The following is a 57,671-nucleotide window of genomic DNA, read 5'->3' on the forward strand; positions in this document are numbered from 1 at the left end:
CTCGGTGCCTTTCAGGTTTTCGATCCAGCCTTTCGGCTTTCCCGTTTCCCTTTCCGGCGGATCCGACTTTATCAGAGATTCTGAGTCGGAATTCCCGCCCCGTCCGGGGTGCTCCAGGCACGTGAAGGTGCCGGGTTCCCGTTCAGGCGGAGACGTAAACGTACTGGAGCGGGGCGCCCCGATGCAAATCGAGGCGCCCCGCTCCGGTTCCGCGTCTCCGCGTGGGTCGACCGGCAGGTCGAACCCGCAGGTCAGACCTCCACGACGACCGGGAGGATCATCGGGCGGCGGCGGTAGTTGTCCGAGACCCACTTGCCCAGCGTGCGGCGGATGAGCTGCTGCAGCTGGTGGGGTTCGACGACCGCGTCCTGGGCCGACTTCTCCAGGACGTCCTGGATCTTCGGGATGACCGCGCTGAACGCCGAGTCGTCGATGCCCGAACCCCGGGCCTGGACGTGCGGGCCACCGGTGATCTTGCCCGTGGAGGAGTCCACGACCACGAAGACCGAGATGATGCCCTCGTCCCCGAGGATCTTCCGGTCCTTGAGCGCGGGCTCGCCGACGTCGCCGACGGAGAGCCCGTCCACGTACACGTAACCGGCCTGCACCTTGCCGACGATCTTGGCCTTGCCCTCGACGAGGTCGACGACGACGCCGTCCTCGGCGATCACGATGTGGTCGTGCGGGACGCCGGTGAGGGCGCCGAGCTCGGCGTTGGCGCGCAGGTGGCGCCATTCGCCGTGGACCGGCATCAGGTTCTTGGGCTTGCAGATGTTGTAGAAGTACAGGAGCTCGCCCGCGGACGCGTGGCCCGAGACGTGCACCTTGGCGTTGCCCTTGTGGACGACGTTGGCGCCCCAGCGGGTCAGGCCGTTGATGACCCGGTAGACCGCGTTCTCGTTGCCCGGGATGAGCGACGACGCCAGGATCACCGTGTCGCCCTGGACGATGCGGATCTGGTGGTCGCGGTTGGCCATCCGGGAGAGGGCCGCCATGGGCTCGCCCTGGGAGCCGGTGCAGACCAGGACGATCTCGCTGTCCGGGAGGTCGTCGAGCGTCTTCACGTCGACGATCAGGCCCGCGGGCACCTTCAGATAGCCGAGGTCCCGTGCGATGCCCATGTTGCGGACCATGGAGCGGCCGACGAAGGCGACCCTGCGGCCGTACTCGTGGGCGGCGTCCAGGATCTGCTGGATGCGGTGCACATGGCTGGCGAAGCTCGCGACGATGATGCGCTTCTGGGCGCCGGCGAAGACGCCCCGGATCACGTTCGAGATGTCGCGCTCGGGCGGGACGAAGCCCGGGACCTCGGCGTTCGTCGAGTCCGAGAGGAGGAGGTCGATGCCCTCCTCGCTCAGGCGCGCGAAGGCGTGCAGGTCCGTGAGGCGGCCGTCCATCGGCAGCTGGTCCATCTTGAAGTCACCGGTGGCGACGGCCATGCCCGCGGGGGTGCGGATGGCGACGGCCAGGGCGTCCGGGATGGAGTGGTTGACCGCGACGAACTCGCAGTCGAAGGGGCCCAGCTGCTCGCGGTCGCCCTCGGCGACCTCCAGCGTGTACGGGCGGATCCGGTGCTCCTGGAGCTTCGCCTCGATCAGCGCGAGGGTCAGCTTGGAGCCGATGAGCGGGATGTCCGGCTTCTCGCGGAGGAGGTAGGGGACACCGCCGATGTGGTCCTCGTGCCCATGCGTCAGGACGATGCCCTCGACGTCGTCGAGGCGGTCCCTGATGGACGAGAAGTCCGGCAGGATCAGGTCGATTCCGGGCTGCTCCTCCTCGGGGAAGAGCACTCCGCAGTCGACGATCAGCAGACGGCCCTCGTACTCGAAGACGGTCATGTTGCGGCCGATCTCGCCGAGGCCACCCAGCGGGGTGACGCGCAGGCCGCCCTTGGGGAGCTTCGGCGGAGCGCCGAGTTCAGGATGCGGATGACTCAAAAGACTCTCCTCACCACGCGCGCCACGTACCTCCAGGGCACGTGGCGCGTATGACGTTCGTGCAGTAGCAGTTGTCTGGTGTGCAGGAACGCCCCGGTATGGGGTGTCCTGCGGTGTGCTGTGTATTCAGTTGTGAAGTCTGTGGTTACAGCTGTACCCCGCCGGCGGCGAGATCGATCTTGAGCTGGGCCGTCTCCTCGACGGACAGCTCGACGAGGGGCAGGCGCAGCGGTCCGGCCGAGCGGCCCTGGAGGGCGAGCGCGGCCTTGGTGGTGATCACGCCCTGCGTACGGAACATGCCCGTGAAGACCGGAAGCAGCTTCTGGTGGATCTCGGTCGCCTTCTGCACGTCACCGGTGAGGTGCGCCTCCAGAAGGGCGCGCAGCTCGGGCGTGACGACGTGGCTGACGACGGAGACGAAGCCGACCGCGCCCACGGAGAGCAGCGGCAGGTTGAGCATGTCGTCGCCGGAGTACCAGGCGAGGCCGGAGCGGGAGATGGCCCAGCTGGCGCGGCCGAGGTCGCCCTTGGCGTCCTTGTTGGCGACGATGCGCGGGTGCTCGGCGAGACGGACGATCGTCTCGGTGTTGATCGGGACGCCGCTGCGGCCGGGGATGTCGTAGAGCATGACCGGGAGTTCGGTCGCGTCGGCGATGGCCGAGAAGTGACGGTACAGGCCCTCCTGCGGGGGCTTGTTGTAGTACGGCGTCACCGTGAGCAGGCCGTGTGCGCCGGCCTGTTCGGCGGCGCGGGCCAGCTCGATGCTGTGGCGGGTGTCGTTCGTGCCGACGCCGGCGACGATGTGGGCGCGGTCGCCGACCGCTTCCAGTACAGCCCGTACGAGCTCCGTTTTCTCCGCGTCGCTGGTGGTCGGGGACTCGCCCGTGGTGCCGTTGAGGATCAGGCCGTCGTTGCCTGCGTCCACCAGGTGGGCGGCGAGCCGCTGCGCGCCGTCGAGGTCAAGTGCGCCGTCCGCCGCGAAGGGCGTGACCATGGCGGTGAGGACCCTCCCGAAGGGGGTCTGCGGAGTGGAGGTCGGAGCCATGGGTAACACGCTACTCGCTGCTCATCGCGTGGTCCCCCCTCGGGTGAGGTGAGGAGACGGGACAAAAGTGGAGCCCGGCACTGCCTGCTCGGGGGTTCAAGCAGTGCCGGGTCCGTTTGATCAGGCTAGATGAACTTCTCGAAATGCCGCAATACGGACACTTCGCTCGGCGCATCCGTACATCAGTGCCTCACCGGGCCACCCGTCGGATCTTGCTGCCGGATCTTGTCGAACGCCGCGTGCGTGAGTGGCACGTGCCCGGCCCGCCCCCGCTCCGTCTCCTTGCGGGCGGCGCCCACACCAGGACTCGGCACCGACAAACGGTCGTTCGGTGATCCGCTGCGACATTCTTCGACGAATTTGGCAAAACTGGGCACCCTTTCGGTCATTCGTGCGTCTGTGTAGTTAGACACGATCCGCCCGAGTCCCGTGAGGAGACACGCACCCCATGTTCCGTCGGCGCGAGCCCGTCCCGTTCGCCTTCATCGCCGAAGCCGACAAGTACCGCAGCAATGTCACTCCCCCGCCCCGCGAACGCGCCACGGCAGGCCAGATCGCGGGCCGCACCCTGATCGGCCTCACCGTCGTGGCCGGTCTCGTGGGCTCCCTGCTCTTCGGGATGCCCGCCATGTCCGCCGACCAGTCGCCGGGCCACACCCAGCAGTCCGAAGCTTCCGACGGACGCTGACGCCTGACCCCCTTGGGCCCCCTTGGGTGGTAGGCCGGGGCAGGGATCGATAGCCTCACCGGGCATAGCCCATGCGTGGATTGAGTGAGGATCAGTCGTGCCCCTGCCCTTCCTGACGGCGGACCGCGCTTTTGACGAGACGGCGGCCGATGCCGCGCTGCCGTTCGACGACCGCGACCACTGGCGGCGGCCCTACCGCCCAGGCCCCTGGCGGGTGGGCGCCGCCGCGCTGCTTCTGCTGCTCGCCTCGTTCGTCCTGCTCGCCGCCGTGATCATCGCCTTCGCCGGTGCGCCGCCGGCCGCCCTGATCTGCGTCGGGGCGGCCGCCGCCGTCATCGCGAGCGCGCTGCGCATGCTGCGGATGGGCACGTGGGTGAGCGCCCACGGGCTGCGTCGCGTCGGCTTCTTGAGCACGCAGACGGTGCCCTGGGCGCAGGTCGTCGCGGTGCGTACGACGCAGCAGCCGGTGCGCTGGCTCGGCCTTCCGCGCACCGTGCAGGGGCAGGCCCTCGTCCTCGTACGACGGGACCGGGCCGGCGATGAGCTGCCGCCGCTGCTCACCGACCGCAATGCCGACTTCCTGGCCCGCTACGAAGCCTTCGACCGGGCGGCCGACTCCATCGAGGTGTGGGCCGACGAGTACCGGCGTACCGCCTGAGCCCTGAGCCTCAGGCGTTGACCGGCTTGCCGTCGTGCAGGGCGATCGCCCGCTGCATGGCCTTTCGCGCGCGCGGGGTGTCCCGGGCGTCGTGGTAGGCGACGGCGAGGCGGAACCAGGAGCGCCAGTCGTCCGGGGCGTCCTCCGTCTCGGCCTTGCGCTTGGCGAAGACCTCGTCGGCGGAGTCGCGGTCGATGCGGCCGCCGGGGGTGCGCTTCAACTCGTCGACGGGCAGGCCGCCTTCGGCGTCGAGCTCGGCGGCGAGGCGGTTGGCGCTCTTGACGAACTGGGTGTTCTTCCAGAGGAACCAGACGCCGATGACCGGCAGGATCAGCACCGCGACGCCGAAGGTGACGGTGAGCGCGGTGCCGTGCTGTATCAGGAGCACGCCGCGGCTGCCGACCAGGACGAAGTAGACGACCAGGACGGCAGCCGTGACGGCGTAAGTGATCTTCGCGCGCATGCGGTCCGGCCTCAGCCCAGGTCCAGGAAGTGTTCCAGGCCGAAGGTGAGGCCAGGGGTGGTCACCACGCGGCGGGCGCCGAGCAGGATGCCCGGCATGAAGCTGCTGTGGTGGAGGGAGTCGTGCCGGATGGTCAGCGTCTCGCCCTCGCCGCCGAGCAGGACCTCCTGGTGGGCCAGGAGGCCGCGCAGGCGCACGGAGTGGACGGGGACGCCGTCGACGTCCGCGCCGCGGGCGCCGTCCAGGGCGGTCGCCGTGGCGTCGGGCTGCGGGGCGCTGCCCGCCTCGGCACGGGCCGCGGCGATCAGCTGGGCGGTGCGGGTGGCCGTGCCGCTGGGGGCGTCGGCCTTGTTCGGGTGGTGCAGCTCGACGACCTCGACGGACTCGAAGTAGGGCGCCGCGATCTGTGCGAACTTCATGGTCAGGACGGCACCGATGGAGAAGTTGGGCGCGATGAGCACACCCGTCTTCGGGGAGGCGGCGAGCCAGGTGTTCAGCTGCGCGAGGCGGTCGTCCGTCCAGCCCGTCGTGCCGACGACGGCGTGGATGCCGTGGCCCACGCAGTAGTCGAGATTGGCCATCACCGAGTCCGGAGTGGTCAGTTCGACCGCGACCTGGGCGCCGGTGTCCGCGAGGGACTCCAGCTTGTCGCCCCGGCCGAGCGCGGCCACCAGCTCCATGTCGTCGGCGGCCTCGACGGCCCGCACCGCCTCGGAGCCGATCCGGCCCTTGGCGCCGATGACCGCCACGCGCAGCTTGCTCATCTACCTGATTCCTTAAGGGAGTACGGGAGTTAGGAGACCGCGTCCTGGAGGCGGGCGGCCTGCTTGTCCTTGATCGGGCCGATCGCCGAGAGCGACGGGCGCTGTCCCAGGATGTCGCGCGCGACCTCGCGCACCTCGTCCGGGGTGACCGCCGAGATCTTCGCCAGCATGTCGTCGACCGACATCTGCTCGCCCCAGCACAGCTCGCTCTTGCCGATGCGGTTCATCAGGGCGCCGGTGTCCTCCAGGCCGAGGACCGTGGAGCCCGCGAGCTGGCCGATGGCGCGGCCGATCTCGTCGTCCGACAGGCCGTGCTCGGCGACGTGGTCGAGCTCGTCCCGGCAGATCTTCAGGACGTCGTCCACCTGACTCGGGCGGCAGCCCGCGTACACCCCGAAGAGGCCGCAGTCGGCGAAGCCCGAGGTGTACGAGTACACGCTGTACGCGAGGCCCCGCTTCTCCCGGACCTCCTGGAAGAGCCGGGACGACATGCCGCCGCCCAGCGCGGTGTTGAGGACGCCGAGGGCCCAGCGGCGGTCGTCCGTGCGGGCCAGGCCGGGCATGCCGAGTATCACGTGGGCCTGCTCGGTCTTGCGGTTGACGACCTCGACGCGGCCCGCGGTGCGGATGGCCCGGGAGCCCTGGCGCGGGATGATCGGGGTCGCCGCGCCGCCCCGGAACGCGCCCGCCTTGTCGAAGGCGGCGCGGACCTGGCGTACGACCTTGTTGTGGTCCACGTTGCCCGCGGCCGCGACGACCAGGTGGGTCGGGTCGTAGTGCTTCTTGTAGAAGCGGCGGATGCGGTCGGCGGTCAGGGCGTTGATCGTGTCGACGGTGCCGAGGACGGGGCGGCCGAGGGGGGTGTCGCCGAGCATCGTGTGCGCGAACAGGTCGTGCACGCAGTCGCCCGGGTCGTCCTCCGTCATCGCGATCTCTTCGAGGATGACGCCGCGCTCGGCGTCCACGTCCTCCTGCTCGATGAGCGAGCCGGTCAGCATGTCGCAGACGACGTCGATCGCGAGGGGGAGGTCGGTGTCGAGCACGCGCGCGTAGTAGCACGTGTACTCCTTCGCCGTGAAGGCGTTCATCTCGCCGCCGACCGCGTCGATGGCGGAGGAGATGTCGAGGGCGGTGCGCTTGCGGGTGCCCTTGAAGAGGAGGTGCTCCAGGTAGTGCGTCGCACCGTTCAGGGACGGCGTCTCGTCGCGGGAGCCCACGTGGGCCCAGATGCCGAAGGTCGCCGAGCGGACGGAGGGCAGGGTCTCGGTGACGATGCGCAGGCCCCCGGGGAGGGTGGTCTTGCGGACCGTACCGATGCCGTCCTTGCCCTTGATGAGGGTTTGGGTACGGGCGACGGCCCGCGCCTCCGAGGAGGTGCGGGCCGTCGTCGTGGTGCTACGCGACGTCACTTGTCGGTGTCGTCCTTCTTGTCGTCGCCCTCTTCACCCTCGATGACGGGGATGAGGGAGAGCTTGCCGCGGGAGTCGATCTCGGCGATCTCGACCTGGACCTTCTGGCCCACGCCGAGGACGTCCTCGACGTTCTCCACGCGCTTGCCGCCGGCGAGCTTGCGGATCTGCGAGATGTGCAGCAGGCCGTCCTTGCCCGGGAGCAGCGAGACGAACGCGCCGAAGGTGGTCGTCTTGACGACCGTGCCCAGGTAGCGCTCGCCGACCTCCGGCATGGTCGGGTTGGCGATGCCGTTGATCGTGGCGCGGGCGGCCTCGGCGGCCGGGCCGTCGGCGGCACCGATGTAGATGGTGCCGTCGTCCTCGATCGTGATGTCGGCGCCGGTGTCCTCCTGGATCTGGTTGATCATCTTGCCCTTGGGGCCGATGACCTCACCGATCTTGTCCACCGGGATCTTGACGGTGATGATCCGCGGGGCGTTCGGGGACATCTCGTCCGGAACGTCGATCGCCTCGTTCATCACGTCGAGGATGTGCAGACGCGCGTCGCGGGCCTGCTTCAGCGCGGCGGCCAGGACCGAGGCGGGGATTCCGTCGAGCTTGGTGTCGAGCTGGAGCGCGGTCACGAACTGCTTCGTGCCGGCGACCTTGAAGTCCATGTCGCCGAAGGCGTCCTCCGCACCGAGGATGTCGGTGAGGGTGACGTAGTGCGTCTCGCCGTCGATCTCCTGGGAGATCAGACCCATGGCGATACCGGCGACGGCGGCCTTCAGGGGCACACCGGCGTTCAGCAGCGACATGGTGGAGGCGCAGACGGAGCCCATGGACGTCGAGCCGTTGGAGCCGAGGGCCTCGGACACCTGACGGATCGCGTAGGGGAACTCCTCGCGCGTCGGCAGCACCGGCACGAGCGCGCGCTCGGCGAGGGCGCCGTGGCCGATCTCGCGGCGCTTCGGGGAACCGACGCGGCCGGTCTCGCCGGTGGAGTACGGCGGGAAGTTGTAGTTGTGCATGTAGCGCTTGCGCGTCACCGGGGAGAGGGTGTCGAGCTGCTGCTCCATGCGCAGCATGTTCAGCGTGGTGACGCCCAGGATCTGGGTCTCGCCACGCTCGAACAGGGCGGAGCCGTGCACGCGCGGGATGGCCTCGACCTCGGCGGCGAGCGTACGGATGTCCGTGACGCCGCGGCCGTCGATGCGCTTCTTCTCCTTGATGACGCGCTCACGGACCAGGGTCTTGGTCAGCGAGCGGTACGCGGCGGAGATCTCCTTCTCGCGGCCCTCGAACTCCGGGAGGAGCTTCTCGCCGGCCAGCGCCTTGACGCGGTCCAGCTCGGTCTCGCGCTCCTGCTTGCCGGCGATGGTGAGCGCCTGGGCCAGCTCGGGGCGGACGGCGGCGGTGAGGGCCTCCAGGACGTCGTCCTCGTAGTCGAGGAAGATCGGGAACTCGCCGGTGGGCTTGGCGGCCTTGGCGGCGAGGTCCGACTGCGCCTTGCACAGGACCTTGATGAAGGGCTTCGCGGCCTCGAGACCGGCGGCCACGACCTCCTCGGTCGGCGCCTCGGCGCCGCCCTTGACGAGCTCGATGGTCTTCTCGGTGGCCTCGGCCTCGACCATCATGATCGCGACGTCGCCGTCCTCCAGGACGCGACCGGCGACGACCATGTCGAAGACGGCGTCCTCGAGCTCGGTGTGCGTCGGGAAGGCGACCCACTGGCCCTTGATCAGCGCGACACGCGTGCCGCCGATCGGGCCGGAGAACGGGAGGCCGGCCAGCTGCGTGGAGCAGGAGGCGGCGTTGATCGCGACCACGTCGTACAGGTGGTCGGGGTTGAGAGCCATGATCGTCTCGACGACCTGGATCTCGTTGCGCAGGCCCTTCTTGAAGGAAGGACGCAGCGGGCGGTCGATCAGGCGGCAGGTCAGGATCGCGTCCTCGGAGGGGCGACCCTCACGGCGGAAGAACGAACCGGGGATCTTGCCGGCGGCGTACTGCCGCTCCTCGACGTCCACCGTGAGCGGGAAGAAGTCGAGCTGGTCCTTGGGCTTCTTCGAAGCGGTGGTGGCCGACAGCACCATGGTGTCGTCGTCCAGGTAGGCCACGGCGGAGCCGGCGGCCTGACGGGCCAGGCGGCCCGTCTCGAAGCGGATGGTGCGGGTGCCGAAGGTGCCGTTGTCGATGACGGCCTCGGCGTAGTGGGTCTCGTTCTCCACTAGCGTTCTCTCCTCGTCTTCGTCCCGGCGCCCGTGTGGCGCGGGACGGTGGTGGAGGAGCACTGCCTGCTGGTGCGGACCGGTCTTCGATCGAAGCACCCGGGTGCCGGGGCCGCGCTGCGGCTGCCGACTGGCCCGGGGGCCACTACCGAGGACCGGTGGCGTCGAGGCTTGCTCCTCCGCGTTCGGTATGACGTTGTCACGTCGGGGGTGTGGGGGCGATACGGATGTGTCGACGGACGTCGAACCGAGATCGACCCGACACCGACGGCATCAGCACGTTCCGTACACCCTCACGTGCGTAGCGTCTCCAGACTACAAAGGCCCGGTGACACTGCGCACGTACAGCAAAGGGAGCGGCCCCCTTCGAGTGCTTCGAGTGGGAACCGCTCCCTTCACCGGCGTCTTACTTGGCGCCCGCCGCACCGCGGCGGATGCCCAGGCGGTCGACCAGCGCACGGAAGCGCTGGATGTCCTTCTTCGCCAGGTACTGCAGCAGGCGACGGCGCTGACCGACCAGGATCAGCAGACCACGACGGGAGTGGTGGTCGTGCTTGTGGGTCTTGAGGTGCTCGGTCAGGTCCGAGATGCGGCGGGAAAGCAGCGCGACCTGGACCTCGGGGGAGCCGGTGTCGCCCTCCTTGGTGCCGAACTCGGTCATGATCTGCTTCTTCGTAGCGGCGTCGAGCGACACGCGTACTCCTCGTAGTCTTTGTTCGTAGGCCCTGGGGGCTTCTACGTCGCCATCGAGTGCCCCTGGTCTCTGTCTCAGGGGAGCTTCCGTAACTCGGGAGGCGGGGTCCGCTGGGCCCACGCTGAAAAGAACCGCCCTCAGGTCCCTTGCGGGGTGCCGGGGGTGCGTAGACATGCGGCCGTTGTTCAGGGTACCAGTGCCGACGAGCGGCCCCGCCCAGACCCCTGGTCCCCTTCTAGCTGGTCAGGGAGCGGACCTCCGCGTACACATCGAACACGGCGAGGGCCAGCGGTACCAGCGCCAGGAGCACGAATCCCTCCGCGATCTCCAGGAAACGGCCCCAGAACGGGGTCACACCCCGGCGCGGCACGACCAGCCCGATCAGCGTGACCAGGCTCGCCGCGGCCCCGATCGCCGCGGCGAGCCAGACCGTGCGGACGTCCAGCTCCGACGCGTCACTCAGGTGGGACGGATTCAGGCAGAGCCCCAGGCCGAGCAGGACGAGGGTGAGCAGGCCCGCCGTCAGGACGGAGCCGACCTGCGCGGTGTACCGGAACAGCTGGGCGCGCGTCAGCATCGCCACCCCGGTGGCGAGGGCGAGCAGCTGTGCCCAGGCGTCGTCGGAGAATCCGAGCACGGCGGCCGCTCCGACGGACACGAGGGCGCAGCCGCCCACGAGGCCGACCAGGAGCTCGTGGCCACGACGGGCCTGGGCCGCGATGCGCTCGGCGTCGACCGGCTCGTGCGGGACCGGGTCGGCGCCGTAGTCGCGGCGTGAGCCGTTGGGCGGTTCGAAGCCGATGGGCAGGCGGGCGAAGCGGAGGGAGAGGCCGGGCAGGAAGGCGAGGGCTCCCACCGCGAAGGGGGCGCACAGCGCGGCGGTCTCCGTCGGCCTCAGTTCCACGAGGGTCGCCAGGAACATCGCGATCAGGCCCACCGCGGAGGCGAAGACAACAGCGACGAAGGGGCCGTCGCCGTGCGGTGCCGCGAGTGTGAGGATCACCGAGGCGATGAGCAGGGCGGCGCACGCCAGCAGCACCTGCAGTCTGCCGATGCCCTGACCGTCGGCGAGGGGCAGCAGGCCCGAACCCGCCACCGCCACGTTCGGCAGGGCGCCGAGGCCGAGCGCGACGGCCGAGGACCGGTCGTCGTAGATCCGCGCCCGTACCGCCGCGAGGCCCACCATGAGCAGGCCGACGGCGCCGGCGATGATGCCCGGCAGGCCGTGCATGTCGTGGCCGACGCCCGCGGTCCAGGCCACAGCGGCGATCAGCATGGGCAGGACGGCTCCGCCGATGAGACCTGCGACGCGGGTCAGTTCGTCGTTCCACAGGGTGCGGTCGCGGGTGACCGCGGAGGCCACGGCCTCGGACACGTCGTCGACGACGGCCGGCGGGAGCGACTCCGAGAACGGGCGCAGCGTCAGCAGTTCACCGTCCAGGATGCGCTGTGCGGCGAAGCTGCGGGCGCCGTCGAGCACGGCGCCGTCACGGCGTACGAGGTGGTAGCCGACCGGGGCGCCCTCGGCCGGGCTCTGCTGGGACAACCGCAGGATCTCCGGATAGAGGTCGGCCAGCGGAACGTCGTCGGGGAGGGCGACATCGATACGGCTGTCGGGAGCCACGATGGTGACCCTGCAGAAGCCGAGGCCCGCGCCGGCGCCGGAGGGAGTTCCCGGCCCCGTACCACTAGGCCCGGTGGGCGTTCTCGTTGCTGCCGTACTCACCCGCTGATCCCCCTCGTTCCCGTAATGCTTGCCTCATGGGCCGAAATTCCATGAGACTTGCCATGCCATGGTCATCAAGTATCGATTGGTGAGCGGCAATTGTGCCGGGTGGCAAACACTGTCGCATCCAATGGCTGGTTTCTTGCGCTCTGTTCGCGCACTCCGGACCTTCGCCCTGGCTGCGGCAGGGTACCGCCTGGCCTCGTCCGCGCGGTCAGTAGCATTGCGAACGCAACATCAATATCACGCACGCAATGCAGTAACTCTTCGGTCTGGCAAGGGAATTGGTGAGTAGTGAGCCAAATCATCGTGAAGCGCCCGCCACGGGCGTTGCCGTCCGAGGTGCCCACAAACGAGATAGTCCTGCAATCTCCGCCCGAACTGCCGCGCGGGCAGCAGGAGGGCGCCATGATGCAGCTCCTCCCCATGCTCGGCATGGGTGGTTCCGTGGTGTTCTTCTTCATGCCGAGCGCGTATCCCTTCATGAAGATCATGGGCATGGTGATGGTCGCGTCGACGGTCGCCATGGCCGTCGCGATGCTGGTGCGCTACCGGCGCGGCACCCAGGGGCAGTTGGCCGACATGCGTCGCGACTACCTCCGCTACCTGGGGCAGACACGCCGCTCCGCCGTCGTCGCCGCTCGGTCGCAACGTGACGCCCAGTACTACCTGCACCCCTCCCCCGAGCAACTGTGGGCGCTGGTCGCGGAGGGCAGCCGGGTGTGGGAGCGCCGGGTGGGTGACGCGGACTTCGGGCAGGTGCGCATCGGCCTTGGCCCGCAGGCCCTGGCCACTCCGCTGGTCGCGCCGGAGACCGCCCCGGTGGACGAGCTGGAGCCGCTGACCGCGGGGGCGATGCAGCGGTTCCTCGCCACGCACAGCACGGTGGAGGGACTGCCCATGGCGGTCTCGCTCCGCGCCTTCTACCACGTGACGGTCAGCGGCCGGCTCGAGACCGTTCGCGCCACCACGCGCGCGCTGGTCGCCGGTCTCGCCTCGCTGCACTCCCCCCAGGACCTGCTGGTCGCGGTGGTGGCGGGGCAGGAGGCCGCGCCGCACTGGGAGTGGGCGAAGTGGCTGCCGCACTGCCAGCTGACCGGGACCGCGGACGGGGCGGGTACGCGTCGGCTGATCAGCGGTGACGCGGCGGAGCTCGACGACCTGCTCGCTCCTCGGCTCACCGGGCGCCCCCGCTTCCACCCGAGCGGCACTCCCATCGCGGACGAGCCGCACATCGTCGTCGTCCTCGACGGCCGGACGCTGCCGCCGACCTCGGCCCTCGCCACGAGCGAGGGGCTCCAGGGCGTCACGGTCATCGAGGTCGTACCGGGAGAGCCGGCGGCCGTCCGCGGCGGCCTCTCCGTCTCCGTGACCCCCGAGTCGCTGCGGCTCGAGTCCGGTCATGGGCTCGTCTACGAGGGCACTCCCGACACCCTCTCCTACGAAGCGGCCGAGGCCCTGGCACGGCAACTGGCGCCGCTGCGCATGGCGTCGGGCGGCGACGACGGCGAACCCCTGCTGGCGAATCTGGACTTCACCGACCTGCTCGGGCTCGGGGACGCGTCCTCCGTGGACACCGCCCGCACCTGGCGCTCCCGCACGCTGGCCGAACGGCTGCGCGTGCCCATCGGCGTGGGCGAGGACGGCCGCCCCGTGATGCTCGACCTCAAGGAAGCGGCCCAGGAAGGCATGGGTCCGCACGGGCTGTGTGTCGGCGCGACGGGCTCCGGCAAGTCGGAGCTCCTGCGTACCCTGGTGCTCGGACTCGCCGTCACGCACTCCTCCGAGACGCTGAACTTCGTCCTCGCGGACTTCAAGGGCGGCGCGACGTTCGCGGGCATGTCCCAGATGCCACATGTGGCCGCCGTCATCACCAACCTCGCGGACGACCTGACGATGGTCGACCGCATGGGCGACTCCATCCGCGGCGAACTCAACCGCCGTCAGGAACTGCTGCGTGACGCCGGCAACTACGCCAATATCCACGACTACGAGAAGGCGCGCGCGGCCGGAGCCCCACTGCAGCCCATTCCCTCCCTGGTTCTCGTCATCGACGAATTCAGCGAACTCCTCACGGCCAAGCCCGACTTCATCGAGATGTTCGTGCAGATCGGTCGTATCGGCCGCTCGCTCGGCGTGCATCTTCTGCTGGCTTCGCAGCGTCTTGAGGAAGGGCGGCTGCGCGGCCTGGAGACGTACCTCTCGTACCGCATCGGTCTGCGGACGTTCTCCGCGTCCGAGTCGCGTGCCGCGCTCGGTGTCCCTGATGCGTACCACTTGCCGAATGTCCCGGGCTCCGGCTATCTGAAGTTCGGCACGGACGAAATGGTGCGTTTCAAAGCCGCGTACGTTTCGGGGGTCTACCGCTCCGGTTCCGAGCGGGCCGCCACGCCGGGCGGGCCGCTGCCGGTGGAGCGCCGTCCCGTGCTGTTCACCGCGGCGCAGGTGCCGGTGCGCTTCACCGCGTCCCCCGTGCCCGACCCGCGCGCGTCGTCCGCACCGGACACGGACGACGCCCTGGCCGACACCGTGCTGGACGTGGTCGTACGCCGGCTGGAGGCGCAGGGCCCGGCGGCTCACCAGGTGTGGCTGCCCCCGTTGGAGAGCCCGCCGTCACTCGACGCGCTCCTGCCGGGGCTCGCGTACGTGGCCGAGCGCGGACTGACGCAGCCCGGATACGAGGGGGCGGGACGGCTCGTCGTGCCGCTCGGCCTCGTCGACAAGCCGTACGAGCAGCGGCGCGACCCCCTGTGGTGCGATTTCTCCGGGGCAGCCGGGCACATGCAGATCCTGGGCGGCCCGCAGTCGGGCAAGTCGACGTTGATCCGCTCCTTGATGGCTTCCTTCGCCCTCACCCACACTCCCACCGAAGTCCAGCTGTACGGACTCGACTTCGGCGGTGGGGGCATGGTGTCCGTCGCCGGACTCCCGCACGTCGGCGGGGTCGCCTCGCGCCTCGACCCCGAGCGGGTGCGGCGCACGGTGGCCGAGGTCTACGGAGTGCTGACCCGGCGCGAGGAATACTTCAGGACCGCCGGCATCGCGTCCATGGCCGACTTCCGGGCACGCCGGGCGCGCGGCGACATCTCCGTGACCGACCAGCCGTGGGGCGATGTCTTCCTCCTGATCGACGGCTGGGGCAACTTCCGTACGGATTACGAGGGGTTGGAGCCCGCGGTCCAGGACATCGCGGCACGAGGGCTCGGTTACGGGATCCATCTCGTGCTGACGGCGTCACGGTCCATGGAGGTGCGCGCCAACCTCAAGGACCACCTCATGAACCGCCTCGAGCTGCGCCTGGGCGACACCATGGACTCCGAGTTCGACCGCAAGGTCGCCGCGAACGTCCCCGCGGGGGTGCCCGGCAGGGGCCAGACGCCGGGGAAGCAGCACTTCATGGCAGCCGTACCGCGGATCGACGGGTTGTCCTCGGACACCGACCTGGCCGATGCGACCGCTGCACTCGCTGTCGAGGTCACCCGGCACTGGAGTGCGCAGAAGGCTCCCGAAGTACGTCTGCTGCCCAGGGAGCTGCCCGCGGATCACCTTCCCCCCGGGCACCTGTTCCCGGACCGGGGCGTGGCCTTCGGCCTCGACGAGACCAACCTCGAGCCGGTCTTCGTCGACTTCGAACAGGACCCGTTCTTCCTGGTCTTCGGCGAGAGCGAATCGGGCAAGTCGAACCTGCTGCGCCTGCTGATCGAACAGCTGACGCGACGGTACTCCGGCGACGTCTGCAAGCTGTTCGTCATCGACAACCGCCGCTCGCTCCTGGACGTGACCCCGCCCTCGCATCTCGCGGAGTACGTCCCCATGTCCAACGCCATGGACCACCACGTGGACGCCCTGGTCAACCTGATGCAGCGCCGCACGCCGACAGCCGACGTCACCGCACAGCAGCTGCGTGACCGGAGCTGGTGGCAGGGCCCGACGGTGTACGTCGTCGTGGACGACTACGACCTGGTCTCGACGGCGAGCGGCAACCCGCTCGGCAGGCTCACCGAACTGCTCCCGTTCGCCCGGGACGTGGGGGTCCGCTTCATCATCGCGCGCTCGTCGGCGGGTGCGGGGCGGGCGGCGTACGAACCGTTCATGCAGCGGATGACGGAGCTCGGCGCCCAGGGACTCGTACTCGCGGGAGACCCCGGTGAGGGAGACGTCCTGGGCGGGGTGCGGCCGCGGCCGATGCCCACCGGGCGGGGGGTCTTTGTCTCGCGGAGGCGGGGGAAGCCCTTGGTGCAGACGGGGTTGATGCGGGTGGTGGAGCGCTGAGGGGGCGTACGTGATGACCGATGGGGATGAGGACGGGCCTGTCGAGGGGCTCGCGCGCCGCTCGTCGCGGGGTGCGATCGGCCCATGCCTCCTCAGACGAAGCCGCCTTGCTGCGGTTCGCGACTGTCTGACATCGGCCGGCACGTCACCCGTCGGTACCGGACCTAAGTCTCCTCCACGCCCGTGACCGCACAAGTAGGCTGACCCCACAGACAGTTAGCACGTCGGGAAGGGCACCGCACCATGGCCGAGGCAGAGGGCAAGGGCGTCGAGACGTCGCTGGGCGAGGACGTCAAGGCACGCAAGGAGCGGGAGAAGAACGAGCTCTACGCCCTCGACATCTCCGACGTCGAGTGGCACAGCGCTCCGGGCACCGAGGCCCACGAGGAGCGGGTCGAGATCGCGTATCTGCCGGAGGGCGCCGTGGCGATGCGGTCGTCGCTCGAGCCGGAGACGGTGCTGCGGTACACGGCGGCGGAGTGGGAGGCGTTCGTACTGGGGGCGCGGGACGGGGAGTTCGACCTGGAGCCGGCGCCGCACAATGGCGGGATGGCGGTGGAGTAGGGCGCCCGGAGCCGGCGAGGGCCCGGCTGCCGCCTAGTCGTTCGTGCTCTGACGCTTACTCGCCCAGATACACAGAGCCACGACCGCGAGGGCCAGGAGCAGGATCCAGAACCAGGTGGGCACGGCGCCGCCCCCGCCACCGGTTCCGCCGGAGTGGTAGTGGTGGTATCCGCCGCCTCGGCGGCCGCCGGTGGCGAGTACGTGTGCGTGGTGGAGGTCCATGGGCGGGACTCTAGGGCGCATCCGGCTGTCATGGGCACGTCGTCACGAAGGTGTGACAGGGGTGTGGCTTCGTGCGATGAGTCCAGGGGCCCGCGCGCGAACGACGACGTCGGGGTGGACATCTCCCGCGCATGTCCACCCCGAGCGTCGTTCTGTAACGCCTTGGCTCACAGGAAGTAGCTGGCGCCCTTCAGGTCGCCACCCCTGTAGTCACCGCCTGCCTGACTGACCTTCTGCCCGATCTCCTGGAGAGCCCGGTGGATGGCGGAGACGTGCTCGTCCCACTCCTTCTGCTTCGCGAGGTACGCCGTGTGCGCCTCGCCCTCCCAGCCCTCGGCAACCTTGGCCACGGCCCGCTTGATGTCCGCGAGAGTTGCCTCCAACTCCCTCGCCTGAAGGCCGAGTTCGGTGGTGATGGCGTCAAGGCCGCCGTACTTGACGGCAAGCCCTTCGAGGTGAACGTTCGCCATGCTTGTTTCCTCTCCCAAGTGTGGTGGCCGGACCGTGAAAGTCCGGCGCAGGGCACTGCTCAGTAGCTGCTGATGGCCGAGTGCTTGCCGCCGTACTGCACGTCGATGCCCTGAACGGTGGCGCGGATCTGGTCCTCAAGGCCGTCCGTCAGCTTCTCGTTGCCCTGGATGCCTTCCAGGAAGTCCACGAGGAGATTCCCGATCACTCGCATGTGCTGGTTGATCTCGGTCTGCTTCGCGTCGAAGGCGTGCGCACCGATCCCCTGCCAGTTGCCCTCCATCATGTCGAGAGTTCCCTGGAGGCGCTTGAGCTGCTTCTGGACCGAGTCGTACTTGCCCACGATCTCGTTCTTCAGGAGCCTGACTTGTTCGTTGTTTAGCTTCCGGCCGTCTGCCATGGCTGGGGTCCCTTCGGTTCTCTTCGTGAGCCGTTGTCGAGGCGTACGGGGGTGGCGTCGGCGAGGACGGGGCGGCGCCGAGGCGTGTCGGCATGGAGGTGGAGGGCCGAGGTACAGACCGGCGAAGCGGCTGTGCGAGGCACGCCGAAGTCCCCTGACAATGCAGGGGTTCGCGCCCGGAACCTTCCCGGCGTTTCCCGCCCACGTCTCACGTCAGCACCTGATGACGGCACCGCTCCCCCGTGCCTGCCCGCAGGAAGCATGAAGCTCCCTTCCCCGTGTCTCAGCGGCTCAAGACCACCCGCGTCCGTACCAGTCGGTGGACTGCCTGAGTGACTGCTATCCGCTGCGCTGTCACTGTAGTCACACTCAGCGCGACGGCCAACATTAGTTTGCAGGTGGGTAGTTGGAAACCAGTCACTCACAGCAGGTAGCACTGGCACCCATACGCGACCACAAGGCGCAACTTGCCCTTTTGTCGACGCATGACCGGCCAACTTCCCGGGTTCGCGGGTTCGCGGGTTCGCGGGTTCGCGGGTTCGCGGGTTCGCGGGGAATGCTCCCTGAAGTCCACGAGGCCGTCCGGCTATCAACACACACGCAGAAAAACCAGGTTGAGCTCGGAATGCGCGAGGGAGGTCCTGCAAGACCTTGCCATATATCCGCTCGTGGCACCGCCACCATCAACTCACCCCTCGCCTCCTCCGCGCATCCCGCACAGCCACCCCCACCCCGGCCAGTCCCCCCACCGCAACCACAACGCCCACCACCACATACGTGGCCAGCCGAGCGTTGCGCTCGCTCGCCGTCTCCCCCAAGTGGAGTTCAGCCGGAACAGGTGCCGCTGCCCGCCGTACGCCCTCATCGGCCACCGGGTGCTCCACGGGGTGGTCGTCCTCCGTCAGGGCCCGCACCGGGTCCACCACTCCCCAGCCGACCAGACGGTCGTGGCCGGCGACGGAGCGTTCCGCCGTCTGCTCGATCTGCGCGACGATCTGTTGGCTCGTCCAGTTGCCGTGCTTGGCCTTGATGAGGGCGGCGACCGCGGCGGCGTACGGGGCGGAGAAGCTCGTTCCGTTGTCGGGGCAGTGGCCGCCCTTGGGGACCGTGGAAACCATGTCGACTCCGGGCGCCGCCACGTCCACGAACCGGCCGGACTGGGAGAAGGGGGCGCGTTCGTTGTTGCGGTCCGAGGCCGCGACCGCCAGGACGCCCTCATAGGAAGCCGGGTAGGTGTCCTTGCTGTTGCCGTCCAGGCCGTCGTTGCCCGCGGAGGCGACCACCACCCTGCCCTTGTCCAGGGCACGTTTCACGGCCTGCTGGAGCTTCAGGGTGGGTCGGACGGCGTTGGACGTGTCCTGGGAGATGTTGATGACCCCCGCTCCCGCCTCGACCGCGTAGTCGATGGCTCTGGCGAGCGACTCCGCTGTGCCATGGCCCTCCGCGTCGTTCTGGTCGATGGGGATGATCGTCGCGTCCGGGGCCAGGCCGACGAAGCCCGTTCCCTTCAAGGGGCGCGCCGCGATGATGCCGGCCACGCGCGTGCCGTGGCCCACCTCGTCGGTGGTGCCGTTTCTCGCGCCGCGCGACTTCGGATTCTTGTTCTCGTCCTTGAGCTTCTCGGGGAGGAGATTGACCCCCTTCGAAGTGTCCACCGCGTGCGTGAGTTGGGGGTTCTTGATGTCGACCCCCGTGTCGATGACCGCGACCTTCACGCCCTTCCCCGTGGACTGGCGCCACAGTTCGTCGAGGAGCACACGTTGCAGGGACCAAGGGCGGCCTTCGTACTTCTTCGTTCCGAAGGTGCACTGGTCGGTGGCGGAGGCGGACGGTGCCGCCGAGGCCGTCGGCGCCGCTGTGCAGGTGGCGGCGAGGGCCGCGGTGAGGACCGCGGCCGCGCAGTGCCATGAGCGCGCGTATCGCATGATCAGCAACTCCCCCTAGGAGCCCTGCGGCTGGCGCGCCGCCGCCGTCGACAGGCGTGGCCCCGTAGGCAGGAACTTCGACCACGTGGCAGGGATGAAGGTGAGCTTCGTGTCGCCGTATCCGAGACGGACCTGTGCCTGCCGGGCTTCCTGTTCCGCCTGCTTGCGCTTGCGCTCCTTGACGGAGGTGCCGATTCCGGCGTCATCCGTGGCGCTGTCGCCGTTGGACTGCATCGCGTACCGCAGACCGGTGTCCGTGGTGAGGAAGAGACCTCCCGAGCCGGTGTCCGAGCCCTGGAACTGGCGGTAGAGCTGGCCGGAGCCCGGAGTCACGTAGGCACTCGACGAGCCGGCGGGCAGGGTGGCGGGGAAGTCGGTGCCCGCCCACGTGCTCTGCACCGTCTTACCGTCTTTGTCGACATCGCGCAGAACGTTGCAGACGGTGCTCCGGGTGCGGGACGTGGGGTCTTGGCCGTTGACCACATGCGGCCGGCTGGTCGGCCAAGTGCTGTTCGCCGGGAACTCCTTGTTGTCGCGATCGGGGGTGAACGAGCCCGCGCGGGCCGGCTGGGCCCGGGAGCCCTGACCGGGAACGCCTGCGCTGCTGTTCAGAAGGAGGTACGCGGTGAAGTCGGACACCGGGGCGACCCGTCCGGGGAGGACCACGTAGTGCTGTGTCTTGGCCCCGTCGTCGGCCTTCAGGACCATCCCCACCTTGTCGAACTGCCTGATCTCGGGGCCGAGGCCGGCATGGGCCGCGGTGCCCGGCCTCGCGCCCAGGTCCGGGAAGGTGATCGGATCCTTCTTGCTCAGAGTGTCGATCCAGTCCCGAGAGACCCGCTGGGGTTTGTTCCCCTTTCCAGCGATGATGCGCTGCAGCACCTCGCGGTCCTTGGAAGACTCCCCTTTCGCCGAAATGTCATACGCCCTGCCCTCGGCGTCCACGACGTAGCGCGTCTTGTCCGGAGCGATGACATCCAGCAGTTCGCCACCGCGCAGGCGCTCGCGCCCCTCGGTCCGGTTCTGGTCCCGTTCAGCCAGGACGAACGCCGCCTTCTGAATGGCACGTCCGCCTTGACCAGGACGCTCACACACCGCCCAGCGCTTGGCGGCCCCCGCCTCCGAAGGTGAGGGAAGACGGTCGGGTGCGTAGGGAATTCCGATGGTGGCGCCGTGCGGGATCTTGCCCTTGTCCAGTACGGACTCGTCGACCGTGACGACTTCGCCCTTGCCCGGGGTGAGGAGCAGTTTCGCCGACGCCATGTTGAGGACGGGGTGCAACTGGGGCTCCCCGTCCCCCGTCTTCAGGATCACGTAGCGCGTCGTGGAGTCGCTGGCAATGATGACCTTCTCATTCGGCTTGTTCCAACCGGTCGGCGCCTTCGGCTTGAACATCCCCCAGGCGCCGAACACCGCCAGGAGCACGACAGCCACGATGGCTCCTGGAATGACCGCCCGCAACGGCCGCGGCGCGCCCTCCTCCGAGCCCGTCGGTGATGGCTGAATGAATGCGGCCAGTGTGCGGCGCTTCGCGAAGGTGTAGGCGTTTAGTTCATCGCGTCGTGATGCCATGCCCGTCTGGTTCTCCCCGTGCAGCGTTGGGGCGAACGCCCCCTCCTCCGATGTCAGACCCTGCGCCTACTATGCCTGTTGAGTAATCGGGCGTGTGGGGCGGGTAAGGTTTCTGAGCTTCAAATGGATTGCCTGACTTGGCGATTCGGGAGATTTACGGGGGTTGGAGTAGTGAGTTCCGTGACGCGGGTCCAGGGGGCGAGGCGGTCGGACGGCCCGGATTCCGGGCCGGGGAGTTCCGTTTCAGGTGCTCGCGGAGCGGGAGTTGGGGTGATCTCGCCGCAACTGCGCGCCAGGTCCGGCAAGTTCGGGTCGTTTCGGTTGCAACGACTTGTTCTTGTGGAAGTCGCCGCGGCCGTGGTGCTCGTGGGGTGGATCGTCGGGCCGGTGGCCCTGGTGGCCGCGGGCGGGGTCGCCGTCGTGTTGGTGCTGTTCGCCGTCGTACGTCGGCATGGGCGGCCGTGGCACGAGTGGCTGGGGACCGCGCGGGCGCTGCGGGCGCGGAAGCGGCTGGCCATGAGGACGCCCATACCGCCGGGGACGGAGCCCGCGTTCGCGCCGGCCGTGGAATGCGACCCGGCACTGCGCACGTACTCCTGTTCCGCGTCCCGCGGAGGGCGTCGGGAGCAGCGGCAGGTGGGAGTGGTAGGGGACGGAACATTCGTGAGTGCGCTGGTGCAGGTGGAGTCGGACGCCACCGCCCTGCGAGCCGAGCGGGGGCGGCGACCGCTGCCACTGGGGCTCGTACGGGAGTCCATGGACGTCGACGGGATCCGCCTCGAGTCCGCGCAGGTCGTCATGCATACGCAGCCTGCGCCCGCCCTTCATCTGCCGCAGGACTCAGTGGCCGTGAGCAACTACGCGCCCTTGCAGGCACAGACCGGAGCGCCCGCGGTGCGGATCACCTGGGTGGCGCTGAAGCTTGATCCCGAATTGTGTCCGGGGGCGGTGGCCGCGCGCGGGGGTGGGCTCGTCGGCGCCCAGAAGTGCGTGGTGCGGGCTGCCGATCAGCTGGCCAGCCGGCTCACCGGCGCCGGGTTCCGGGCCACCGTGCTGACGGAGGAAGAAGTCGGCGCCGCCGTCGCCACCTCCGCCTGTGCCAATCCGCTGGTGACGGCGCAGGCCGGGCGGACCGAGCTGCCGGAGCGGCGCACGGAGGAGTCCGCACGTGCTTGGCGTTGCGACAACCGGCGGCACACCAGCTACTGGGTCAGGCGGTGGCCTCCGCTGACGGGAGACGCTTCGCTGCCCCAGCTGGTCGCGCTGCTGACCTCCCTCCCCGCCCTGGCGACCACCTTCAGCCTGACGCTGGGGCGTGGTGAGCGGCAGGACGTTTCGGTGTGCGGCCACGTACGGGTGACCGGACGGAGCGATACCGAACTCTCCGCGGCACGGCGGGCGTTGGAGCAGGGGGCCAGGAGAGTCGGGGCCGGGCTTGTGCGGCTCGACCGCGAGCAGCTGCCGGGGATGCTGGCCACCATGCCGCTCGGGGGTGCCCGATGAGGCGAGAGCCGGAGAGCAACGGGACCCTCGGTGCGGTGCGTGGCCTCGTACGCGGCGGGTTCGGACTGCCGGGGCCGCGGCACGGGCGGCACGCCCTCGGTGTCGACGAGGTCGACGCGCTGGCGCTGCCCCTCGGGGACGACGGGGTCGTGATCGGCGTGGACACCCAGGGGCAGCCCGCCGTCCTGGGGGTCAACAGGCCCACTCCGTACGACATCCTGTTCATCGGCGGCCTATGGACGGCCCAGGTGATCGCCCTGCGGGCGGCCGCGACCGGGGCGCGCGTCGCCGTGGAGACGGCGCGGGCACCTGCGTGGGCCCAGCTGGTGCAGGCGATCGGGCTGAGCCAGACCGGGATGTCGGTGCACGACGTGGGGCGCGTGCCGCCCCTGGGTGCTTCGGCCGGGAGTCCGGTCCTCGTCGTACGGGACTGCGGGATGCGGCCTCCTCGGGGGCGGGTGGTGTCCGGTCCGTGGCAGTCGGTGCTGACCCTGCTGCCGTACCTCAGTCCGGTGGCGCCGCGGCTGATGCGGCAGGCGCGGCTCGTGGGCGTGCAGCGGATCTCACCGGACGAGGCGCTCCAGATAGGCCGCACGATGGGGCTGCCGAGAGCCGACGTGGAGGCGCTGCCGACGCTCGCGGACGGCATGACGCTGTGGTGCGGGGACCGCGACCGGCAGTACGTGATGACGCGGGCGACCGACGCCGAGACCGGATTGTTGGGTACGGCGCGAAGGATGGATTGACGGCGCCAAGTGGGGAGATGAGGGGCCGGCCGCCCGCCGCTTTGGTCTAGTTATGACCTATTGACCATTTTGCTCTTGGTGGATTCGTACGGGTTGATCACCCACAGGCCGTGGTTGCGACGGATGGCGAACACCGTGGGGCGGACTGCCCTGCCGTGCTGGCGCTTTTGGTGATTAGGCTGGGACGGGGCGCGACGTCAGAAACCCGTGCGCGGGTTGTGTGCGTCCTTCATGGGGAGAGCCGGGCGGATCGGACCGGGAACCGTTGCTCCGAACCACGGCACGAGGGTGCTCGACCACACCAGGAGGCATTGTGAACAGCGATCGGGACGAGATCCGCGGGGGCTGGGACTCACCCGTCGATGATCAGTCCGACGCGGAGTCCGCCGCCGAGACGACGGGCGAGTTCACCATCGACTACGCCCCGCCCGCCTGGTACACGCAGAACGCTTCGGGCAGTGCGGGTGAGACGCCTTCGGCCGCGCCCTCGGGGGCGTCGTCGACGACGCCCGACTCGTCGGAGTCCGCGGCGTCCTCCTCTTCGCCTTCTTCGCCTTCTTCGCCTTCACCTTCTGCGGCGTCTTCGGCGTCTTCGGCGTCTTCTTCGTCCGGTGGTGGGCTTGCCGCTGTGCCGCAGCCTCCACTGGGGCTCGGGGGGCGGCCCGACTGGACCTCGCCCGCCACGGCTGCCGCCGCTGCTGCGGCTGCCGCCGCCTCCGCGCCGCCTGCGCCGTCCGCGCCGCCTGCTGCTCCGCCCGTTCCGCCTGCGCCGTCTGCCTCGGGGGGTGCCGCCGACTGGAGTGGTGCCGTTGCGGGGGCTGCTGCTTCTGTGGCGGTCAGTGGGGTTGGTGTGTCGGGTGGGGAGTCTTCGGATGAGGGCTCTGCCGATGAGGCTTCCGTGGACGGGGGCTCTGCCGATGTGAGCTCTGTCGATGACGTTGCTTCGTCTGAGGGCGAGGACGACGTTGTCGAGCCCGTGGCCGAGAGCCTGGGCGGTGGTGATCTGGAGAGCGGCTCCACCATGCGGTTCTCCCCTCGTGCGTTGCGGCGGGAGTTCGAGGAGCGGGCCGCGGAGGAGCGGGCCGCCAAGGAGTCTGCCGCTGAAGAGCGGGGCGCCGAGGACGCCGTCGCTGAGGATTCCTCCTCCGACGACTCTTCTGATGCTGAGGACGGATCTGCCGACTCCGTCGACGAGGGCTCTTCCGTTGACGTCGGGCGGGACGCCTCTGCCGCCTCTGCCCCTGATGACGAGCGTGTCGACGACACCGAGGACGACACCGAGGACGATGAGCCCCTCGCCGAGGTCGACGAGGATGACGACGTCGACCAGGGCGATGTGAGCGAAGCGCCCGGCGCCGGCGACGACGAGAACGATGGCGCGGACGAGGACGCGGACGAGGACACGGACGAGGACCAGGGCGCCGAGGGGCGCGAAGGCATGGACGACGAGCCGTCCGAGGCTCTCCCCGGCCCCGTAGCCGACCTCGAGACCGAGGACGCCGCCGAGGACGACGCCGATCCCGACTCCGACCCCATCAACGACGCCGCCCCCCAGGACGCCGTCCCCAGCCACGACACCACCCCCGAAGACGAAGTCCAGGACGCCGTCCCGCCCGCCTGGACCCCGCCGCCCGCCCCGCAAGGTGGGCTCCCGCCCCTGCCCCCGGCCTTCCAGCCCGCAGCACCGTCCTCGGCGCCGCAGTGGCCCGCCCCCGTCCCGGACCCGGCCCCTGCCGCGCCCCCCGCCGTCGACCCGGCACCCAGCGCCGCAGCACCCGAGCCCCGGTCCGAGCACCGGTCCGAGCACCAGTCCGCGCCCAAGCCCACACCTGAGGCCGAGCCCGAGGCCGAGCGGCCCGCTCCCTTCTCGCAGCCCAACGCCTTCCCGCAGCCCAACGCCTCCTCGCAGCCCAACGCCTTCCCGCAGCCCCAGGCACAGGCCCCGGCCCCCGCCCCGGTCCAGCCCCAGGCTCCGGTCCAGCCGCAGGCACCCCAGCCCGCGCCGCCCGCATGGCCCGCTCCGACGGCTCAGGCCCCGGTCCCGCTCCCGGCCCCGGCCCCGGCGCCCGCTCCGGCACCCAACTCGCAGGCTCCGCAGGGCAGTTACGGGTTCCCGCAGCCAACGGCCAGCGCCCCCCAGGCGCAGCCCCCGGTCCAGGCACAGCCCCAGGCACAGCCCCAGGCTCCGGCACCCAACGCACAGACCCCGCAAGGCAGCTACGGGTTCCCCCAGCCAACGGCCAACACCCCCGCCCCTGCCCCTGCCCCCGCCTACGGCTTCCCCCAGCCCCAGGCACCGGCCCAGGCACCGGCACCCACCACCCCCGCCACCCCCAACCTCCCGGTCCCCCACCAGCAGGCCCAGCCCCCGGCCCCGGCCCCGCAGCAGTCGCAGCCGCAGCCGCAAGCTCAGCCGCAGCACCCCCAGCCCGGGCAGCCCTTCCCTCAGCAGCCCCAGCCCCCTGCCCAGCAGCAGCCTTACCAGGGACAGCCTCCACAGCAGCCGCAGCCGCAGGCGCAGCCGCAGCCGCAACCCCCCGTCGACCCCCGCACCGGTGCCGCCTGGCCGCAGCCCGTGCAGCACGATCAGCGGGAGCGCACCAACCCGGGCGCGCCGCTCGGGTACACCGCTGCCGTCGAGCTCTCCTCCGACCGGCTGCTGCGCAACAACAAGCAGAAGGCGAAAAGCAGTCGCCCGGCGTCCGGCGGCTCCCGGTTCAAGCTGGGCGGCAAGAAGGAAGAAGCCGAGCGGCAGCGCAAGCTCGACCTCATCCGCACCCCCGTTCTCTCCTGCTACCGCATCGCCGTCATCAGCCTCAAGGGCGGCGTGGGCAAGACGACCACGACCACCGCGCTCGGCTCGACGCTGGCCTCCGAGCGGCAGGACAAGATCCTCGCGATCGACGCCAACCCGGACGCCGGCACGCTCGGCCGACGCGTGCGGCGCGAGACCGGGGCCACCATCCGCGACCTCGTCCAGGCGATCCCGTACCTCAACTCGTACATGGACATCCGGCGGTTCACCTCGCAGGCGTCCTCCGGGCTCGAGATCATCGCCAACGACGTGGACCCGGCGGTGTCCACCACCTTCAACGACGAGGACTACCGGCGCGCGATCGACGTGCTCGGCAGGCAGTACCCGATCATCCTCACCGACTCGGGTACGGGTCTGCTCTACAGCGCCATGCGTGGAGTGCTTGACCTCGCCGACCAGTTGATCATCATCTCCACGCCGTCCGTGGACGGTGCGAGCAGCGCCTCGACCACGCTCGACTGGCTCTCCGCGCACGGGTACGCGGACCTCGTCTCGCGCTCCATCACCGTCATCTCCGGTGTCCGCGAGACCGGAAAGATGATCAAGGTCGACGACATCGTCAGCCACTTCGAGACGCGCTGCCGCGGCGTCGTCGTCATCCCGTTCGACGAGCACCTGGCGGCGGGCGCCGAGGTCGACCTCGACATGATGCGGCCCAAGGTCCGCGAGGCGTACTTCAACCTCTCCGCGATGGTCGCCGAGGACTTCGTACGGGCGCAGCAGCAGCAAGGACTCTGGACCTCCGACGGGAATCCGCCGCCGCAGCTGGCCCCGCCGCTCCCCGGCCAGGCCCAGGGCCAGCCCTCATCCCAGGGGCAGCCCCAGCCGCCGCAGTACGGAGGCCAGCCCGCCGCGCCCGGCCAGCCCTACCCGCAGCCTCAGGGTCAGCCCCAGCCGGGCCAGGGACAGCAGCCGTACCCCCAACCGGGGCAAGGCTGGCAGCAGCCCGCGCCCCCGCAGCAGGGAGCCCCGCAGCCCGGCCCGGCGGCCCCCCAGGGCTGGCAGCACTCCGCACCCTCCCAGGCGCACTCGGGCCAACCCGGCCCCACTCCCGTTCCGGGGCAGCCCGGTCAGGCGATCGCCCCGGGGCAGCCCTTCACGCCGGGGCCGGGGCAGCCCGTACCGCCGGGCGGCCTCCAGCCCCCCGTACCCCCGCAGGGGCAGGACCAGGGTCAGCAGCCACCCCAGCAGTAGCCACCCGTAGTCGAGTCAACTCCCCGAAGGGCCCGCACCGTTCACCGGTGCGGGCCCTTCGGCCTTCCGCCGGACCCGGCCGAGCCCGCACATGCCCACCTGCGCCGATCCCCCGGCCGCTCCCCCGCCCCGCGCGCCGCCACGCTCCGACCAGCCACCTTTCACAGGTATCTACCAATGCCCGTGAAATCCCGGTCAACTCGTTATTTCCGCAGGCCACATGGGGTTCACGTGCCGTTGACGCGCGCAGACCGCCGCTGGTAGACACACACATCAACCAGCTGGCGTTCCTTGATCAATTGAGCCATGACGCGAGGTCACCGATCCATGGACACACAAGATCAGCACGGCAGAACCCCACCGGCCCCGCCGGTCCCACCCGCCGCCGCTCCTCGGTCGGCGCGCCACCGCACCCGCCTCCTCATGGCGGGCGGCGCGGCCTTCGCCCTCACCGCCGTCCTCGTGGCCCCGCTCGGCACGGGATCCGCCGCGGCCAAGGACAAGGATGACGACGGCGGCAAGAAGACGCTCACCGTCGCCGTCGCCCAGAGCGTGGACTCGCTGAGCCCGTTCATCGCCCAGCGTCTCCTGCCCACCAGCATCCACCGGCTCACGTACGAGTACCTGACGAACTACGACCCCAAGGACAACCACGCGATCCCCGGCTTCGCCACCAAGTGGGAGCCGTCCGAGGACAAGTTGACCTGGACGTACACCATCCGGGGCGACTCCAAGTGGTCGGACGGGAAGAAGGCGACCGCGGCGGACGCCGCCTGGACCTTCAACAAGATGATGTCGAAGGAGGGGCAGGCCGGGCCGAACGCCAGCTTCGTCACCAACTTCAAGAAGGTGACCGCGCCCAGCCCCACCAAGCTGGTCATCGAGCTGAAGAAGCCGCAGGCCACCATGGCGGCCCTGGATGTGCCGATCGTTCCGGAGCACATCTGGAAGGACGTCGACGACATCCGGAAGTTCAACAACGACAAGGACTTCCCGATCGTCGGGAACGGGCCGTTCATCCTCACCGACTACAAGGCCGACCAGTACGTGAAGCTGAAGGCCAACAAGGACTTCTGGCGCGACCCGCCGAAGTTCGACGAGCTGGTCTTCAAGACGTACAAGGACCAGGACGCCGCCGTCGCCGCCCTCACCAAGGGCGAGGTGTCGTTCGTGGCCGGGCAGCCCTCGCTCACCCCGGCGCAGGCGTCGTACCTGAAGGGTCAGCCGAACATCAAGGTGAACGACGCCCCCGGGCGCCGCTTCTTCGCGCTCGCCACCAACCCGGGCGCGCAGACCAAGGACGGCAAGAAGTTCGGCGACGGCAACAAGGCGCTGCTCGACCAGAGGGTGCGCCAGGCGCTGTTCCTGTCCGTCGACCGCAAGGCGCTGGTGGACAAGGTCTTCCAGGGGCACGCCGTCGAGGGCGCGGGCTACATTCCGCCGCGCTTCTCCACGTACGAGTGGAAGCCCTCCCCCGAGCAGGAGTTGAAGTACGACCCGAAGCGGGCCGCCAAGCTGCTCGACGAGGCCGGGTACAAGGAGAAGGGCGGCAAGCGCGTCGGCAAGGACGGCAAGCCGCTGAACCTCCGCATCCTGTGCCACGCCACCGACCCGAACGACAAGGCGGTGGGGAAGTACCTGAAGGAGTGGTGGGGGGACCTGGGCATCGGCCTCAAGGTCGACTGCCTCGACAACGTGTCCGTCCCTTGGTACGCGGGTGAGTACGACCTCGCCTTCGACGGCTGGTCGGTCAACCCCGACCCGGACTTCGTCCTCGGCATCCACACCTGCGCGGCGCTGCCCGAGAAGGCCAAGGAGTCCGCCGCCACCGACAACTTCATCTGCGACAAGAAGTACGACGAGCTCTACGCCAAGCAGCTCGCCGAGTACGACCCGGCCAAGCGGGCCGCGCTCGTCAAGCAGATGGAGTCGCGGCTCTACGACTCCGGATACATGAACGTCCTCGCGTATCCGAACGCCGTCGAGGCGTACCGCACCGACCAGATCAAGTCCATCCAGACGATGCCGAGCTCCGCGGGCAACATCTACGGGCAGGACGGCTACTGGAGTTGGTGGTCGGCGGTCCCGGCGGATGGGAAGAGTTCCTCTGACGACGGCGGCAGCTCCGCCGGTGTCGTCATCGGCATCGCCGCGGCCGCGGTGGTGCTGGCGGGCGTCGGAGTGTTCTTCGCCCTGCGCCGCCGTTCGACCGCAGAGGACCGCGAGTAGCGCATGACCGCTGACAGCAATCCGGCACTGTTCCAGACAGAGGCCGCCGACGGCGCCTCGCCCGAGGGCCCGGTCGACAGGACCGGGCTCGCGGGCGAGCTCCACCGGGAACACGGCCCGCGGGCTCGGAACACCCGTGCCTATCTCCAGTACGCGGCGGGCAAGGTCGGCGGAGCGGTCGTCTCGCTCTTCGCCGTGCTCGTCACCAGCTTCTTCCTCTTCCGGCTCATCCCCGGCGACCCGGTCAAGCAGATGACCGGCGGCCGCCCCGTCTCGGCCGAGCAACTCGCCGCGATGCGCGAGGAGTTCGGCCTCGACGATCCGGTGTGGAAGCAGTTCGTCGATTACGTGGGCAACGTCCTGACCGGGGACTTCGGGACCTCGTACCAGTTCCACGCCCCCGTCATGGACAAGATCACCGACGCCCTGCCCGCGACACTGCTGCTCACCGGCACGGCGTACATCCTCTACACGATCATCGGCATCTGGCTCGGCACCCGCACGGCCTGGCGCAACGGCGGGCTCGGGGACCGGCTCCACACGGGGCTCGCGCTGACGCTCTACTCGGTGCCGTCGTTCTGGCTCGGGCTGCTGCTCATCATCGCGTTCTCGGTGGGCGTGGGGCCGATTCCGGGGATGTTCCCGACGGGCGGGATGGAGTCCGGCGACAAGGAGGGCTTCGCGTACGTCATCGACGTGGCGCACCACATGATCCTGCCCGTGATCACGCTGGTCGCGGTCGGGTACGCGCAGACGCTGCTCGTGATGCGCTCCTCGCTGCTCGACGAGATGGGCAGCGACTATCTGACGACCGCGCGCGCCAAGGGACTCCGGGACGACCTCGTGCGGCGGCGGCACGCCGTGCCGAACGCGATGCTGCCGACGGTCACGCTGATGTTCGTGAACCTCGGGACGGTGGTCGCGGGCGCGATCCTCGTCGAGACCGTGTTCTCCTGGCCGGGTCTCGGCGGCCTCTTCTACCAGGCGCTGAGCGTGCCCGACCTGCCGCTCGTCCAGGGCCTGTTCTTCGTCTTCGCCGCCGCGGTGATCGTGATGAACACCGTGGCCGACGTGATCTATCCGCTGCTCGATCCCAGGGTGGGCCGATGACGACCGAATCCGCACCACCCGAGAAGTCCGTACCACCCGCCAAGTCCGCCACGCCCGCGCAGAGTTCACGGTCGCTGGCCTGGACCCGCCGCAGGCACTCGGCGGCCCGCTTCTGGCGGGAGTACCGCTCGCACCGGGCGGGCGTCGTCGGTCTTGTCGCGCTCGTCCTGATCGGGCTTGCGGCGCTCTTCGCTCCGCAGCTCGCCGGTTCGGACGCGCAGAGCGTGACGAACGCGCCGGGCAAGGCGCTGGAGTCCCCGAGCGGCGAATTCCCGCTCGGGACCGACCAGTTCGGCCGCGACCTGCTCTCACTCCTGGTGTGGGGCGCCCGGATCTCGCTGACGGTGGGGCTCCTGGCGGCCTTCCTGTCGGTGGCGATCGGGACGGTCGTGGGGATCACGGCCGGGCACTACCGCGGCTGGTACGCCACGGTGATGATGCGGATCACCGACTGGTTCCTGGTGATGCCGACGCTGGTGCTCGCCGTCGCGCTCGCCGCCGTGATGTCCCGCTCCCTGTGGACGATCATCCTGGCGATCGGCGTGACGACGTGGCCGACGACGGCGCGCCTGGTGCGCGCCCAGACCCTCGCGGTGGAGTCCCGCCCCTACATCGAGCGGGCCCGCGCGCTGGGCGGCGGCCACACGCACATCATGACCCGCCACGTCCTGCCGAACGTCATGCCGCTGGTGCTGGCCCAGACCACACTGGTCATCTCCGGCGCCATCCTCACCGAGGCGACGCTCGCCTTCCTCGGCCTCGGCGACCCGACGACCGTCTCCTGGGGCGGTCTGCTCCAGGACGCGCGCGAGGCGGGTGCGGTGAGCGCGGGCGACTGGTGGTACCTGGCCCCGCCCGGACTCGCCATCGCCGTCGTCGCACTGGCCTTCACGCTCTGCGGCCGCGCCGTCGAGTCCGTCCTCAACCCCAGGCTGGGGGTGTCCCGTTGAGCACCACACCCGCGGAGAGCCTGCTCGACGTCAGAGATCTCACGGTGACGTACGCGTCCGGGGCCGCCGCCGTGCGCGGCGTGACCCTCTCCGTGGGCGCGGGCCAGAAGCTGGGCGTCGCGGGCGAGTCGGGCTGCGGCAAGTCGACGCTCGCGCTCGCGCTGCTCCGCCTGCTGCCCGCGGGCACGAAGGTGTCCGGCGAGATCCTCCTGAACGGCGAGAACGTCCTGACCATGAAGTGGGGCCAGGTCCGCGCGGTGCGCTGGGCGGGCGCCTCCATCGTCTTCCAGGGCGCGATGCACTCGCTCAACGCGGTGCACCGCATCGGCGACCAGATCGCCGAGCCGATCCTCCTCCACAAGAAGGCGACCCCCGCGGGCGCCCAGAAGAAGGTCGGCGAGCTCCTCGAACACGTGGGGCTCCCCGCCGCCCGCGCCCAGTCCTACCCGCACGAGCTCTCCGGCGGCCAGCGCCAGCGCGTCATGATCGCCATGGCGCTCGCCTGCGACCCGGCCCTGATCATCGCGGACGAGCCGACGACCGCGCTCGACGTGATGATCCAGGCACAGATCCTCCGCCTCATCGAACGGCTCGTCTCCGAACAGGACTTGGGCCTGGTCATGATCAGCCACGACCTCGCCGTCCTCGCCGACACCTGCGACCGGCTCGCGGTGATGTACGCGGGCCGCGTCGTCGAGGAGGGCCCGGCCACCGAGGTCTACGAGAACGCCCGGCACCCCTACGGCAAGGCCCTGTCGGCGGCGTTCCCGCGCATCGGCGACGCGACGTCCCGCTTCGCGCCGCGCGGCCTGCCAGGCGACCCACCGGACCCGTCGGACCTCCCTTCGGGCTGCACCTTCCACCCCCGCTGCCCCGTCGCCCTCGACTCCTGCACCACCGACGACCAGGACCTGCGGGACGCGGGCCCCGGCCGCAGCGCGGCGTGCGTGCACGCGGGCACGGACCACCCGCTCGACGCCACAAGCGCCTCCGGGGCCGCCGGGGCCTCCACGGACTCCACCTCCACGGACTCCGACGCGAGGAGCACCACGGCATGACCGCGACGCCCCTACGACGGCCCCCGCACCCCCACACCCGGCAGCCGCGGGCCACCGGCGCCGCCCACGGGACCACCCGCGCGCACCCGCGCACCGCCCGCCACCCGCTCGGTGCCGCCGGCCCCGCCGGCCCCGCCGACCCCGCCGGGGCCTCCACGGACTCCCAGGTCTCCGACGCAAGGAGCACCACCGCATGACCGCGACGCCCCCGCAGCCGCCCCTGCTCACGGCGGACCAGCTGCACATCACCTTCCCCGGCCGCCGCGGCGCCCCCGAGGCGCGTGCCGTGGACGGCGTCGACCTGGACATCGGGGCGGGCGAGATCGTCGCCCTGGTGGGCGAGTCGGGCTGCGGCAAGACGACGCTGGCCCGCTCCCTCCTGGGCCTGGTCTCCCCCACCGCGGGCAAGGTCACCTTCGCGGGCGCCCCGCTCACGTACACCTCGCGCTCCCTGAAGGCGTACCGCAAGCGCGCCCAGCTCGTCCTCCAGGACCCCAGCGGCTCGCTCAACCCCCGGCACACGGTGTACGACGCCGTCGCCGAGGGCCTGCGCATCCACGGCTACGGCGGCAACGAGCAGGAGGCGGTCGCCCAGGCCCTCTCCCGGGCCGGACTGCGCCCTCCGGAGCGCTTCTTCCTCCGCTACCCGCACGAGCTCTCGGGCGGCCAGCGCCAGCGCGTGGTGATCGCGGGCGCCCTGGTCCTGGAGCCCGAACTCATCGTCGCGGACGAGCCGGTGGCCTCCCTGGACGCCTCCGTACGCGGCGAGATCCTCGCCCTCCTGCTCCGCCTGCGCGCCGAACTGGGCCTGTCCGCCCTGGTGGTGACCCACGACCTGGGCCTGGCGTGGAACATCGCGGACCGGGTCGCGGTGATGTACCTGGGCCGGATCGTGGAGACGGGCACGGTCGAGCAGGTCCTCACCTCGCCCCAACATCCCTACACCCAGGCCCTGTTGTCGGTCCTGCCGGAGGCCCCGGGCGACCCGGTGGTCCTCACGGGCGAGCCGCCGGACCCGGCGCGCATCCCCGGGGGCTGCCGCTTCCACGCGCGCTGCCAGGTGCTGGCTTCGGGGGAGGCGGAGCGGGCGGGGGTGGCGGACAAGTGCCGTACGGAGGACCTGCCGGTCCTGTCGGGGGGCGGCGCGACGCAGGTGGCGTGCCACTGGGCCGAGAGGGCGGCCATCAGCCCGTCCGGCGCTTGAGGACGAGGCCGTTCAGGCCGAAATGGGAGGCGGGGTCCGGGGGGGGCGGCAGCCCCCGCGACGGCGCCCCGCCCCCTAGCTCGCCGCAGCGATCAACTCCCGCGCCCTCTTCACGTCATCGGCCATCGCCACGAGCAACGCGTCGATCGTGTCGAACTTCGCCTGCCCCCGCACGAACGCCAGGAAGTCGACGGCGACGTGCAGCCCGTACAGCTCGAGGCCGACGCGGTCGATGGCGTACGCCTCGACCGTGCGCTCGGTCCCGTCGAACTGCGGGTTCGTGCCGACGGAGATCGCCGCGGGCATGGCCTCGCCGTCGACGTGCAGCCACCCGGCGTAGACGCCGTCCGCGGGGATCGCGGTGTGCGGCAGGGTCTCCACGTTGGCCGTGGGGTAGCCCAGCTCGCGACCGCGCTGCGCGCCCCGGACGACGACGCCCTCGACGCGGTGCGGGCGGCCCAGGATCTCCGCGGCGCCCGCCACGTCGCCCTCGGCGACCAGCCGGCGGGTCAGCGTCGACGAGAAGGGTTCGCCGCCCCCGGCCGCCCCGCTCACGAACAGGTCGACGACCTCGACGTCGAAGTCGTACGTGGCGCCCTGCTCGGCCAGGAAGTCGACGGTTCCCGCCGCCTTGTAGCCGAAGCGGAAGTTGGGGCCCTCGACGACGGCCTTCGCGTGCAGCTTGTCGACGAGGACCTTGGCGACGAAGTCGGCGGGCGTGAGGCGCGAGAACTCGGTGGTGAAGGGGAGGATGAGCACCGCGTCGACGCCCAGCTCGGCCATCAGCTCGGCGCGCCGGTGGTGCGGGGCGAGCAGCGGCGGGTGGCTGCCGGGGCGGACCACCTCGCTGGGGTGCGGGTCGAAGGTGACGACGACGCAGGGGAGGCCGAGCTCGCGCGCCCGCTCCACCGCACGGCCGACGATGAGCTGGTGCCCGCGGTGCACTCCGTCGTAGGAACCGATGGTGACGACGCTGCGCCCCCAGTCCTGGGGGATGTCCTCCAAGCCACGCCAGCGCTGCACTGTCTTTGCTCCTCGCCGAACCCGTGTACGTCTGTACGTCCCATTGCCGAATGCGCACTGCTAAGACTGCCATGCCACCGCCTCCCCGCTCGCATCGGATGGGGTGGCAGGAGTCACGTGCGCACGGGCTTGCGGGCCCGCCGGAATCCCGGTGGAGCTTACGCCGGGACCCGCTCCCCGGCGAGGCCCTCGATCGTACGGCGGGCGCTGGGCCCGACGAGGGCCGCCCACTCGGCGGGTTCGGCGGCGATCCAGCGGGCCAGCGTGGCGGCGAACTCCGGTGCGCCACGGCCGAGTTCGACCAGGGTCCGGTCGAAGCGGGCGGCGCCTTCGGGGGTGCGCACGAGCAGCAGCCCGGTCCGCCGGACCAGCGCGCACCCCGTACCCCCTTCCCCCTCTTGGCCGCCGCGGCGGGCAGCGGTCCGCAGCACGCCGGCCAGGACTTCGGGGTCGGATTCCTGGGCCAGAAGGGCGTCGAGCAGCTCGGCGCGCAGCGCCCGCGAGGCAGGGGTTCCGGCCGCCGCGAGGACGGGCGCGAACGCCGCCCGCACCGGCGCGGGCGCACCCCGCAGCAGCCCCATCACGAGCGGCTGCAGCACGGCCCGCGCACCCGGCCCCTGTTCCAGGCGCCGGTCGAGATAGGCGGCGGCGTCCCCGGCCCGCCCGGGACACTGCTCAAGCACGTCCCGTACGAGGCCGGCGACCCGGCGCGCGAGCGCGGGCGTGGTCACCTCGGCGAGACACCGCAACAGGCCCCCGGCGTCGGCGCCGCCCTGGCCCTGCGGCTCGGTAAGCCGGTCGCGGAAGGCGGCGAGGACGGGCTCGGGGTGGGTGGGCAGGGCGGCGGCGAGCGCGTCGGCGGGCAGCCGGGGGTCCCCGGCGGCGAAGCGCCCCAGGGCCCGCGGGAGATAGCCGGACCGGGTCTGCGGGTCGCGCACGAGGAGGGCGAGGGCGGCGCCGTGCAGGGGCTCGGCGGCGGGCCGGGCGAGGAGGGCGAAGGCCGCGTACCGCAGCAGCTCGCGGTCGGCGGTGGTCCGGGTGTGCGGGGCGGCGCGCAGCCCGTAGGAGACGGCGGCCACCTGGCGCGCGGGCCGCTCGTCGTGGGCCCACCGGTCGACGGCGCGGCAGAGCGCGGAGGTCTCCTCCTCGGCGAGGACGGCGAGGAGCTCGTCGGCGCGGGCGTGGGCGCAGTCGACGAGGGCTTCGGTGAGGTCGTCGATGGCGTGGTGGCGGTGGGTGTGGAGCAGGGCCTGCGCGGCGGAGGCGACGGTCGCCTCGGGGGTCGCGGGCAGCGGCCGCTCGTCGCTGAACCAGCGGGCGAGCTGGGGCTGCACGGCGGCCGGGTCGGCGGCGAGCAGCTCGGCGACGGCGTCGAGGCAGCGGTGCGGGGTCCCGGGCGGCCCGTCGCTGAGCACACCGCGCCGCAGCAGCTCGAACCGCTCGGCCACCGGGAGCCGCACCTCGCGCCAGTACCAGGCCCCGAACGCGCCCAGGTCGGCGAGCCGCCCGAGCACCCCGAGATACGGCCGCGCGTCGGCCACCCGCAGCAGCACCTCCCCCACGAGGTGCACGGCCCACCACCGCGCACCGCCCCCCGCACCCTCCCCGTCACCCGCGCCCTCCCCGTCGCCCGCGCCCGCCTCCCCGAACTCCTCCAGCGCGTCCACCAACTCCTCCAGCCGGAAGGCGAGTTGAGCGGCCCCCCGCTGCCGCTCCAGCAACAGCAGCGCCTGGATGACCGGCCCGATGCGGTGCGGCGGCACGGGGAGGGAGGGGAGCGAGAGGTCGCCCCCGTCCCTCCCCGCGTCCCCCTCCCGATAGCGGTGCACCAGCGACCCCAGCGCCGTGTCGAGGTCGAGGTGCATGCCCTGGATCCAGTCGGCCAGCTCCTCGTGCGTGAAGCGGAAGCCGGAGCCCGCCGGGACCAGGAGGCCCTCCGTGAGGACCGCGGACGCCCAGCCCGTGCAGCCGTGGCCGCCGCGCCCCGGCAGCGCGCCCCAGGGGAAGACCTCCTCGAAGGACTCCCGGTCCAGCTCGCCCTGGCCGGGGCCGAGGCAGCGCCGCGCCGCCTCGTGCACCTGGCCCGACACCTTCGCGGCGAGGCGCCGCACGGCCGTGCCCCGCAGCCCGTTCGCGGCGGCCAGGCGCACCGCCACGCGCAGGCAGAGCAGGTCCAGGTAGGCGGCGTGGATCTCCGCGCGGCCCGGTCGCCCGGGCGGCGGCGCCTCGTCCGGCAGCGCGGCCCTGACCTCGGACAGGAGCCGCAGCGCCAGCGGATGGCGGGCGTCGGCGTCGGCGAGCGCCCCGTCCGGGACGCCGTGGCGCGCGCGGGCCCGCGCGGCGAGGTCGGCGGGCAGGTCGCCGAGGCGTACGCAGCCCGGCAGCCGCGCCAGGACGCCGCGGCGCGGCTCGTCGCCGTGCAGCAGCTCCGCCGGGAAGTGCGCCCCCGCCCGCTCCCAGTACTCGGCGCGGCAGGCCACCACGAGCCGCGTCCCCGTCTCCCGCAGCCAGCGCGCGGTGCCCTCGCTCCAGTCGGCGAGCCGGTGGGCGAGCACGGGCGGCATCTCCTCGGGCCCGTCGAGCAGCAGGAGCAGCGGCCGTCCGGCGTCCCGGGCGAGCCGGGCGACCCGTCCCGCCGAGATGTCCCCGAGCCCCGCCCCGCCCCCGGCCCCCGCCGTCCCCGCCACCCCCTCGGCGGCCGCCAGGATCCGCCCGGCCCGCTCCAGGGCCCGCTCCACCGCGTCGGCCACGGAGGTGTCGGTGACCCTCAGGTCGGCGCCGCGCAGCCAGAGCGTGGGCGCGGGTGCGGCGCCCCGGGCCCGGCGGGCGGCGAGGGCGGCGAGCTCGGTGGTGCGGCCGGTGCCGGGGTCCCCGACGAGGCCGAGCACATGCGCGGATCCCCCCGAGCCACCCGGCCCGCCCGCTTCACCCGACCCGCCCGGTCCGCCCGCGAAGGAGGTGAACTCCCGTGCCGTATCGGCCCGTTCGACCGGCTCATGGATCAGCCGTGGCCCGTCGGAGCCGAGCGAGGTGGCCGTCAGGTGCAGCGCGCCCGCGAGGTTGAGGTCGGCTCCGTACGCGGGGACGGTGGCCGCGTTGCGGGCGAGCAGCTCGGCGAGGGGGCCGTCCGGGTCGGCGGCGGCCGCGCCCAGGAGCGGCACGGCACAGCCCGCGGACCGCGGGGCGGCGGGCCCGCCGTGGGACTGGGGCAGGAGCGCGGTGCCGAGGACGGCGAGGACGGCGCCCGTCGCCGCGTCGACGACCGGCCCCCCGGCGGCCCCGCCGCCGAGCCGCAGCGCGTCGGCGCCCTCCGTGCCGATCGCCAGCTCCATGGCGGAGTCGAGCAGATGGAAGCGGTCCGTCGCCGTGTAGGTGACCGGGGCCGCGCCGAGCACCCGCGCCTCGCGCCAGCCGCACGCGGCGATCCGCACATAGGTCCCGGCCGCCACGACGGGGCGCACCGTGACGGGCAGCGGGCGCAGCCCGAGCCCCTCGGTGCGGACCAGGGCGAGATCGGCCCCGGGCAGCGCGGTCACGGCGTCGGCGGACACCACGCAGGTGCGCTCGCCGGGGGCGTGCAGGACGAGCCGGGCCAGGCCGTCGACCGTCTCATGGCTGGTGATCACGGTGCCGTGCTCGTCGGCGGCGAAGCCGCTCCCCCGCGGCCGCCCGGCCAGATCGCATATCCGCACCAGCGTCACTCGAACTCGAACCTCCCCACGGTGCCCCTGAGTTGACCGTAGGTCGGCCGTGATCAGCCGGACAGGACGCGAGCCGAACGCGCCCCCTTCCGCACCCGCGGTTCACTCCGAGCGCCTGCCTGAAGGGGTGAATGGGCGCGGGCCGGTGGATACACCTTGAGGTGGGGGGAAGCGTGGGGCGGCGCCAGGTGTCCGCCGCCCCACGACGCCCGTTCAACGGGCGGCGGGCATCAGCCGAAGACGGCCAGGCTCTTCGCCTTGCCCTTGGACTCCTCGGCGAGGACCAGGAAGCGCCCCTCCGGGTCGAAGACCCCGACGGGCCCGACGCCCGCGTACTCCTCGGGCATCTCGAGGCGCACACCGTTCATCAGCAGCCGCGCCCGCTTCTCGTCCACGTCCCAGCGCGGGAAGGCGGCGACGGCCGCGTCGGCGACCGGCATCACGGTCAGCTCCTCCTGGAGCTGGTCGAGGGTCCTGGCCACGTCCAGCTTGTACGGCCCGACGCGGGTGCGGCGCAGCGCGGTGAGGTGCCCGCCGACGCCCAGGTCGGCGCCCAGGTCCCGGGCCAGCGCCCGGATGTACGTCCCCGAGGAGCAGACGACGGACACGACCAGGTCGAGCACGGGCGTCCCGTCCTCGGCGACGGCGTCCCGGACGTCGTACACGGTGAACGAGGAGATCGTCACCGGCCGGGCCGGGATCTCGAAGTCCTCGCCCGCGCGGGCGCGCGCGTACGACCGCTTGCCGTCGATCTTGATGGCGCTGACCTTCGACGGCACCTGCATGATGTCGCCGCTCAGCTTGGCGATGCCCGCGTCGACGGCGTCCCGCCGGATCCCGGAGGCGTCGGTGGACGAGGTGATCTCGCCCTCGGCGTCGTCCGTGACGGTGTTCTGGCCGAGGCGGATGGTGCCCAGGTACTCCTTCTCGGTCAGGGCGAGATGACCGAGGAGCTTGGTCGCGCGTTCGACGCCGAGAACGAGGACACCCGTGGCCATGGGGTCGAGGGTGCCCGCGTGCCCGACGCGGCGGGTCCTGGCGATCCCGCGCATCTTGGCGACCACGTCGTGCGAGGTGAAGCCGGCGGGCTTGTCGACGATGACAAGCCCGCCCTCCCGTCTCCCGCCACCGCCCTTGCCTGAGAGCGCTGCGCGCTCGCCCTCATTTTGAGGCGTCTTGCCGGTGCTGCTCATTACTGGGCGTCGCCGCCCGTCTCGTCGTCCTCACCGGGCTTCTTGTACGGGTCGGCCTCGCCCGCGAAGTCGGCGCCCGCGGAGACCTCCCGCACCTTGGCGTCGGAGATCCGGGCCTTGTCGAGGAGGTCCTCGATGGCCCGTGCGTTGTCCGGCAGGGCGTCCGCGACGAACGCCAGGGTCGGGGTGAACTTCACGCCCGCCGCCTGGCCGACCGCGGAGCGGAGCACGCCCTTGGCGCTCTCCAGGCCCGCGGCGGCCGCCGCGCGCTCCTCGTCGTCCCCGTAGACCGTGTAGAAGACGGTCGCCTCCCGCAGGTCACCCGTCACCCGGGTGTCCGTGATGGTCACATGCGAACCGAGCCGGGGGTCCTTGATCCCCCGCTGCAGCTTCTGGGCCACCACCTCTCGGATGAGGTCCGCCAGCCTTTTCGCCCGCGCGTTGTCGGCCACTGCTCCGTCTCCTTCTTTGCCTTGCTGGGTCGTTCAGTCGTCATCGTCGCCGTGGAGCCTGCGCCGTACGGAGAGCAGTTCCACCTCGGGCCGGGCGGCGACGAGCCGCTCGCACCGGTCCAGCACTTCGGTGAGGTGCCCCGTGTCACCGGAGACCATCGCGAGACCTATCTCGGCCCTGCGGTGGAGGTTCTGGTGTCCGGTCTCCGCCGCGCTCACCGCGTACTTGCGCTGGAGCTCGGCGACGATGGGCCGGACGACGGAGCGTTTCTCCTTCAGCGAGTGGACATCGCCGAGGAGCAGATCGAAGGACAGTGTCCCCACATACATGCGTTGCCGGATGTCCCGCCGGTTCGGGGTCTGTGAGCCCTGCCGGTGATTGGCAGGGACACAAGAACCGTACAACGAACGCGGGGGCCGCTCGACGGGGTTTTACCCCCGCCGACCCTTGGGCGCCGGCCCCCGCAACGGCGCGCTGGCCGACGGAAACCCTCTCCGTCGGCCAGCGCGCACCACAAGCGTTACGCCCGCGGCTTCTCCCGCATCTCGTACGTCGCGATGACGTCGTCGACCTTGATGTCGTTGAAGTTGCCGAGGTTGATACCGCCCTCGAACCCTTCGCGGATCTCGGTGACGTCGTCCTTGAAGCGACGCAGGCCCTCGATGTTGAGGCTCTCCGCGATGACCTTGCCATCGCGCAGGAGCCGGGCCTTGGTGTTCCGCTTGACCTCGCCGGAGCGGATGAGCACACCCGCGATGTTGCCGAGCTTGGACGAGCGGAAGACCTCGCGGATCTCCGCGGTGCCGAGCTCGACCTCCTCGTACTCCGGCTTGAGCATGCCCTTGAGGGCCGCCTCGATCTCCTCGATGGCCTGGTAGATCACCGAGTAGTAGCGGACGTCGACGCCCTCGCGCTCCGCCATCTGCGCGGCACGGCCGGCCGCGCGGACGTTGAAGCCGATGACGATGGCGTCGGAGCCCATCGCCAGGTCGATGTCCGACTCGGTGACGGCACCCACACCGCGGTGCAGGACGCGGATGTCGACCTCTTCGCCGACGTCCAGCTGGAGCAGGGAGGACTCCAGGGCCTCGACGGAACCAGAAGCGTCACCCTTGATGATGAGGTTGAGCTGCTGGATCTCGCCGGCCTTGAGCACCTTGTCCAGGTCCTCGAGCGAGACGCGGCGGACGCGCTTGGCGAACGCGGCGTTGCGCTCACGGGCGGCACGCTTCTCGGCGATCTGACGGGCCGTACGGTCCTCGTCGACGACCAGGAAGTTGTCGCCGGCGCCCGGGACGTTGGTGAGACCGAGGACGAGGACGGGGGTCGACGGACCCGCTTCCTCGACGTTCTCGCCCTTGTCGTCGAGCATCGCGCGGACGCGGCCGTAGGCGTCACCGGCGACCATCGTGTCGCCGACGCGGAGGGTACCGCGCTGGACGAGGACGGTCGCGACGGCACCGCGGCCCTTGTCGAGGTGGGCCTCGATCGCAATACCCTGCGCGTCCTGCTCCGGGTTGGCCCGCAGGTCGAGCGAGGCGTCCGCGGTCAGGACCACGGCCTCGAGCAGGGAGTCGATGTTGAGGCCCTGCTTGGCGGAGATGTCGACGAACATCGTGTCGCCGCCGTACTCCTCGGCCACCAGACCGAACTCGGTGAGCTGACCGCGCACCTTGGTCGGGTCGGCACCCTCGACGTCGATCTTGTTGACCGCGACCACGATCGGCACCTCGGCCGCCTTGGCGTGGTTCAGCGCCTCGATCGTCTGCGGCATCACACCGTCGTTGGCCGCGACCACGAGGATCGCGATGTCGGTGGACTTCGCACCACGGGCACGCATGGCGGTGAACGCCTCGTGACCGGGGGTGTCGATGAAGGTGATCGCGCGGTCCTCGCCGTTGACCTCGGTCGCGACCTGGTAGGCACCGATGTGCTGGGTGATGCCACCGGCCTCGCCCGCGACCACGTTGGTCTTGCGGATCGCGTCGAGGAGTCGGGTCTTACCGTGGTCGACGTGACCCATGACGGTCACGACCGGCGGACGGGACATGAGGGCCTCTTCGCCGCCCTCGTCCTCGCCGAACTCGATGTCGAAGGACTCGAGCAGCTCGCGGTCCTCCTCCTCGGGGCTGACGATCTGAACCTGGTAGTTCATCTCGTCGCCGAGGAGCTGCAGCGTCTCGTCGGAGACGGACTGCGTGGCCGTGACCATCTCACCGAGGTTCATCATGACCGCGACGAGCGACGCCGGGTTGGCGTTGATCTTCTCCGCGAAGTCGGTGAGGGAAGCACCGCGCGACAGGCGAACGGTCTCGCCGTTGCCGCGAGGCAGCATCACGCCGCCGACCGACGGGGCCTGCATGGCCTCGTACTCCTGGCGCCTCTGCCGCTTCGACTTGCGACCACGACGCGCCGGACCGCCGGGACGGCCGAACGCACCCTGCGTGCCACCACGGCCACCGGGACCACCCGGACGACCGCCGAAGCCGGGACGGCCGCCGAAGCCGCCGCCACCACCGGGACGACCGGCACCGCCGCCGCCACCCGGACCACCGGGACGGCCGGCGAACCCGCCGCCACCGCCGCCGGGACGGCCCGCGAAGCCGCCGCCACCGGGACGACCGCCGCCGCCCGGACGACCGCCGCCGCCGGGACCACGGCCACCGCCGGGGCCACCACCGGGACGCGGGCCCGCAGCGGGACGCTGCGGCATCATGCCCGGGTTCGGACGGTTACCGCCGGGGCCGCCGCCGGGACGCGGAGCGCCGCCCTGCGGACGGGGCATGCCGCCCGGGGTCGGACGGGCGCCGCCCTGACCCTGCGGACGGGGAGCGCCACCGGGACCGCCCTGGCCACCGGGGCGCGGAGCACCACCGGGGCCACCCTGGCCACCGGGACGCGGGGCGCCGCCCGGACGGGGCGCCTGCGGGCGCGCCATGCCGGTGGAGCCACCAGAGGTGAACGGGTTGTTGCCCGGACGCGGGCCCGCGGGACGGGCACCGGGACGCGGGGCGCCCTGGCCGCCGGGGCGCGGAGCACCCTGACGGTCGCCACGGCCCTGACCACCCTGGCCGGGAGCCGGACGGCCACCGGGCTTGGGGGCGCCGGGGCCGGGACGGGCGCCGGGGCGCGGGGCCGCCGGGGACGCCGGCTTCTCGGCCGCGGGAGCGGCCGGAGGCGCGGTGAACTCCGGGGCGGCCGGGGCCGCCGGAGCCGGCTTGGGCGCGGGCGGCTTCGGGCCCGGCGTGGGACGCGGACCCGGGGTGGCCGGAGAGGCCGGAGCCGGGGACGCGGGCTTCTCGGCCGCGGCGGGCTTGGGCGCCGGCGGCTTGGGGGCAGCCGGACGCGCGGCCTGCGCCGGCGAGGGCGCGGCCGGGGACGCCGGCTTGGGGGCGGCCGCCTTGCGCGGGGCCGCGGGCTTGGCGGGGGCGGCCTTGCCGTTGCCACCGCCCTGGTTCAATGCGTCAGTCAGTTTGCGTACTACCGGCGCCTCGATCGTCGAGGACGCCGAACGTACGAATTCACCGAGTTCTTGGAGCTTGGCCATGACGACCTTGCTCTCTACGCCGAACTCCTTGGCGAGTTCGTATACCCGGACCTTAGCCACTTCGCTCCTTTTAGGTCCGGGTTACGCCGGACCGTCGCTACTTCATGGGCGTACTCATCGCGTACTCATCGAGTGCTCATCGCAATCTCGACCTACTTCCAACTCGCGAGGTACCTAGGCCGCGCGGCGGTTCCGCACGGCGCTTCTTACGGTGTTGCCTGTTCGGCAACGGTCTCGACAGCCCGGCGCACATCCGTGATGTCGAGCGGTCCCTGGACCCTGAAGGCCCGGGGGAACGCCCGGCGGCGGACCGCCAGGTCAAGACAGACCAGGGCGGGGTGTACATAGGCACCCCGGCCGGGCAGCGTACCGCTTGGATCGGGGGCGCATTCGCCTCCGGTCGCCACGATCCGCAGAAGATCGCTCTTGGCCGCTCGCTCCCGGCAACCCACGCAGGTTCGCTCAGGGCAGGCGCGGGCGTGCGTCCGGCCAGACACGCTTAAGTCTACCTCCCCGCACCGACCTCACCCCTTTGGGGCAAAAATCGAACGGCTGTTGTCTTGATCAGTTCGGCGGGCTTGATCGCTTCGGCGGGCAGGCCGGAGCGACCCGGCCCCTACTCGCCTGAACCAGCGGACTCCGGCGTTTGTTCCGTGTCCGGCCGGATGTCGATGCGCCAGCCCGTGAGCCGGGCGGCGAGGCGGGCGTTCTGGCCCTCCTTGCCGATGGCGAGCGACAGCTGGTAGTCCGGCACCGTCACGCGCGCGGAGCGGGCCGCGAGGTCCACGACCTCCACCTTGCTGACCCGTGCCGGGGAGAGCGCGTGGGCGACCATCTCGGCCGGGTCCTCGGACCAGTCCACGATGTCGATCTTCTCGCCGTTCAGCTCGCCCATGACGTTGCGCACACGGCTGCCCATGGGGCCGATGCAGGCGCCCTTGGCGTTGAGCCCCGAACGGGTCGAGCGGACCGCGATCTTGGTGCGGTGACCGGCCTCACGGGCGATGGCGGAGATCTCCACCGAGCCGTCGGCGATCTCCGGCACCTCGAGCGCGAAGAGCTTCTTCACCAGGTTCGGGTGCGTGCGCGAGAGCGTCACGGACGGGCCACGCACACCCTTGGCCACCCGGACCACGTACGAGCGAAGCCGCATCCCGTGCGGGTACTCCTCGCCGGGGACCTGCTCCTGCACCGGCAGGATGGCCTCCAGCTTGCCGATGTCCACCAGGACGTTCTTCGGGTCGCGGCCCTGCTGGACGACGCCGGTGACGATGTCGCCCTCGCGGCCCGCGTACTCGCCGAGCGTCGCGTCGTCCTCCGCGTCCCGCAGGCGCTGCAGGATGACCTGCTTCGCCGTGGTCGCGGCGATGCGGCCGAAGTCCGACGGGGTGTCGTCGAACTCCTTGGGCTCCTGGCCCTCTTCGAGGTCGGCCGGGTCCTCCGTCGCCCACACCGTCACGTGGCCACTCTCGCGGTCCAGCTTGACGCGCGCGCGGCGGAAGCTGCCGTCGGTGCGGTGGTAGGCGATGAGGAGGGCGGACTCGATCGCCTCGACAAGGAGGTCGAAGGAGATCTCCTTCTCCCGTACCAGACCCCGCAGGGCGCTCATGTCGATGTCCACGGCTACGCCTCCTCTTCCTTCTTGTCCTTGCGGTTGAACTCGACCTGGACACGCGCCTTGTCGATCTCGTCGAAGGCCAGCCTGCGCGCGGTGGGCTTGCGGCCCTTCACGCCGGGCACCTCGAGGTCGAGACCGTCCTCGTCCACCGTCAGGATCCGGGCGACGAGCTCGCCGCCGGCGGTCAGCTGGAACTTCACCAGGCGGCCTGTGGCACGCACATAGTGGCGGTGCTGGGTGAGGGCGCGCTCCGCGCCGGGGGAGCCGACCTCCAGGTCGTACTCGCCGTCACCCATCGCGTCCGTCTCGTCGAGCTTCGCGGAGAGCGCGCGGCTCACATCCGCGATCCGGTCCAGATCCACGCCGTCCTCGGAGTCGACGACGACGCGCAGCACGCGCTTGCGGCCGACCGAAGCCACTTCGATCTCCTCGAGATCGAGGTCCTGGGAGCTGACGAGCGGTTCCAGCAGTTCTCGCAGCCTCTCGCTCTGGGTGGTGCTCATCCGGGTGACTCCTCGGCCGCGTGTGCTGTTGTGGGATCGTCGCGTGTCAGGTCAAAGGGTATCCGGTCGCGAAGGGTGTTGCTGTCCACCGTACGGGCGCGAAGGCGCCGTGGCACGGGAGTGCCGAGCCGCTCGCGGGCGGCGGCCGTGCCCGCAGGTACGGTGATCACCGGGTCCGTCCGGGTCCCCGCTCTTCCCGTCTGCGCCTTCTGGCCCTCCTGCTCCGAGGACGTCTGCCGTGCCGTCGCATCTCACCCCCTCGTGGTCCCGCCCAGGGCCGCGCCGAAGGAGTCTGCTCACCGGGGCGGCCGGGGCCGCCGGGACCGCGCTGCTCGCGGGCTGCTCCGGCGCCTCCGGCCCGGACGCGGACGAGCGCCCCTCCGCCGCCCGCCGCCTGCGCGGCCGCGCCGTCCAGGACAGCACCGAGCTGCTCGCCCGCTACGACGCCGTCCTCGCCGCCCACCCCGGGCTGCGCGCGCGGCTCGCGCCGCTGCGGGCGGAAGTGGCCCGGCACAAGGCGGCGTTCGCGGAGGGGCTCCCCGAGGCGACGCCGTCGTCGGGCCCCGCGGGACCCTCCGCGTCCCCGTCCACCGGCGCCTCCCCCGTGCCGTCCGTGCCCGGCGACGAGAAGGCCGCCGCGCGCGGCCTCGCGGCCGCCGAGCGGGAGCTCTCCGACCGGCGCGGCACGGCGCTCCTGGACGCCCCGCCCGAGCTGGCCCGGCTGCTCGCCTCGGTCGCCGCGGCGGGCGCCGCACACGCGTATCTGCTGACGGAGGGCGCCAAGTGAGCGAGAAGAAGCCCGAGTTGAAGGCCGTGCAGGCCGCGCTCGCCGCCGAGCACGCGGCCGTCTACGGCTACGGCGTGGTCGGCGGCCGCATCGGTGAGGGCCGCAGGGCGGAGGCGCGGACGGCGTACGACGCCCATCGCGCCCGCCGCGACGAGCTGCAGCGGGCCGTGCGCGACCTGGGCGCGGAGCCCGACGCGGCGTCGGCCGCGTACGCGCTGCCGTTCCCCGTGCCGGACTCGGCGGCCGCGGTGCGGCTCGCGGCGGACCTGGAGGACCGGGTCGCGGGCGTCTACTCCGACCTCGTACGGGCCGCGAGCGGCACCCGGCGGGCGGACGCGGCCGCCGCGCTGCGGGAGGCGGCGGTGCGTGCGGCGCGGTGGCGCGGCGGGAGCGTAGCCTTCCCTGGTCTCGCCGAGCGGGCCGCCAAGCCGGGCGCGCCCGCGTCGCCGCAGACCTGATCAGCTTGGAAGGGAACAGCTCACGCATGGCTTTCGAACCGCCTCCGCGCCTGGTGCGCGCCCTCGGCGAGGCACACCGAGAGGCGGCCGACCCCGGCACCGACACCTGGCTGGCCACGCTGCCGGAGCTGACCCGACAGGCCGTCGAGGAGCGGGAGTTGACCGTCGAGCGGGTGCAGGTGCCGGGCGGCAGGAGCAGCCTCGTGCTGCTCGTGCGGCGGCAGGACGGCACCCCCGCGGTCCTGAAGCTGGTGCCGCCGCGCTCCCGCCCCGACAGCGAGCGGGCCGCGCTCGCGCACTGGGGCGGGCTCGGGGCCGCACGGCTCCTGGACGACGGCGGGCCCTCGGCGGACGGCTCCCTGCTCATCGAGCGGCTGCACAGCGACGTCTCGGTGCGCTCCCTGCCCGAGGCGAAGGCGCTCCTCGAAGCGGCGGGCACCCTGCGCCGCCTGTGGGTCGCTCCCCCGGCGGACCACCGCATCGAGACGGTCGCCGAGCGGACGGGACGGCAGGCCGAGGCGATGGCCGCGTCGTCGGACGCGGAGGTCGCGCCGCTGGTGGAGGCGGCCCTCGCGGCCCGCGACGAGCTGCTCGCCGCCCCGGTGGAAGAGCGGCTGCTGCACGGGACCTTCCGGCAGAGCAAGGTGCTCGCTGGCGACCGCATGCCATGGCACGCGGTGGGGCCGGACCCGGTGGTGGGTGAGTGCGCGTTCGACCTGGCGCGGCTCGTGCGGGACCGGGTGGAGGACCTCATCGCCTCGCCGTCGGGGCCTTCGATCACGCGACGGCGGGTGAAGCGGCTCGCGGAGTCGCTGGACGTGGAGCAGGAGCGGCTGCGGGGCTGGACGCTGTTCCGGGCCGTGGAGTCGGGGGTGCGGGCGCGGCGCGTGGGCCGGGACCAGGACGCGGAGCTGCTGCTGGAGTTCGCCGGGTGGCTGTAGGGCCTTCCCTCGCCCTGCGCGGAGACAGCGAGGGGGCGCCCCGTTCCCACGGGGCGCCCCCTCGCCGTAAGACCAGCCGTCAGGCGGTGAGGCGGGCGATGGCCTCGTCGACCGTCAGTTCCTCGCGCTCGCCCGTGCGGCGGTCCTTCAGCTCCAGCACGCCCTCGGCCGAACGGCGGCCCGCCACCAGGATCTTGGGGACGCCGATCAGCTCCGCGTCGGTGAACTTCACGCCCGGGGAGACCCCGGCGCGGTCGTCGACCAGGACGCGGACGCCCGCGGCGGACAGCTTCTCGGAGACCTCCAGGGCCAGTTCCGTCTGGAGCGCCTTGCCCGCGGCCACCACGTGGACGTCGGCGGGGGCGATCTCCTTCGGCCAGCACAGGCCCTGGTCGTCGGCGTGCTGCTCGGCGAGGGCGGCGACGGCGCGGGAGACGCCGATGCCGTACGAGCCCATGGTCACGCGGACCGGCTTGCCGTTCTGGCCGAGGACGTCGAGCTGGAGGGCGTCGGCGTACTTGCGGCCCAGCTGGAAGATGTGGCCGATCTCGATGGCGCGGTCCAGCTTGAGGCCGGTGCCGCAGGACGGGCAGGGGTCGCCCTCCTCGACGACGACCACGTCCACGTAACGGTCGACCTCGAAGTCACGGCCCGCGACGACGTTCTTCGCGTGCACGCCGTCCTTGTTGGCGCCCGTGATCCAGGAGGTGCCGGGGGCGATGCGCGGGTCGGCGAGGTAGGTGACCTTGTCCAGGCCCTGGGGGCCGACGTAGCCGCGTACGAGATCGGGGCGGTCCGTGAAGTCCTCGGCGGTGACCAGCTCCACGGCGGCCGGGGCGAAGTGCGCCTCGACCTTGTCCATGTCGACCTCGCGGTGGCCGGGGACGCCCACGGCGACGATCTCGCCGTCGACCTTGACCAGGAGGTTCTTGAGGGTCGCGGAGGCCGGGACGCCGAGGTGGGCGGCGAGCGTCTCGATCGTCGGGGTGTCGGGGGTCGGGATCTCCTCGAGCGCGGCGACGCCGTCGGCGGCCACCGGCTTCAGGGCGAAGGTGATCGCCTCGGTGTTGGCGGCGTAGTCGCAGTTCGGGCAGTCGGCGAAGGTGTCCTCGCCGGCGCCGGCCGGGGCGAGGAACTCCTCGGACTTCGAGCCGCCCATGGCGCCCGCGGTGGCCGCGCAGATGCGGTAGTCCAGGCCGAGGCGCTCGAAGATCCGCTGGTACGCGGCGCGGTGCAGCGCGTACGACTCGGCGAGGCCCTCGTCGGCGGTGTCGAAGGAGTACGAGTCCTTCATCTGGAACTCGCGGCCGCGCAGGATGCCCGCGCGCGGACGGGCCTCGTCGCGGTACTTGGTCTGGATCTGGTACAGGATCACCGGCAGGTCCTTGTAGGACGAGCACTGGTCCTTGACGAGCTGGGTGAAGATCTCCTCGTGGGTCGGGCCGAGGAGGTAGTCGCCGCCCTTGCGGTCGTTGAGGCGGAACAGCTCGGGGCCGTACTCCTCCCAGCGGCCGGTCGCCTCGTAGGGCTCCTTGGGCAGGAGGGCCGGGAGCAGGACCTCCTGGGCGCCGATGGCGTCCATCTCCTCGCGGACGACCCGCTCGACGTTGGCGAGCACCTTCCTGCCGAGCGGCAGCCAGGACCAGACACCGGCGGCGGTGCGGCGCACGAACCCGGCGCGGACGAGGAGCTTGTGGCTCAGGACCTCGGCGTCCGCCGGGTCGTCGCGCAGTGTCTTGACCATCAAACGGGACATGCGCTGGACCTGGGCCATGATCGTTAACTCCTGCTGCGTAAGGACGAGATGTCCAGGAGGTTAGCCGGGGGCCGGGTGCGGGTGGAAATCGGTTCCCGGGTCAGGGGGCCGTGGTGCGGCGGTGCAGGGGCAGGTGGGCGCCCATCACCGCGTACGGCTTGGGGGCGCTCGGGAACAGGACCTGGCGGGCGAGGTCGCCGTAGCCGAGGGCGCGGTACAGGGCGCGGGCGGGGCTCTCCGTGTCGATGGCGGAGAGGATGGAGCGGGGCTGGTCGGCGCCGTCCGTGATGGTGGTGATGAGGGCGCGGCCGACGCCGCGGTTCTGGTAGCCGGGGTGGACGTGCAGCTCGGTGATGACGAAGGAGTCGTCGAGCCAGCCGTCCAGGTTCTGGCCGCGCAGATACGGCTCGACGACGGTGGACCACCAGTGGCCGCGGTCGTTGGGCATGCCGTAGACGAAGCCGACGAGCCGGCCGTCGCGGGTGGTGGCGCCGAGGGCGCGGGCACCGGGGTAGGTGATGTGGCGCAGCACGATGGTGCGGCGCACGGTGACCTCGTCGTCGCCGAGCCCGAAGGCGAGGGCCTGCACGCGCAGCGCCTCGTCCACGCGGGCGGCGAGGTCGAGGGGCCCGATCACCACGTCGTCACTCATGCGCCGAACCCTAGACGAGTAAGTCCGAACCCGCGTCGTCCGCCCGAAGGGCGGGCGCGGGTTCGGACTTACTCGTCCGACTCTCCGACCGGGGCGTACGGGGCGCTCGGAACAGGTCGCTCAGAACAGGACGCTCATGAACGCGCCGACCTCTTGGAAGCCCACGCGCCGGTAGGCCGCCCTGGCCGCCGTGTTGAAGTCGTTGACGTAGAGGCTGACGACGGGGGCCACGTCGGCGAGGGCGTAGCGCAGGACGGCCGCCATTCCGGGGGCGGCGAGGCCGCGGCCGCGGTACTCGGGGGCCACCCAGACGCCCTGCACCTGGCACGCCTGTGCGGTGGCGGCGCCGATCTCGGCCTTGAACACCACCCGGCCGTTCTCGTCGAGGCGCGCGAACGACCGCCCTGCGCCCACGAGTTCGGCCACCCGCGCCTGGTAGAGCAGGCCGCCGTCGCCGGCCAGCGGGGAGACGCCGACCTCTTCGGTGAACATCGCGACGCAGGCCGGCATGATCGTGTCCATCTCGTCCTTGCGGACGCGGCGGACGTACGGGTCGGGGGCGACGCCCGCCGGGAGCCGGTCGGTGACCATGAGCGGCTGGTGGGCGCGGACCTCGCGGGCCGGGCCCCAGCTCGGTTCGAGCAGCTGCCAGAGCTGGGCGGTGGACTCGGCGGGGCCGACGATGGAGGAGCAGCGGCGTCCGGCCCGGCGGGCGCGGTCGGCGAAGCCGCGGACGGCGCGGGGGGTGGCGCAGATCGGGACGAGGTTGGCGCCCGCGTAGCAGAGCGACTCCAGCATGCCGTCCTCGTACCAGCCCCACATCTCGCCGCCGAGGCGCCAGGGGTCGAGGCCGGCGATCTTGACGCGGGCCGTGACGAAGGCATTGGCGACCGGCTCGCGGTCGAGCACGGCGAGCGCTGCGTCCAGGTCACTCGGTTCGAGGACCCTGGTGGTGGTCTGCGTCAACACGGGGGGCCTCACCATACGGTCTGCTGATCTCCGCACTGTACCTGGCGGGGGCGCCTTGTGCCGTGGGGTGCTTGAGCACTTGTTCGTCCGCCCCCGCGTCGTGGCTCGTGACCGCCCCAGGACAGGAACGCCCGGGGCCCCGTCGCTCTGCAGCGACGGGGCCCCACGGTGCGTACGGAAAGAAGGCTCCCGGGTGTCAGCCCGCGACGGAGATCTGGGGCTCGCCCGAGGCCACGCCGTCCTTCTCCATCTGCTCGGCGATCTTCATCGCCTCGTCGATGAGGGTCTCCACGATCTTCGACTCGGGGACCGTCTTGATGACCTCGCCCTTGACGAAGATCTGGCCCTTGCCGTTGCCGGAGGCGACTCCGAGGTCGGCCTCGCGGGCCTCGCCGGGGCCGTTCACCACGCAGCCCATGACGGCGACGCGGAGGGGGACCTCCATGCCGTCCAGGCCCGCGGTGACCTCTTCGGCCAGCTTGTAGACGTCGACCTGGGCGCGGCCGCAGGAGGGGCAGGAGACGATCTCCAGGCGGCGCTGCTTCAGGTTCAGCGACTCCAGGATCTGCATGCCGACCTTGACCTCTTCGGCCGGGGGCGCGGAGAGGGAGACGCGGATGGTGTCGCCGATGCCCTCGGAGAGGAGCGCGCCGAAGGCGACCGCCGACTTGATGGTGCCCTGGAAGGCGGGCCCGGCCTCGGTCACGCCGAGGTGCAGGGGGTAGTCGCAGGCCGCGGCGAGCTGGCGGTAGGCGTTGACCATCACGACCGGGTCGTTGTGCTTGACCGAGATCTTGATGTCGCGGAAGTCGTGCTCCTCGAAGAGGGACGCCTCCCAGAGGGCGGACTCGACGAGGGCCTCCGGGGTGGCCTTGCCGTACTTCTTCAGGAGGCGGGCGTCCAGCGAGCCCGCGTTGACGCCGATGCGGATCGGGGTGCCCGCGTCCTTGGCGGCCTTCGCGATCTCCTTGACCTTGTCGTCGAACTGCTTGATGTTGCCCGGGTTGACGCGGACCGCGGCGCAGCCCGCGTCGATCGCCGCGAAGACGTACTTCGGCTGGAAGTGGATGTCCGCGATCACCGGGATCGAGGACTTCCGCGCGATGGTGGCCAGCGCGTCCGCGTCGTCCTGCGTGGGGCAGGCGACGCGCACGATCTCGCAGCCGGAGGCGGTGAGCTCGGCGATCTGCTGGAGCGTGGCGCCGATGTCGGACGTGCGCGTCGTCGTCATCGACTGCACGGAGATCGGCGCGTCACCGCCGACGGCCACCGAACCGACCTGGATCTTGCGGCTGACCCTGCGGTCGGCGAGCTTGGTCGGTACGGACGGGATTCCGAGAGAAACGGCAGTCATCTGGCGAGCATCCCCAAGAGTGTGGATCACTAGGTGTGGATCGAGGTCCCGAGATCGGCGGGCTCCAGGTTCCGAGATTACGGCACCCGCGAGGGCCCCAGCACACCCCGTCCCAAAGTCCACCCAATGGTGGGCGGCCGACCATAAAGCATGGCCGACCGCCGCAAACACCGCGTAACTAGGAAATTCTCACTGGGTTAACCACGTCCGCGATGAGCACCAGGATCGTGAAGCAGATGAAGATTCCGGCCACCACATAGGCGACCGGCATCAGCCGCGCCACGTCGAACGGGCCCGGGTCGGGCCGCTTGAGGACCTTGGCCGTGGTGCGGCGCAGGGACTCCCAGACGGCGCCCGCGATGTGCCCGCCGTCCAGGGGCAGCAGGGGCAGCATGTTGAACAGGAACAGCGAGAGGTTGAAGCCCGCGATGAGGAACAGCATCATCGCGATCTGGTTCTCCGGCGGGATGTCCAGGGTGAACACGTCGCCGCCGACGCGGGCCGCGCCGACCACGCCCATCGGGGAGTCCTGCTTGCGCTCGCCGTCGCCGAACGCCGCGTCCCACAGGTCGGGGATCTTGGAGGGGAGCGCGATGATCGACTCGACGCCGTTCTCCATCATGTCGCCCATGCGGTTCACGGAGTCGCCGAAGGACTGCTGGACGATGCCGCTCGCCGGGGTGAAGCCGAGGAAGCCCGCGTAGACGTACTTGCCCTCGACGTAGCCGCCGTCCCCGTCGGTCTTGCTGACCTGGTTCTTGATGAGGTTGGCGTGCAGGTCCAGCTTCTTGCCGTCGCGCTCGACGGTGAGGGTGGCCGGGCCCACGGTCTCGCGGATCTTGGACTGCAGCGCCGACCAGTCGTCGACGGGCTTGCCCTGGAAGGCGACGATCTTGTCCCCGGCCTTGAGGCCCGCGGCCTTGGCGGGCGCCTGCTTGTCGCCCTTCGCGCACGTCGTGCGGTTCTCGCTCTGCTGGATGACGCAGTCCGAGACCTTGCCGACCGAGGTCGTCTGGGTGCTGATGCCGAACGTCATCATCACGCCGAGGAAGATCGCCACGGCGAGGATCAGGTTCATGAACGGGCCCGCGAACATCACGATCACGCGCTTCCACGGCTTGCGCGTGTAGAAGAGGCGGGACTCGTCGCCCGGCTGGAGCTCCTCGAACGCCGCCGAGCGGGCGTCCTCGATCATGCCGCGCCAGGGCGAGGTGGAGCGGGCCTCCAGCTTTCCGTCCGGGCCCGGCGGGAACATGCCGATCATGCGGATGTAGCCGCCGAGCGGGATGGCCTTGATGCCGTACTCGGTGTCGCCCTTCTTGCGCGAGAAGATCGTCGGCCCGAAGCCCACCATGTACTGCGGCACGCGGATGCCGAACATCTTGGCCGTCGACAGGTGGCCCAGCTCGTGCCAGGCGATCGAGAACAGCAGCCCGACCACGAAGACGACTATGCCGAGGATCATCATCAGGGTCGTCATGCACGGGCCTCCGCGGTCGCCTTCGCCGTCAGTTCGCGGGCCCGGGCGCGTGCCCAGGTCTCCGCTTCGAGGACGTCCGGGACCGTCAGCGAGGTTCCCCCGGACGGGGTGCCGTGCTCGGCGACGACCTCGGTGACGGTCTCCATGATTCCGTTGAACGGCAGCGCGCCCTTCAAGAACGCGTCGACGCACTCCTCGTTGGCCGCATTGAACACCGCCGGAGCCGTGCCCGCGAGCTCCCCGACGTGCCGGGCGAGCCCGACCGACGGAAACGCGTCGGTGTCGAGCGGGAAGAACTCCCAGCTGGACGCCTTGGTCCAGTCGAACGCCGGGGCCGCGTCCGGGACCCGCTCGGGCCAGCCGATGCCGATGGCGATCGGGCCGCGCATGTCGGGCGGGGTCGCCTGCGCGAGGGTCGAGCCGTCGGTGAACTCCACCATGGAGTGCACGTACGACTGCGGGTGGACGACGACCTCGATGCGGTCGAAGGGGATGTCGTAGAGGAGGTGTGCCTCGATGACTTCCAGACCCTTGTTGACCAGGGTCGCGCTGTTGATGGTGATCACCGGGCCCATCGCCCAGGTCGGGTGCGCGAGCGCGTCCTCGGGGGTGACGTCCGCGAGCTCCGCCTTCGTCCGGCCGCGGAAGGGGCCGCCGGACGCGGTTACGACGAGCTTGCGCACATCGGCGCGGGTGCCCGCGTTCAGCGCCTGGAAGAGCGCCGCGTGCTCGGAGTCGACCGGAATGATCTGCCCCGGCTTGGCGAGCGCCTTGACCAGGGGGCCGCCGACGATCAGCGACTCCTTGTTGGCGAGCGCGAGGGTGCGGCCCGCTTCGAGGGCGGCCAGCGTGGGGGCCAGGCCGATGGAGCCGGTGATGCCGTTGAGGACCGTGTGGCACGGGGACGCGGCGAGTTCGGTGGCGGCGTCGGGCCCCGCCAGGATCTCGGGGAGCGGCTCGCCCGCGTACTGCCCGCTGAGCGCCTCCCGCAGCGCCGGCACGACGTCCTCGCGGGCGACCGCGACGGTGCGGACCCGCAACTGCCGGGCCTGCTCGGCGAGGAGGCCGACCCGGCCGCCCGCGGCGGAGAGACCGGTCACGCGGAAGCGGTCGGGGTTGCGCAGCACCAGGTCGATGGCCTGCGTGCCGATGGACCCGGTGGAGCCGAGGATGACGAGGTCCCGGGGGCCGGAGGCGCCGGAGGGGGCCGCGGGTTCGAAGACCAGATGCGGGTCGGCGAGGGGGGCTGGGCTGTCGCTCATCCCCCCATTCTTGCCTGGCCGCCGAGCGGTTTGGACAGGGCGCCCCGGATCCGGTCGGTCGGAGTCGTGCTCGGGGGGGGTGCGAGCGGTGGGGAGGGGTGGGGGCGTGGAGGGCCAGGGGAGGGCGCTCTGCCTGCCCGCCGAAGGGACACGGGAGCACCAGGGCACGGTCAGTCCGAGTCGTGCTCGCGGGCGTGGGCGCCGGGGGTCCGGGGGTGGTGGCCGCGGCGGGGGCGGGGGTGCCAGGGGCGTGTGCCGGGGGCGTCCGGTTCGCCGGGCTCTCCGGCTTCTCCGGGTGCTCCGGCTTCTCTGGGCTCTCCGGCTTCTCTGGGTGCTCTGGGTGCTCCGGGGGCTCCGGGGGCTCCGGGGGCTCCGGGGGCTCCGGGGGCTCCGGGGGCTCCGGGGGCTCCGGGGGCTCCGGATGCTCCCGCTTCTCCGGGCGCTCCCGCCTCCCCGGGCAGGGCGCGCAGGAAGGGTGTGATGCCGCGTTCGAGGAGCGCGTGGTGCCAGGCGTCGCGCGCCTGCTCCACCTCGTCGGGCACGGCCCCGTCCCCGTCCCGCGCGCGCAGTGAACTGCCGCCCTGCCGCAGGGCGGTGACGAGCAGGGCCGCCGCGGCGGCCAGGAAGGTCGCCGCGGTCAGCGCGCCGAACACCCAGCCGGTGGTGAGCAGCGTGTCGGCGAGGGCGGGCGAGGAGTCGAGCGCCTTCAGGACGTAGCCGACGAGGAGGAGCACCACGGCGGCCGTCCCCGCGAGGAGCGGCGCGAGCACGGCGACGACGGCGCCGACCCCGGCACTCCCCCAGGCACCGGCCTCGGGCGCGGCCGCCGCGGCCACCATTGCCGCGGACTGCGCGGACTGCGCGGACTGCCCGGACTGCCCGGCCTCGGGCTGCGCGAGCAGCCCCCGTTCCTCGCGCACCCGCACATAGTGGGCGTACTCGGGGGCCGCGGCGGCCGTGAGCGTCTGGGCCGCGCTCAGGACGGCGGCGCGGGCCTGCTCGGTGGAGAGCCCGCGGTGCGGCACGTCGGCCAGCGCCTCGTCGAGGGCCCGCTCGAACTCGGGCCAGTCCTCGTCGAGCAGCCGGATGTCGCCGACGGCCACCGGGACGGGCCGAAGGCGCGGGGCGGCGCGGGCGCCGAGGACAGCCGCGACGAGACGACGCCCCAGGGAGGGCCGGGTACGGGTCATGGCGCCGACTCCTCGTCCGTGCGGCCCCGGCGGTACGAGCGGCGGCCTCGGGGGCCCGTACCGCGCGCGTACGGCGCTCGTACGGGACCACGGGGACCGCCGCTCGATGGTAGGACCGGGGGCCGTCGCGGAGAAGGCTTCGCGTACCGGACGGACCGGGTCGGCCGGGTGGACCGGGTCGGCGGATGGGGCGGGTCAGCGGATGGGGCGGTGGACGTTCTCCTTGGTGGAGGGGCCCGGGGTGGCGTCGGCGATCCAGGGGCCCTCGCCGCTGGGGTCGACGACGCCCTGCTCCAGCCAGGTGTACGTGCCCGACAGGACGCCCTTGACGACCTTGCGGTCCAGGTCGTCGGTGTTGGTCCACAGGCGGTCGAAGAGCTCGTCGACGCGGATGCGGGACTGCCGGCAGAAGGCGTCGGCCAGCTGGTACGCCTCGCGGCCGTACTCCTCGGTGGTGCGCAGGAGTTCGGCGCGCACACAGGCCGCGCTCATCGCGAAGAGCTCCGCGCCGATGTCGACGATCCGGCCGAGGAAGCCCTGCTTGGTCTCCATCTTTCCCTGCCAGCGCGACATGGCGTAGAAGGTGGACCGGGCCAGCTTGCGGGCGCAGCGCTCCACGTAGCGGAGGTGGCCGGAGAGGTCGGCGTGGCCCGCCGGGTGGAACTCGGCGTACGAGCGCGGGAGTTGGCCGGGTCCCGCGACCAGCTTCGGCAGCCAGCGGGCGTAGAAGCCGCCCGCCTTCGCGCCCGCCCTGGCCTTGTCGGACAGGGACTTGTCGGGGTCGATGAGGTCGCCCGCGACCTTCAGGTGGGCGTCGACGGCCTCGCGGGCGATGAGGAGGTGCATGATCTCCGTCGAGCCCTCGAAGATGCGGTTGATGCGCAGGTCGCGCAGGATCTGCTCGGCGGGCACGGCGCGTTCGCCGCGCGCCGCGAGGGACGCCGCGGTCTCGAAG

At 71.4% G+C, this 57,671-nt stretch carries 46 protein-coding genes (1 of these 46 running past the window's edge); 16 read left to right on the forward strand and 30 right to left on the reverse strand.

Annotated features, from left to right (window positions below; translation table 11 throughout):
• Positions 1–251: 251 nt before the first annotated feature.
• Together ACQB60_RS41165 and dapA are read right to left on the reverse strand one after the other, a co-directional pair.
• Entirely contained in the window at positions 252–1,937 is a 1,686-nt protein-coding gene (locus tag ACQB60_RS41165; RefSeq protein WP_496931219.1) for a ribonuclease J, read from the reverse strand.
• Between the two features lie 145 nt (positions 1,938–2,082).
• Positions 2,083–2,982, reverse strand: coding sequence for a 4-hydroxy-tetrahydrodipicolinate synthase (dapA, locus tag ACQB60_RS41170; protein WP_496931220.1), 900 nt, complete (start codon positions 2,980–2,982; stop codon positions 2,083–2,085).
• 448 nt (positions 2,983–3,430) lie between these two features.
• On the opposite strand from dapA, the gene ACQB60_RS41175 reads away from it, so the two are divergent.
• On the forward strand, positions 3,431–3,670 hold the full coding sequence (locus ACQB60_RS41175) for a hypothetical protein (RefSeq protein ID WP_384833882.1): 240 nt from the start codon (positions 3,431–3,433) through the stop codon (positions 3,668–3,670).
• A gap of 97 nt (positions 3,671–3,767) precedes the next feature.
• Positions 3,768–4,328, forward strand: a complete 561-nt coding sequence (locus ACQB60_RS41180) for an SCO5741 family PH domain-containing membrane protein (RefSeq protein ID WP_496931221.1) — start codon at positions 3,768–3,770, stop codon at positions 4,326–4,328.
• A gap of 10 nt (positions 4,329–4,338) precedes the next feature.
• Here ACQB60_RS41180 and ACQB60_RS41185 read toward each other — a convergent pair whose 3' ends face one another.
• The 6 genes from ACQB60_RS41185 to eccD all read right to left on the reverse strand — a co-directional run bounded on the left by ACQB60_RS41185 (position 4,339) and on the right by eccD (position 11,597).
• The gene (locus tag ACQB60_RS41185; protein ID WP_384833875.1) at positions 4,339–4,791 is read right to left on the reverse strand and encodes a tetratricopeptide repeat protein; all 453 of its coding nucleotides are present in this window, start codon (positions 4,789–4,791) and stop codon (positions 4,339–4,341) included.
• Positions 4,792–4,802: 11 nt separating this feature from the next.
• Positions 4,803–5,555, reverse strand: coding sequence for a 4-hydroxy-tetrahydrodipicolinate reductase (dapB, locus tag ACQB60_RS41190; RefSeq protein WP_496931222.1), 753 nt, complete (start codon positions 5,553–5,555; stop codon positions 4,803–4,805).
• Positions 5,556–5,584: 29 nt separating this feature from the next.
• Positions 5,585–6,964, reverse strand: coding sequence for a M16 family metallopeptidase (locus ACQB60_RS41195; RefSeq protein WP_496931223.1), 1,380 nt, complete (start codon positions 6,962–6,964; stop codon positions 5,585–5,587).
• Positions 6,961–9,177, reverse strand: coding sequence for a polyribonucleotide nucleotidyltransferase (locus ACQB60_RS41200; protein WP_496931224.1), 2,217 nt, complete (start codon positions 9,175–9,177; stop codon positions 6,961–6,963). Before ACQB60_RS41200 ends, ACQB60_RS41195 begins: the two co-directional genes overlap by 4 nt.
• A gap of 406 nt (positions 9,178–9,583) precedes the next feature.
• Positions 9,584–9,871: a 30S ribosomal protein S15 gene (gene rpsO, locus ACQB60_RS41205; protein ID WP_030753863.1), complete on the reverse strand. Its 288-nt coding sequence runs from the start codon at positions 9,869–9,871 to the stop codon at positions 9,584–9,586.
• Between the two features lie 235 nt (positions 9,872–10,106).
• Positions 10,107–11,597, reverse strand: a complete 1,491-nt coding sequence (eccD, locus tag ACQB60_RS41210) for a type VII secretion integral membrane protein EccD (RefSeq protein WP_496931225.1) — start codon at positions 11,595–11,597, stop codon at positions 10,107–10,109.
• 294 nt (positions 11,598–11,891) lie between these two features.
• Here eccD and eccCa point away from each other — a divergent pair, with 294 nt between their 5' ends.
• Entirely contained in the window at positions 11,892–15,869 is a 3,978-nt protein-coding gene (eccCa, locus tag ACQB60_RS41215; protein WP_496931226.1) for a type VII secretion protein EccCa, read from the forward strand.
• 243 nt (positions 15,870–16,112) lie between these two features.
• Positions 16,113–16,433: a DUF397 domain-containing protein gene (locus ACQB60_RS41220; RefSeq protein ID WP_496931227.1), complete on the forward strand. Its 321-nt coding sequence runs from the start codon at positions 16,113–16,115 to the stop codon at positions 16,431–16,433.
• A gap of 33 nt (positions 16,434–16,466) precedes the next feature.
• On the opposite strand, the gene ACQB60_RS41225 is transcribed toward ACQB60_RS41220, so the two are convergent.
• The 5 genes from ACQB60_RS41225 to eccB form a co-directional block, all read right to left on the reverse strand.
• On the reverse strand, positions 16,467–16,655 hold the full coding sequence (locus ACQB60_RS41225; protein ID WP_496931228.1) for a hypothetical protein: 189 nt from the start codon (positions 16,653–16,655) through the stop codon (positions 16,467–16,469).
• A 167-nt stretch (positions 16,656–16,822) separates the two neighbouring features.
• Positions 16,823–17,125 carry a WXG100 family type VII secretion target gene (locus ACQB60_RS41230; protein WP_496931229.1) on the reverse strand — a complete coding sequence of 101 codons (303 nt, stop codon included), beginning with the start codon at positions 17,123–17,125 and terminating at the stop codon, positions 16,823–16,825.
• 59 nt (positions 17,126–17,184) lie between these two features.
• Positions 17,185–17,523, reverse strand: a complete 339-nt coding sequence (locus ACQB60_RS41235) for a WXG100 family type VII secretion target (protein WP_496931230.1) — start codon at positions 17,521–17,523, stop codon at positions 17,185–17,187.
• A 683-nt stretch (positions 17,524–18,206) separates the two neighbouring features.
• Positions 18,207–19,448 carry a type VII secretion-associated serine protease mycosin gene (gene mycP, locus ACQB60_RS41240; RefSeq protein ID WP_496931231.1) on the reverse strand — a complete coding sequence of 414 codons (1,242 nt, stop codon included), beginning with the start codon at positions 19,446–19,448 and terminating at the stop codon, positions 18,207–18,209.
• 15 nt (positions 19,449–19,463) lie between these two features.
• Positions 19,464–21,020: a type VII secretion protein EccB gene (gene eccB, locus ACQB60_RS41245; RefSeq protein WP_496931232.1), complete on the reverse strand. Its 1,557-nt coding sequence runs from the start codon at positions 21,018–21,020 to the stop codon at positions 19,464–19,466.
• 171 nt (positions 21,021–21,191) lie between these two features.
• Between eccB and eccE the strand changes: the two genes are divergently transcribed.
• The 9 genes from eccE to ACQB60_RS41290 all read left to right on the forward strand — a co-directional run bounded on the left by eccE (position 21,192) and on the right by ACQB60_RS41290 (position 33,829).
• Positions 21,192–22,523 carry a type VII secretion protein EccE gene (eccE, locus tag ACQB60_RS41250; protein ID WP_496931233.1) on the forward strand — a complete coding sequence of 444 codons (1,332 nt, stop codon included), beginning with the start codon at positions 21,192–21,194 and terminating at the stop codon, positions 22,521–22,523.
• On the forward strand, positions 22,520–23,269 hold the full coding sequence (locus ACQB60_RS41255) for a hypothetical protein (RefSeq protein WP_496931234.1): 750 nt from the start codon (positions 22,520–22,522) through the stop codon (positions 23,267–23,269). Before eccE ends, ACQB60_RS41255 begins: the two co-directional genes overlap by 4 nt.
• A 313-nt stretch (positions 23,270–23,582) precedes the next feature.
• Complete coding sequence (locus ACQB60_RS41260) at positions 23,583–27,278, forward strand: SCO5717 family growth-regulating ATPase (protein WP_496931235.1); 3,696 nt, start codon at positions 23,583–23,585, stop codon at positions 27,276–27,278.
• Between the two features lie 327 nt (positions 27,279–27,605).
• Positions 27,606–29,507 (forward strand): ABC transporter substrate-binding protein, encoded by a 1,902-nt coding sequence (locus ACQB60_RS41265; RefSeq protein ID WP_496931236.1) that lies wholly within the window; start codon positions 27,606–27,608, stop codon positions 29,505–29,507.
• Positions 29,508–29,510: 3 nt separating this feature from the next.
• The gene (locus tag ACQB60_RS41270; protein WP_496931237.1) at positions 29,511–30,617 is read left to right on the forward strand and encodes an ABC transporter permease; all 1,107 of its coding nucleotides are present in this window, start codon (positions 29,511–29,513) and stop codon (positions 30,615–30,617) included.
• On the forward strand, positions 30,614–31,567 hold the full coding sequence (locus ACQB60_RS41275; RefSeq protein ID WP_496931238.1) for an ABC transporter permease: 954 nt from the start codon (positions 30,614–30,616) through the stop codon (positions 31,565–31,567). Before ACQB60_RS41270 ends, ACQB60_RS41275 begins: the two co-directional genes overlap by 4 nt.
• Positions 31,564–32,625 (forward strand): ABC transporter ATP-binding protein, encoded by a 1,062-nt coding sequence (locus tag ACQB60_RS41280; protein ID WP_496931239.1) that lies wholly within the window; start codon positions 31,564–31,566, stop codon positions 32,623–32,625. The genes ACQB60_RS41275 and ACQB60_RS41280 overlap by 4 nt, the downstream gene beginning before the upstream one ends.
• Positions 32,622–32,822 (forward strand): hypothetical protein, encoded by a 201-nt coding sequence (locus ACQB60_RS41285; protein ID WP_496931240.1) that lies wholly within the window; start codon positions 32,622–32,624, stop codon positions 32,820–32,822. The genes ACQB60_RS41280 and ACQB60_RS41285 overlap by 4 nt, the downstream gene beginning before the upstream one ends.
• Entirely contained in the window at positions 32,819–33,829 is a 1,011-nt protein-coding gene (locus tag ACQB60_RS41290) for an oligopeptide/dipeptide ABC transporter ATP-binding protein (RefSeq protein WP_496931241.1), read from the forward strand. The genes ACQB60_RS41285 and ACQB60_RS41290 overlap by 4 nt, the downstream gene beginning before the upstream one ends.
• Before the next feature lie 75 nt (positions 33,830–33,904).
• Here the strand turns inward: ACQB60_RS41290 and ACQB60_RS41295 are convergent, their stop codons facing one another.
• The 9 genes from ACQB60_RS41295 to rimP form a co-directional block, all read right to left on the reverse strand.
• The gene (locus ACQB60_RS41295; protein ID WP_496931242.1) at positions 33,905–34,852 is read right to left on the reverse strand and encodes a bifunctional riboflavin kinase/FAD synthetase; all 948 of its coding nucleotides are present in this window, start codon (positions 34,850–34,852) and stop codon (positions 33,905–33,907) included.
• Positions 34,853–35,010: 158 nt separating this feature from the next.
• Positions 35,011–38,553, reverse strand: a complete 3,543-nt coding sequence (locus ACQB60_RS41300; protein WP_496931243.1) for a trypsin-like peptidase domain-containing protein — start codon at positions 38,551–38,553, stop codon at positions 35,011–35,013.
• 230 nt (positions 38,554–38,783) lie between these two features.
• A complete protein-coding gene (gene truB / locus ACQB60_RS41305; protein ID WP_496931244.1) occupies positions 38,784–39,746 on the reverse strand; it encodes a tRNA pseudouridine(55) synthase TruB in 963 nt (320 codons plus the stop codon).
• Entirely contained in the window at positions 39,746–40,198 is a 453-nt protein-coding gene (gene rbfA / locus ACQB60_RS41310; protein ID WP_384833840.1) for a 30S ribosome-binding factor RbfA, read from the reverse strand. The genes truB and rbfA overlap by 1 nt, the downstream gene beginning before the upstream one ends.
• Before the next feature lie 33 nt (positions 40,199–40,231).
• On the reverse strand, positions 40,232–40,528 hold the full coding sequence (locus ACQB60_RS41315; RefSeq protein ID WP_384833837.1) for a DUF503 domain-containing protein: 297 nt from the start codon (positions 40,526–40,528) through the stop codon (positions 40,232–40,234).
• Positions 40,529–40,719: 191 nt separating this feature from the next.
• Complete coding sequence (gene infB, locus ACQB60_RS41320) at positions 40,720–43,806, reverse strand: translation initiation factor IF-2 (RefSeq protein WP_496931245.1); 3,087 nt, start codon at positions 43,804–43,806, stop codon at positions 40,720–40,722.
• A 146-nt stretch (positions 43,807–43,952) separates the two neighbouring features.
• A complete protein-coding gene (locus tag ACQB60_RS41325) occupies positions 43,953–44,243 on the reverse strand; it encodes a YlxR family protein (protein ID WP_496931246.1) in 291 nt (96 codons plus the stop codon).
• A 119-nt stretch (positions 44,244–44,362) separates the two neighbouring features.
• Complete coding sequence (gene nusA / locus ACQB60_RS41330) at positions 44,363–45,367, reverse strand: transcription termination factor NusA (protein ID WP_496931247.1); 1,005 nt, start codon at positions 45,365–45,367, stop codon at positions 44,363–44,365.
• Positions 45,368–45,369: 2 nt separating this feature from the next.
• Complete coding sequence (gene rimP / locus ACQB60_RS41335; RefSeq protein ID WP_496931248.1) at positions 45,370–45,867, reverse strand: ribosome maturation factor RimP; 498 nt, start codon at positions 45,865–45,867, stop codon at positions 45,370–45,372.
• Between the two features lie 238 nt (positions 45,868–46,105).
• On the opposite strand from rimP, the gene ACQB60_RS41340 reads away from it, so the two are divergent.
• From ACQB60_RS41340 to ACQB60_RS41350, 3 genes are read left to right on the forward strand one after another with little or no spacing between them, the layout of a single operon-like run.
• Positions 46,106–46,654 (forward strand): hypothetical protein, encoded by a 549-nt coding sequence (locus tag ACQB60_RS41340; protein WP_496931249.1) that lies wholly within the window; start codon positions 46,106–46,108, stop codon positions 46,652–46,654.
• Positions 46,651–47,112 carry a ferritin-like domain-containing protein gene (locus ACQB60_RS41345; protein WP_496931250.1) on the forward strand — a complete coding sequence of 154 codons (462 nt, stop codon included), beginning with the start codon at positions 46,651–46,653 and terminating at the stop codon, positions 47,110–47,112. The genes ACQB60_RS41340 and ACQB60_RS41345 overlap by 4 nt, the downstream gene beginning before the upstream one ends.
• Positions 47,113–47,138: 26 nt before the next feature.
• Entirely contained in the window at positions 47,139–48,053 is a 915-nt protein-coding gene (locus ACQB60_RS41350) for an aminoglycoside phosphotransferase family protein (RefSeq protein ID WP_496931251.1), read from the forward strand.
• 79 nt (positions 48,054–48,132) lie between these two features.
• Here the strand turns inward: ACQB60_RS41350 and ACQB60_RS41355 are convergent, their stop codons facing one another.
• From ACQB60_RS41355 to ACQB60_RS41390, 8 genes are all read right to left on the reverse strand, one after another.
• Positions 48,133–49,827 (reverse strand): proline--tRNA ligase, encoded by a 1,695-nt coding sequence (locus tag ACQB60_RS41355; RefSeq protein WP_496931252.1) that lies wholly within the window; start codon positions 49,825–49,827, stop codon positions 48,133–48,135.
• An 82-nt stretch (positions 49,828–49,909) separates the two neighbouring features.
• Positions 49,910–50,461: a GNAT family N-acetyltransferase gene (locus ACQB60_RS41360; RefSeq protein ID WP_496931253.1), complete on the reverse strand. Its 552-nt coding sequence runs from the start codon at positions 50,459–50,461 to the stop codon at positions 49,910–49,912.
• Positions 50,462–50,581: 120 nt separating this feature from the next.
• Positions 50,582–51,430 (reverse strand): GNAT family N-acetyltransferase, encoded by an 849-nt coding sequence (locus ACQB60_RS41365; RefSeq protein WP_496931254.1) that lies wholly within the window; start codon positions 51,428–51,430, stop codon positions 50,582–50,584.
• Positions 51,431–51,626: 196 nt separating this feature from the next.
• A complete protein-coding gene (ispG, locus tag ACQB60_RS41370) occupies positions 51,627–52,784 on the reverse strand; it encodes a flavodoxin-dependent (E)-4-hydroxy-3-methylbut-2-enyl-diphosphate synthase (RefSeq protein WP_496931255.1) in 1,158 nt (385 codons plus the stop codon).
• Between the two features lie 178 nt (positions 52,785–52,962).
• On the reverse strand, positions 52,963–54,264 hold the full coding sequence (locus ACQB60_RS41375; protein ID WP_496931256.1) for a M50 family metallopeptidase: 1,302 nt from the start codon (positions 54,262–54,264) through the stop codon (positions 52,963–52,965).
• Positions 54,261–55,526: a 1-deoxy-D-xylulose-5-phosphate reductoisomerase gene (gene dxr / locus ACQB60_RS41380; RefSeq protein WP_496931257.1), complete on the reverse strand. Its 1,266-nt coding sequence runs from the start codon at positions 55,524–55,526 to the stop codon at positions 54,261–54,263. The genes ACQB60_RS41375 and dxr overlap by 4 nt, the downstream gene beginning before the upstream one ends.
• Positions 55,527–55,696: 170 nt before the next feature.
• Positions 55,697–56,716 (reverse strand): hypothetical protein, encoded by a 1,020-nt coding sequence (locus tag ACQB60_RS41385; RefSeq protein WP_496931258.1) that lies wholly within the window; start codon positions 56,714–56,716, stop codon positions 55,697–55,699.
• A 195-nt stretch (positions 56,717–56,911) separates the two neighbouring features.
• Positions 56,912–57,671: the end of an acyl-CoA dehydrogenase family protein gene (locus ACQB60_RS41390; protein ID WP_496931259.1), read on the reverse strand. The gene runs 1,178 nt beyond the window's last position; the window shows 760 of its 1,938 coding nt (coding positions 1,179–1,938); its start codon lies off the right edge, out of view — the gene reads right to left on this strand; the stop codon is at positions 56,912–56,914.

The sequence above is a fragment of the Streptomyces odontotermitis genome (assembly GCF_050510915.1).
Taxonomy (GTDB): Bacteria; Actinomycetota; Actinomycetes; order Streptomycetales; family Streptomycetaceae; genus Streptomyces.

Excerpts from the sequence above, each read along its gene's own strand:
- dapA (WP_496931220.1), bottom strand. The coding sequence starts at position 2,982 with ATGGCTCCGACCTCCACTCCGCAGACCCCCTTCGGGAGGGTCCTCACC.
- ACQB60_RS41175 (WP_384833882.1), top strand. The coding sequence starts at position 3,431 with ATGTTCCGTCGGCGCGAGCCCGTCCCGTTCGCCTTCATCGCCGAAGCC.
- ACQB60_RS41185 (WP_384833875.1), bottom strand. The coding sequence starts at position 4,791 with ATGCGCGCGAAGATCACTTACGCCGTCACGGCTGCCGTCCTGGTCGTC.
- dapB (WP_496931222.1), bottom strand. The coding sequence starts at position 5,555 with ATGAGCAAGCTGCGCGTGGCGGTCATCGGCGCCAAGGGCCGGATCGGC.
- ACQB60_RS41220 (WP_496931227.1), top strand. The coding sequence starts at position 16,113 with ATGGCCGAGGCAGAGGGCAAGGGCGTCGAGACGTCGCTGGGCGAGGAC.
- ACQB60_RS41225 (WP_496931228.1), bottom strand. The coding sequence starts at position 16,655 with ATGGACCTCCACCACGCACACGTACTCGCCACCGGCGGCCGCCGAGGC.
- ACQB60_RS41230 (WP_496931229.1), bottom strand. The coding sequence starts at position 17,125 with ATGGCGAACGTTCACCTCGAAGGGCTTGCCGTCAAGTACGGCGGCCTT.
- ACQB60_RS41235 (WP_496931230.1), bottom strand. The coding sequence starts at position 17,523 with ATGGCAGACGGCCGGAAGCTAAACAACGAACAAGTCAGGCTCCTGAAG.
- mycP (WP_496931231.1), bottom strand. The coding sequence starts at position 19,448 with ATGCGATACGCGCGCTCATGGCACTGCGCGGCCGCGGTCCTCACCGCG.
- eccB (WP_496931232.1), bottom strand. The coding sequence starts at position 21,020 with ATGGCATCACGACGCGATGAACTAAACGCCTACACCTTCGCGAAGCGC.
- ACQB60_RS41255 (WP_496931234.1), top strand. The coding sequence starts at position 22,520 with ATGAGGCGAGAGCCGGAGAGCAACGGGACCCTCGGTGCGGTGCGTGGC.
- ACQB60_RS41265 (WP_496931236.1), top strand. The coding sequence starts at position 27,606 with ATGGACACACAAGATCAGCACGGCAGAACCCCACCGGCCCCGCCGGTC.
- ACQB60_RS41270 (WP_496931237.1), top strand. The coding sequence starts at position 29,511 with ATGACCGCTGACAGCAATCCGGCACTGTTCCAGACAGAGGCCGCCGAC.
- ACQB60_RS41275 (WP_496931238.1), top strand. The coding sequence starts at position 30,614 with ATGACGACCGAATCCGCACCACCCGAGAAGTCCGTACCACCCGCCAAG.
- ACQB60_RS41285 (WP_496931240.1), top strand. The coding sequence starts at position 32,622 with ATGACCGCGACGCCCCTACGACGGCCCCCGCACCCCCACACCCGGCAG.
- ACQB60_RS41290 (WP_496931241.1), top strand. The coding sequence starts at position 32,819 with ATGACCGCGACGCCCCCGCAGCCGCCCCTGCTCACGGCGGACCAGCTG.
- truB (WP_496931244.1), bottom strand. The coding sequence starts at position 39,746 with ATGAGCAGCACCGGCAAGACGCCTCAAAATGAGGGCGAGCGCGCAGCG.
- ACQB60_RS41315 (WP_384833837.1), bottom strand. The coding sequence starts at position 40,528 with ATGTATGTGGGGACACTGTCCTTCGATCTGCTCCTCGGCGATGTCCAC.
- rimP (WP_496931248.1), bottom strand. The coding sequence starts at position 45,867 with ATGAGCACCACCCAGAGCGAGAGGCTGCGAGAACTGCTGGAACCGCTC.
- ACQB60_RS41350 (WP_496931251.1), top strand. The coding sequence starts at position 47,139 with ATGGCTTTCGAACCGCCTCCGCGCCTGGTGCGCGCCCTCGGCGAGGCA.
- ACQB60_RS41355 (WP_496931252.1), bottom strand. The coding sequence starts at position 49,827 with ATGGCCCAGGTCCAGCGCATGTCCCGTTTGATGGTCAAGACACTGCGC.
- ACQB60_RS41360 (WP_496931253.1), bottom strand. The coding sequence starts at position 50,461 with ATGAGTGACGACGTGGTGATCGGGCCCCTCGACCTCGCCGCCCGCGTG.
- ispG (WP_496931255.1), bottom strand. The coding sequence starts at position 52,784 with ATGACTGCCGTTTCTCTCGGAATCCCGTCCGTACCGACCAAGCTCGCC.
- ACQB60_RS41375 (WP_496931256.1), bottom strand. The coding sequence starts at position 54,264 with ATGACGACCCTGATGATGATCCTCGGCATAGTCGTCTTCGTGGTCGGG.
- dxr (WP_496931257.1), bottom strand. The coding sequence starts at position 55,526 with ATGAGCGACAGCCCAGCCCCCCTCGCCGACCCGCATCTGGTCTTCGAA.
- ACQB60_RS41385 (WP_496931258.1), bottom strand. The coding sequence starts at position 56,716 with ATGACCCGTACCCGGCCCTCCCTGGGGCGTCGTCTCGTCGCGGCTGTC.